The following is a 57671-nucleotide window of genomic DNA, read 5'->3' as shown; positions in this document are numbered from 1 at the left end:
CGATGCAATTTTCAATAAAACTGGAGTTGATATTCGCGAGTGCCGCGAATTTGATACACTATGGGAAGCGATTCGCGAAGCTGGCCTGAAAATTGAGCGCAAGCCAACTTGGGCCAAGCAAGTTGATGAGTTATTCAGTGAGTTTGTTGAGCCAGAATTGATTCAGCCAACCTTCATCACCGAATACCCACAGCCGCTTTCGCCCTTGGCCAAACGCAAAGCCGATGATCCACAATTCGTCGAGCGCTTTGAGCTGTTTATGCTTGGCGCTGAAATTGCCAATGCCTTTAGCGAATTAAACGATCCCTTCGATCAAGAGCAACGCTTCTTGGAGCAAGGTCGCGATTATGCTGCTGGCGACGACGAAGCGATGCAAATGGACGAGGATTTCCTTGAGGCGCTACGGGTTGGCATGCCGCCAACTGGTGGCTTGGGCATTGGAATCGATCGGCTGTGTCTGTTGTTTACCAATCAAACAACAATTCGCGAAGTCATTTTCTTCCCGCACTTGCGCAAGCAGGGCGAGGAGTAATAACCAGAGGTCAGGGGTCAGGGTCTAGGGTTCAGCAGCCACGAATAAAAAATTTATCGCAACAACAAATCAGATAATCGCTAAACTGAATCCTAATCCCTAGCCCCCGACACCCAACAACCAAATAACAAAGGACTTAACCTATGCCACGTTCATTAGTTATCGAGCGGGAAAATCTGCCGACTGTCGTTCAAGGCTGGCTTGATGCCATCGGCCTTGAACATCACGATACCGTTGAATTAGTCTTTACTGAAGGCGAATTGGTGTTGCGCCGCCCACTCAGCCCAGAATTACGGGCTTGGGCCAAGGGCGTTGTCGATGCCTACGATCGCGAGTTTCAATCGTTAATTGGCTTATAACCTCAGCAAACTACAGCGTTGTGGCTTGCTTACTCAGCAATGAAGTGGCATATGCAGTATTTAAAACGCGAAGATATTTTGGATATTCACGGCTATTTGGTCGAACGCTTTGGTGGTCGGCTGGGCTTAAACAGCCTTGATCGGCTGATTGGCCTCGTGGTAAGCCAAACCCAAACCTGTTTTGGCGAGGAATTGTACCCCGATTTACCAGCCAAAATCGCAGCCTTGAGTTACACATTAATTAAAAATCGCCCATTTCGCTCGGGTAATAGCGCAACCGCATTATTAGTTAGCTTGCGTTTAGCCCAAATCAATGATCAAACCATTGACGATATTGAAGGCTTGAGCCATGAATTGGCTGCTGCCGCGCGTTCAGAACGCAGCCAAGAGCAGCTGCTACAATGGTTCAACGATCATCTCATTCCTAGCACGTTGAGCATCCAACCCCGCTAGGAACACGCAGTTTTTCTTGCCGAGGAGCCACGTTTTTTTGCATAGAGCTTCACCCACGTTCGCTGCCACGCTCTATGTGCTCACCACGGTTGTGCTCGCATTTGGCTTTTTTTGGATAAGGAGCTTTTGTGGAACGACGCACAGTGCTGATCACAGGGGCTGCTGGTCGCTGGGGACGGCGATTAGCCCGCCAACTGGCTAAATTTCCAATTGTGCGCGTAATTGGGCTGGATATTTCGCCACCAGAACGCCCAATCGATGGCGTTGACTATATCCAGGCCGATCTACGTAACCCATTGCTGGTCGAATTGCTCCGCACGGAGAAGGTCGAAGGCATTTTACACATGGTCTTTACCTCTGGTTTATCCGGCGGTCACGGCGCGCTTTCGCCAGAAGATGCCTTTCAAACCAATGTGATGGGCGCAATGGAAGTATTGGCGGCGGCAAACGCTGCTGAAGTCAAACAGGTCGTTATCAAAAGCACAACCATGGTCTATGGTGCGCATGTCGATAACCCATTATATTTGCATGAAAACGCGCCCTTACGCGGCACCGATGGCAAGCCCTTATTGCGCCATCGCTACGAAATTGAGCGCTTTATCGCCGATTTTCGCCGCAACCACGCCATGAATATTGCGGTTTTGCGCTTCCCCGGCATCGTCGGAGCTAGCGGTGCATCGTCGACCATGCGCTACCTTGGGCAGCCAACGCCGCCAACCTTACTGGGCTTCGATCCGTTAATGCAAATTGTCCACGAAGCAGATGTAATTGGCTCGCTGTTGCATGCCTTGGTTGCCGAGGCCAATGGAGTTTTCAATGTAGCAGCCGATGGCGTGATGCCACTCAGCCAAATGATTCGGCGAGTTGGTGGCCAACCACTGCCAATTTTCCACCCCTTTGCCTATGCAGCCGAGCGCTTTAGCTTGGTGCGCAACAATCGGCTGGCCAACAAAATTATGCCGTTCGAATTAGATTATTTGCGCTTTCCATGGATTGCCGATACCACTGCCATGCGCGGCGAATTGAATTACGAGCCACGCCATACCGCCGAGGAAGCCCTCGATGCCTTCCGTAGCTCGCTGCGCTTGCAAAGCTATCGCGATTTGCTGCCCAAACGCAAAGCCTACGATGGAATTCAAGCCTTTTTGAATCGTCGCCGTCAGGAGGATGAAGCATGAGCGATCAACCAAAGAAACGTGGCCGTCGCGCTGCTAGCGCTGCTGACGAAAACGAACAGCAAATTCCAATTGTCGAGGCCAAAGCAGCTGAAGCGACCAGCGAGGCTACCGTTGCCGATGAGCATGAAGTTGCAGCAGAAGCACCGATTGAAGTGATCAACCTTGAGGGCGATGTGCGGCGCAACAGCCAAACCCGCATCGATTCGTTGCTCTCAGCCTTGGAATCGGAAATTCGGGCCTTGCCACCATCGGAAGATGAACGCGAAAGCGCGATCGCCGAAGTCATTCACTTAATTCGCGAATCGCTGACTCGCTGGCCCAAAAAAGTCATCGAAATGGCAGTCAATACGCTCAAAGCCAATATCAACAGCGATTATCTTGATGCCGATTTCTGGAAAGGCATTGGCTTGGTGCTACGCTATCAGCTTGATGCGAACGCCGATATGGTCAAGCGGCGCTGGCGTGGCGATTACGCTGTCGATGAATTTGGGCTCGATTATGAATTGCTCGATTTGGCCAAGCCACTCTTGTTATTTATGTACAAGAAATATTGGCGCGTCGAAGCAATTGGCCTCGAAAACGTGCCCGATTCTGGCCGCGCCTTGTTGGTCTGCAACCACTCTGGGGTGTTGCCATGGGATGGCGCGATGGTCGGCGCTGCCTTGAATTTCGAGCATGAGGCTGGCCGCGTGTTGCGCAATTTGCACCTCAGCTGGTTCTCGTCGCTACCGTTTATCTCGCCATTGCTCAGCCGTTTGGGCCAAGTGCAAGCCTTGCCTGCCAATGCCGAAGCGCTGCTGGAGCGCGATGAGTTGGTTGGAGTATTTCCTGAAGGCTTGAAGGGCGTTGGCAAATTGTATAAAGATCGCTATCGCTTGGCGCGGTTCGGGCGCGGCGGCTTTGTTAAAGTCGCGGTCAAAACTGGTGCGCCAATCATTCCGGTCTCGATTATTGGCGGCGAGGAAATTCATCCGCACTTGCATAATGCCAAGGGGTTTGCCAAGCTTTTGGGCTTTCCCTACTTCCCAATCACGCCAACCTTCCCATGGTTCGGGCCATTGGGCCTGATTCCGCTGCCAACTAAGTGGACGATCGTCTTTGGCGAGCCAATCGACACCGAGCAATATGGCGCGAAGGGCGCAGAAGATCCGTTATTGATCTCGCAATTGACTGAGCAAGTACGCACCACCATTCAAAACACCTTGCTCGATAAACTCAAAGATCGCTCAAATATTTTCATGTAGCTTCCTCGCCCCTCGCTCATTGCATGTGGGCGAGGGGTGCTCCACAGAACATTTCACAAATGCTCAAACTCTTCATTCCAATGATTGAGGCCAAAACCCTGCTTTAGACCTAAACAATCAGCACGAATGTTGCTTACAATTGATCATGGCAAACCTTGTTTGGAGCAAACAACCATGGATCAAGCAGATCAACCAGCGCTGGTTTTTGAGCGCCCACTCTTGCGTAAGCTGTTTCGCAAAGCAGAAAATTATGAATTACCGCTGGATATTACGCTCTCGCAGCATGGCTTTTACCACTGGCTGGCCGAACGCACCAACCGAATTTATTTCGTGTGGCACGATGGCAGCCAAGCACGGGGAATTGTGTTCAACATGTCGGCGCACGCAGGCAAGCCATTTCGCCAACGCCAATGCGATTTATGTGCCCAGTTTGTTGAAGTTGGCGATATGATTGCGGTGCGCAGCCTGCGCGGTCGCCAAGATGGCGAATATCAAGCCACCTACAGCTATATTTGCGCCGATCTAGAAGAATGTCGGGGGTTTGCGATTCCGGCTGATCAGCTAAGCCATTTTATCAGCAAACATCGGCCCAAAGCCTAGCGCTCGTGCATAAATTTACGCACCATGGCACTAATCAAGGGAATCACTTGATGGCCAAACGTCACTGGGGCTTGGGTTCGCGCTCGCGTTTTCCACTCTTGGGCCGCCCCATACAACGCCCAACTCACCAAGGCTGCGCTCAATTCTAGCGGCTGATAGCGCAGCACTTGGGCGGGAATATGCCTGCTAAACCAGCCCTGAATGTGTTTACAAACTTGGGCCTTAATCTGGACCTCAATCACTGCCTCAAAGGTCGAAAAGGTATCTTGGCATTCAGAGCCATTAAACAGCGTCAGCTGATGGGTAATTGCTAAAAATAGGCGCTCTAAGTACACTTCTGGGTCATCAAGCGACCCCACAACCCAGCGTTGCAAGGTATCTGCAAACGAAATCGCCATCATCGCATCTAAAATCGCATGTTTATCGGGGAAGTGGGCATAAAACGTTGCGCGATTAACCCCAGCTTGGCGCGCAAGATCACGCACGGTAATCTCATCGAACGATTTTTGCTGCATAAGCTGATTAAACGCATCGATTAAGCGTTGGCGGGTGCGGGTTATGCGGGGGTCGATTGAAACATTTACTGGTATCAAAATGCTTCCAATTTTGCAACTAAACAACACTTGTAGCTTTTTGTTGGTTGACGCAGGATTTTTAGCCATCTATCATACATATGTTGTTTAGATAGCAAGCGCCTACAATCAGCGTCAGCAGCCAATTGGGATAGTAGCATGGCCCTGGTTCGCAAGCAAGCAGCAGCTAAACATTAAAATTATTATGTAAATTCCAGAAGGAGTGTTCAATGACCACACCACGGATCGCGATCATCATTAGCAGTACCCGCCAAGCTCGCCTAGGCGAAAAAGTTGCTCAATGGGTGTTGGAGCATTCCAAAGAACACACAGATTTAGCTTTTGAACTGGTGGATTTGCGCGACGTGAATTTGCCATTTTTCGATGAAGTTGCCTCAAACGCTTGGGCACCTTCAACCAGCGAAGCCGCTCAGGCATGGCAAAAAACTGTCGCGAGCTTTGATGGCTTTATTTTCGTGACGGCTGAATATAACCACAGCATCACCGCTGCCTTGAAAAACGCCCTTGATTATGCCTCGCCAGAATGGAACAAGAAGCCTGCTGCTGCCGTTGGGTACGGCGGAGTTGGTGGCGCGCGCGCCGTCGAGCACCTGCGCGGAATCGCGGTTGAGTTGCAAATGGCGCCAACCCGCACCGCAGTCCACATTGGCGGCGCAGATTTCTTTGGCATTTGGCAGCAAGGCGTTGCATTGAACGATCTTCCCCACCTCTTACCAACCCTCAACACCTTATTTGAAGAATTAGCTTGGTGGACGAAGGCGCTCAAAACCGCCCGCGAACAAGCCTAATTAATGCTGCTTGTGCTGGCAAGCCGTAATATGCTTGTCAGCGCCCAATAAACGTTCTCTCTGCTACTGACCCAGGCGAGTAGTCGCATTCATGGACGTTTAACAAAAATATTAAAGACCAAGAGCAACGACCAGCACTATGCTGGTCGTTTGTGTTTTAGCCCTTGACAAGCTGTACATACTGTATATACTGTGTATATGAACATACACAGTGATTTAATTATTTCACGGACTGATGGACGTCCGATGTATTTGCAAATTATTGAGCAAATTAAACAGCGGATTGCGCTTGGCGATTGGCCAGCGGGCAGCGAAATTCCCTCAATTCGGCAGCTTGCGATTGATTTACGGATTAGCGTTATTACCGTCAAGCGCGCATACTTTGAGCTAGAGCATGAAGGAATTATCGTAACGCAGCATGGCAAAGGCTCATTTGTTGCCACCAATACTCAACTTAGTCGCCAAGTATGGGAGGATGAATTGAATTCGTATCTTGAGCAGGTAGCACGTTTAGCAGCATTATTAGGTTTATCGAATGAACAATTAATTCAACGCTTGCATGCTGCGGCCTCGAATCAACAACAGGAGCTTTTATGAACAGTCATGCAGTTGAATTACGCAATGTTGGCAAAGATTATAAATATTTTCGACTGAACGATATTTCTCTTAGCTTGCCAACTGGCAGCATTACCGGATTTATCGGCGTTAATGGCGCAGGAAAATCGACCACGATTCGGATTTTATTGGGCTTAGTGCATCAAGATCGCGGCTCGGTGCAGGTATTGGGTCAGACCATGCCTGATCAACAGGTGCTCGCAAAACGCGAAATTGGCTATGTTTCCGAGGATATGCGGCTCTATCCCAAGGCAAATTTAGCGTGGCATATGCAGTTTATTCAATCGATTTATCCCAATTGGGATCAAGCCTATGCAGAGCACTTGCTCAAGCGCTTCGACCTACGGGCTGAACAGAAAATCAAGGGTTTATCGCATGGCCAACGGGTAAAAGCCACTTTGCTGTTGGCGTTGGCCCATCGCCCAAAACTTTTGGTGCTTGATGAACCGACGACTGGGCTTGATCCGGTGGCACGTCAAGAAGTGCTAAGCGCGCTCATGGAAGTGTTGGCCGATGAACAACGCACGATCTTGTTCTCGTCGCACAATACCTTGGATGTTGAGCAAATTTCCGATCAAGTAGCTTTTATTGACCAAGGAACAATTATCGAAGCCACATCTAAAGAAGATTTACTTGATCTATGGCGCCGTTTGCGGGTACGGATTGAACCAGGCCAAAGCTTAGCTGAATTACCCCATATCGTTCAGCAACAAGGCAATGGCCAACTCCAAAGCCTCATTACCAACCGCTATAGCCCAGAATTACACCAAATCTATCAACAAGCAGGCCTAGAAATTCAAGCAGTCGAATACTTGACCCTAGAAGAAATTTTCGTTGCTTCAATTCAAGCTCGGCGTGAAGGAAAAACTTTATGAATTCGATGATTAAACACCTTGTTCGCAAGGATTGGCAGATTAATCGCACGATGATGGTTATTTATATTGGCGCAATGCTCATTGCCAACCTAATGCTGCTTGCAGATCCTAATAATATCGTTTTTGGCATCGGTGTGATTCTGATCTTTACTATTTTATTTATTTTATGTATTCACCTAACAACCAGCAATGTCATTAGCGAATATAGCCAAAAAACCTTGACCTTTATTATGAGCTTGCCAGTTTCGGCCCGCCATTATGCAATTGCCAAGCTTACTGCCAATCTTTCGATGTTTTGCGTGCCGTGGCTCATGGCATTAGTGAGTAGTTGGCTGATTATTCTGACCCGTGATACTCTGCCTGATGGATTAACGGCGTTAGTAAGCTTGGGTTTAGTTGAAATTTTATTGAGCTATTGCCTGATAATGATGCTAGGAATTGTAACTGAATCGCAACATGGAGCGATTGCAGCCATGGCTATTGCCAATTTGGGCTTTCAAGGATTTTTATGGGGCATGCTCAAAATTCCGGCAATTGCCCAGCATCGCAATAGCAACGAATTGGCCTGGAATAGCACCGAATTGAGCATTTTGGCGCTTCAATTGGTGGTCATTATTGGCTTATTAGGCACGACGCTCTTGATACAACAACGCAAGACCAATTTTATCTAATTAGCGCGAGCGCTCCAACGTGGCGTAGGCCACGCCGCTCTGCAAATTGCCACGCACAATCAAATCGTTGAGATTTACGCCCAAGCCAACCAAGGTTTGGGCAACTTCTGGTCGAATGCCAGTTAAAATCACCTGGCCGCCTAGCAAGCGCACCGATTGGGCTGCTTGAATCAGCACATGCGCAACTTGAGTATCGACAATCGGCACCCCAGTAATATCCAAAATTGCAAAGCGCGTGTGCATCACGCTAATGCCATGGAGCAAGGTTTCCAGCATCTGCTGCGCCCGCCGCGTATCAACTGCCCCGATCAGCGGCATAATCACCACACTATCGGTAATTGGAATTAATGGCGTTGAAATATCGGCCAACGCTTCCTGTTGGCTATGAATAATCGCCTGTTGCTCAAGCATCTGGCGTTGGGCTTCGAGCACTTGTTTTTGCTCAGTAATATCGGCAACTTTAATGCACAACAGATCGCTACTCAACGGAATTGCGGTCAAGCGTGCAACGCGTTCGCCAACCTCTGGCAGATTCATCACCAACTCATTCAGATGCATGGTTTCGCCAGAGTCCAAGGCTTGGTGATAGCGCTTTAAGATAGCCAGCGGAATATCGGGGAAAATAGCGGTGAGCAATTTGCCAACGTGCAAACGCAGATCAATCGTTGCATTTGGCATCAAACCATTCGAAAAGATCAAGCGAAATGAGCGCGGATCAGTTGGATCGTCGCGTTGCAACAAATCGATGCCAATTGGCAAATGGTTCACGACATTTTCAAATAACTCAGCTTGCTGTTGGGCATGGGCCAATTGGGCTTGTAATTCGGCAATTTCGGTCTTGAGGGCGGCGATTTCTGTTGCTGAAGTGCTCATGTCAACGCTCCCTAATGGCGATTAAGGGTACAACGCTTACGACGATGCAGCGAAGAAAGGTCAGCCAAACGCAAAATCATTCAGATCTGAGGCAGCTTGGCTACGAGGCTTGGGATTAAGCATAGCATAATTTTGGCAAAAATCAGCGATAATGCAGCTACGCTAAAATTGATTATTCCAAGCACCAAGCAAAACGTGCATCAATGGGAGTGTTGGCATGAAACGGGGAATTCTCTACGCAGCCGGAGCTTATGCATGTTGGGGATTTTTCCCGCTCTACTGGAAGTTGCTCAGCAGCGTTCCAGCCTTGGAGATTTTGGCCCATCGCATGGCATGGTCGTTGGTTTTTGTCGGCTTTTTGGTGCTGGTTCGCGGCCAAATCGGCCAGTTTTTGCAGGTGTTGCGCAATCGACGCACCGTGTTGATCTATGCGACCAGCGCGTTGTTATTGGGAATCAACTGGTATGTCTACATTTGGGCGGTCAATGCCAACCATGTGGTCGAAAGTAGCCTTGGCTATTTTATCAATCCTTTGGTCAACGTTGGCTTGGGTATGCTGTTTTTGGGCGAACGGGTGCGACGCTGGCAAGCGCTCGCGATTGGCTTGGCAGCAATTGGCGTGGTTTATCTCAGCGTAGCATTGGGTGTGTTGCCATGGATCGCTTTGGCTTTGGCCTTTAGTTTTGGCTTTTATGGCCTCATTCGCAAAACTGCTGCCTTGGATTCGCTCCAAGGGCTTGCCTTGGAAACGGTGGTCTTTTTTGGGCCAGCGGCGGCGTATTTGCTATGGCTAGAAACCCAAGGCACAGCAGCCTTTGGTCATCAATCGTGGACAGTAACACTGTTGTTGGCTGGGGCAGGCGTTGTTACGGCAATTCCGCTGCTGCTTTTTGCAGCCGGCGCCCGCCAAATTCCGATGACGACCCTTGGCTTATTGCAATATATCAACCCGACAATGCAATTTAGCCTCGGAGTGTTGCTGTATCACGAGCCAATTTCTGGCGCGAAACTGCTTGGATTTGCGATTATCTGGATTGCTTTAGCGTTGTATAGCCTTGAAAGTTATTTGCATCGTGGCCAGCCCATTAAACCTGCTGCCGCAAATGGAACAAGTTCATAGTTCAAGCAATCGATTCGTCACCCTTCCGTCCCTCCGCCTGAGGGAAACGCAGGGGGTTTTCAGCCCCCTGCACCCCCAAATATTTCTCCGTGGACTGTTGCAGTTTTTTCTACTACCCAAGGATTATCTATCTTGCCTGCTCTTCGCGATCTTCGCGATTCTTCAGCTCCCGATCCCTCGTCGCTGACAATTAATCCCTTGCTTTGCGTGCTTCGTGGATCAAAAGCTGGTTGTTGAAAGCTACTGCTTACCCTATACTGAATTAAGGGATCGAATTAGTATGAGGTCTACCAGATGAGTGTTGATGCTGCCTTGGCATGGGTTGATGATCGCCATGATCAACTGCTGGCTCGATTCAGCGAATTGCTGCGGATTCCATCAGTGAGTACTGACCCCGCATTTGCTGCCGATGTGCAGCGCTGTGCCGATTGGCTGGTTGGTGATTTGCAACGGATTGGCTTTGCCAACTGTCAGGCAATTGCGACCGCTGGGCATCCGGTCGTGTATGGCGAGTGGCTCAAGGCTGGGCCAAATGCGCCAACGATTTTGGTCTATGCCCATTATGATGTTCAGCCAGTCGAGCCACTTGAATTGTGGGAAACCCCGCCGTTCGAGCCACGGCTTCATGAGGGCAGGTTGTATGCACGTGGCTCAATTGACGATAAATGTGGCGCGTTTGCCAATTTGATCGCCTTTGAAGCCCTGCTTGAAACCTCTGGCACGCTGCCAGTCAATATCAAAGTAGTGTTCGAGGGCGAAGAAGAAACTGGGTCGCCAGCAATGGAGCCATTTGTGCGTAAGCATAAAGATTTGCTAGCAGCAGATTTGATGCTCATTTGCGATGGCGGCTCGGAGCCAGACCAACCCTTAATGTTCTATACAGCCCGCGGCATTATTGGGGCCGAAGTAAAAGTAACGGGACCAAGCCATGATTTACATTCTGGCTTAGTTGGCGGGGCGGTGCAAAACCCAATTCATGTAGTGAGCACAATTATCGCTGCTCTCCATGACCAAACTGGGCGGATTCAAATTCCTGGCTTCTATGCTGATGTGCAAACGCCGTCGGCGACCGAACAAGGCTTGATGGCAGCGCAAGAGCAAGAATTTTTCGAAATGCTCAAGAGTCAAACAGGACGCGATACGTTTTGGGCCAACGAGCTTGGGTCATTGGTTGCGCGCACCACGGCCTTGCCAACCTGCGATGTCAACGGCGTTTGGGGCGGCTATCAAGGGGCTGGCACCAAAACGATCATTCCAGCCGAAGCAGGCTTCAAAGTAACCATGCGTCTCGTCGCCGACCAAGATCCGCATGCGATTCTTGAGGCATTTAGCCAGTTTGCCCAAAGCTTTGCCAGCGAAACCGCCGAAGTGATTGTGACCAAAGGCCCAGCAAGCTATCCGGTTAATTTGCTCTATGATGGACCAGTGATTGAAGCCTTGCAAGCGGCATTTGAGGCAACTTGGGGCAAGCCTGCGACTCTCTATCGTCAAGGCGGCTCAGTGCCAATTATGGGCATGTTCCAGCGCGAACTTGGGATGAATTTGGCCACCTTAGGCTTCGGCACGGGCGAAAATGGCCATGCGCCGAACGAATATCTGTTGGTTGATGAATTCTTCCGTGGCGTTGCAACCGCGATTCATTTCTATACTAATATGGGCCAGCAAGCTGCTTGATCACTAAAAATGCACGAACGCTCCTTGGCTCAAGCCTATGCACGAGGAGCGTTCGCTGGTTAACTTATAGATTTAGTTGAATGTTTCCGGATTTCGGATGCGCTGACACAATTCGGCAGCAGAATTAGCTGCTCAGCTTTTCGCCTGCGAGCGAGCGCAACGACTGACGATGATAGACGAAACATGTGATTGCAAAGCCCAATTCGATCAGCGCGCCAGCACTCACAGCAATTGTCGCGGCGGCGGATAGAAACACCAACCCAATCGCGGCGGCGGCAAGGGCAAGCCCTAAAATCCAGTAGAGCCGCATGCCATAGAGCGTAGCAAATACAAGATAGCGACCGCCAATTACAATTAACATGGCACTAAAGAACCAAGCTGAATGTTCCCGACCAAGGCCATAGGCAAGCGGCATACAGAAAATCAGCCAGAATGTGCTGGCTCCTGCTAGTTGGCCAAGCGGATTGCCTTTGGTATGCGTGCCGCGCGCTCCAAGGATTTTACAAATTACGATCGAGACGGGGAAGATGAGCATCCCACCCAGTAGCAGGACTACGATTGCGCGTTCTGGTGAGCCAGCAAGCGCAACACCTGCCGCAACCGACCATGCCAGCGCCGATGCCAAGATTCCAGCAGCACCGCTGTAGTAGCCCTCGCGCATATCGGCTTGGGCAGCGAAAATTGACCAATCCATGTTTCAGATCTCCTTGGGACGCAGTTGCGTCATACGAACCCACCATCAGTCGCAGGTATATTCTTAGCTTCGCCAATCTTGCTGACCAAGCAGAATAACATACATCAGCTTATTCCACTGAAAAATCAAAGATGGATTAAGCTCCGAACCGATTGAAGAATGAAAAACGAGGAATATGCAACTCGATTATGGACCATTGCTTCAAATTCAATCCCACTTAATCAAGATTTCAGCTAGACGATCAAGATTGGGATGGTTGATTATTACGAGCACGCTGCCAACGCCGCCAAGCCCAATCCCCAAACAAAACCAACAGCAATGAAATGCCCATCAATGGCATGAAAATGCTCAAGATCACAATTAAGGCAACCATCCATTTTGGCACAACCTGCTCGTTAACGCGGCCAGGCATGCCCAATTTGCCCTGGGGTCTGCGCCACCACCACAAAAGCACACCCGAAATACTCAGGCCAATCAAAATCAAACAGGTCAATACGGCAATAATTTTGGTTGGCCAGCCATAGATCGCTCCAGTATGAATCGGGTAGAAATATAAGGCCGCTTTGGCAGGCAAGCCCAACATATTCCAACGCAGATCATCCAAAATCGTGCCGTTATACTGATCAACCCATGCCATGCGCATTTTGGGCAAATCGTGGCTGCTGTTGGTGGTAAAGCTAAACGCCTGTTCTGGCTTTTCAGGAATAAACAAGCTCCATTCTTCTGCATTGCCGGTTGCTTGATAGCGCGCCACTGCTTGATCGATGCTCAGCGGCGTGGCATCGGCGGCGGCTGCTGCAGAGCGCGGTGCACGAATATACGAAGCTGGCAATTGGCCACTGTAGGCTAAGCTGCCGAGCATCAAGGTGCCAGCGGCATAGGTAAAAATCAGGCCCGTTGCCATAACAATGACGGCCACAATTGCAAAATAGGCTCCCAAAACGCTGTGCAGTTCGCGCAGAATTGTCCGTGGCTTGCCTGCCCAACGTACCCACCAACGCCCAGGCTTGCCGCTACTGCGTCGCCACCATAAATACAACCCAGTCAAAACCGATGAAATGCTCCAGCCAACCATCAACTCAACCACCAAGCGCCCAAATAGGCCAGCAAATAAGCTGCGGTGCAAACTCAAAATCCAATCGAAAAAGCTCGAATGATCTTGCATCCCCAACACTTGGCCGGTGTATTGATTCACATAGGCCGTCAGATCTTCAGTTTCGCTGAGATGCATGTGAATACCCAAGGAATGCGCAGGGTCACGATGCTGAAAGATATACTCGGCATGGGCATTTGGATAGGCTGCTTCTGCCGCCGCAACCAATTCGCCATAGCTCAACAGCTGAGCTTGCGGAGCCACAACAAACAATTCAGGATAGATCATTGGCTCAAGCTCATCGCGAAAGACATAGATCGCGCCAGCCAACGAAACCACAAACAAAATTGGCGTGACCAACAGGCCTGCAATACAGTGCCAGCGCCAAATTGCCGCGTAGAGTCGCGCTAAACGTTTCTTGGCAGTTACCGCTGCTGGGCCATTTATCGCCGCATCGGGCACGCGCTTAGAAGTTGAAGCAGTATCGAGCGCCATTCAGGCCCATTCCTTTCGTGCAAGCCAAATAGCCCTACACATAGTCGTAGAGCACATTTGTGCATAAAGACAATTTAATCGGATTAAATAGATTTTATTCCTCGGAGACTATACTAAATCTTGTTCGCTGCGTCAAATGGCTTGTTGAGGTCTGATCCACAAAGGACACGAAGCACGGGAACCGCGAAGAGCGCGAAGGACACGAATAATAATTATTTTAGCCAAAGATTGGCACAGATTATTGGATTCTGTTTCCGCTAGACCAAAGCCCATAGTCAATAACCTGATTCCTTTTGACTTCTGACTTCTGCCTTCTGACTTTTGACTTTTGTGGGTCGATTTCTGATAATAGCACCACAGCTAGCATGGCAAGGAGAACAGGATGCTGCACGGAAAAGTTGCAATTGTCACTGGCGGAGCGATTGGGATCGGCGCGGCCACAGCCAAAATCTTAGCAGCCCAAGGCGCAACCGTCGTCATTGGCGATATTAATCAGCAAGCAGGATTACAAACTGTCGAACAGATTCGCAGCGCAGATGGCCACGCTCTTTTTCAGGCGTGCGATGTGCGCAACGAGGCCGATATTCAAGCCTTGGTACAATCTGCCCTCGACCAAGGTGGCTTGGATATTATGATTAACAATGCAGGCATTGGTGGCCAACCAGCGCCATTGCACCTGACCGAAAATCATAATTGGCAACGTGTGCTCGACATCGATTTAACTGGCGTATTTTGGGGCCAAAAATATGCCAGCCAAGCTATGCTTGCAGGCGGCAAAGGCGGTGCAATCGTCAATGTGGCCTCGATTGCAGGCGTTGGCGGCTCGCCCAATTTGGGGCCATATGGCGTAGCCAAAGCTGGCGTGATTCAGATGAGCAAAACCGGAGCAATTGAGCTAGCTTCCGCTGGCATTCGAATTAACGCCGTTTGCCCAGGTTGGACTGAAACCGCCATTTTAGAGGGCTTCGAGCCAAGCGCCCATGAACGAATGATCCGCTCGATTCCGCTTAAACGCATGGGCACACCCCAAGAAATTGCCGAATTGATCGTCTTTTTAGCTTCACCTGCTGCAAGTTTTATCACTGGAGCCGAATATATCATCGATGGCGGCATAACCAGCATGTAGCATATTTAATACAAAAGAGGTAGCTGTGGTCACGGCCTACTGCAACTCATTCCAAAGCCGAATATTGGGTTATACCTAAGGCCAACCACGATTCAATGTTCGAAGCTTCGTATCGCGAAACTGCCGAGTTAATCAATAATTGGTTGCAAGCAATCGTCACAGGGAAGCAGCATGCTCACAATTCAAGCTTACAATTTCAAGCAAGCGCAAGCAAAGCTTAGTGAATTATGTCAATTATTACTTGATAGCGTTGCCCAAGGCGCGTCAATCGGCTTTTTGCCACCGCTCAACCCTGCCGATGCAACCAGCTATTGGCAGGCAATTATCAGCGATCTTCAGGCCGAGCAGCGGGTATTGTTGGTAGCGTTGGATGCTGATCAGATTGTTGGCAGTGTCCAACTTGATCTGCCCAGCAAAGCCAACGCCAGTCATCGCGCCGAAGTACAAAAATTATTGGTGCATTCGCAGTTTCAACGGCGTGGCATCGCCCAACAATTAATGCACGAGCTGGAGGCGGTTGTCCAATCCCATGGCCGTTGGTTATTGGTGCTCGATACGCGCCAAGGCGATAAGGCCGAGTGGCTCTATCGCAAATTGGGCTATCACGAGGCTGGTGTTATTCCCAATTTTGCCCGTAGCGCTGATGGCGAAATCCATGCAACCATAATGTTCTATCGCGAATTAGCCCATTAGTTGGCAAAACTCTCGCCCCTTGACCACGTGGAGGACGAGGGGCTTTATTCACTCATTAAGTATGATCGATAGCATTCAAAGAAGGCAATATGGACAGCATAGCACAGCTTAGCCATGATTTGGAAGTGGGGAATGCCGTTATTACTGCTTTCGTGCTTGAGCAAAAGCTCACTTGGTTTGTTTGCGATAAGGACCTTTGGTTTTACCCATCAGACGTGCTTGCAAAGCTATTGCATCTACCACCTATCACACGTCCAGCAACCTGGCCGCAGGCAGGAATGCAGCTGAATACCGATAATATGGGCCGTTTATATCGCTGGATGCAACCCTATGGTGTGTCAATCACCCAACTTCAAGCTGCCATGCAGCCGCTCATCCCACCAAAAACAAACTGGGATTTATTTGTCTTTGAGCCGTGCTTTTATATAAATGCCGATGTTCAACATTTTGTTTCCCATTATTCCGAACCAACCGAATATGAGAGTTACATTCCTAAACCATGGACTGGATTGTATGCTGACATTATGCCCTTAATTCCCAGCGCAGATCGCTACTGGGCTATTGATGGATGTGATTGGATTAGCTATGGATGGACTTTATAGCAGCATAGTATCTCAATCAGTAACCTGCATCTAGCGATCGCTCGTTGGTTGTTGTAAAAATGCTAGCACGCTTGCTTCAACCTTATCGCGGGCGGTTACCAACTCGCGGTGATTCAACTCGGCAAAGATCTCGACTGTGCCACCTGCCATGGTTAATGCTGCCTGCTGTTCGCGCACCCGATCAACGACATAGCCATCGCCAGTGCTGGTGTAGAGCAAAAATGGTTGCTTCAACTCGCTTGGGCTAAGGATTGGCCAACTCATGCAACCACGCAGCCTCGCAAGGTAGGCTGGCATGTTCGTGCGCTCCACAAAGGCTTGCATACTGGGAGTAATGTTTAATTCAGCTAAGCGTCCTTGCTGTTTGGCAGTAGCCAATTCGCTAAATTGGGTGATTTGCGGCTCAATTCGTTCGGGTGTAAAAATCGGCCCTACAAAGGTTCCCGCAATTACTGCCCGCCGCACTGCGGGCATTCTCGCTAGTAATTGCAGCCCAAGCGTGCCACCAAACGACCAACCAAAGATCTGAATAGCATGATAGCCGCATGTTTCGAGCAGGCGCTGAATGTCTGATTGATACAGATCCAAGCCGTAGGCCTGCGGCTCGGTCGGCATAAAGCTCGCTCCAGCACCACGCAGATCGACGGTTATAACGGTAAAATGGGCTGCGAGGCGCTCAACCCAACCATAGCGGTGCCAGAGCATACGATCTTGGCCAAAGCCATGGAGCAAAAGCAATGGAGATCCAGCACCCTGTCGATCAAAAACCAGCGTTCCCCCATCAGTCGTTGCACATGTAAAAATAGGCATTGAAATTAAACACTCCTCATTCACCAAGTCAATAGTTTAATGTTGATAAACCATGGAGGCTTTTATAATCAGGCGCTATCATACAAACGAACGTGCATTGGCGGCAAGTACGAATTTGGTGCAGCATAATTGAGCAGAATCTTCTATAATAAAATCACGCTCTTGCTTCATCCTCGCCACACTACCACGTAGATTCAGCATTTAATTCATAGTCCTTGTAGGTGTGAAGGAGTTTCTATGCGACGGAGCGTTTGTTATCAATTAATAGTGCTGTTGCTAGGATTAAGTGCTTGCGGCACAAAGCCTGCCCAACACCCCACAACCACCAGTATTCCCGCTGAAACTCCCGCCATTCTCGCCGCCGCAGTTACTCCCGAAGCCCGCGATTATCCTTTATTGACTGCCTACCAACAAGCTGTCGATGCTGCATTGACTGCCAAGCCGCCAGTTTTGACCCTCGCTAGCCTTGATTCGCAGCAAGCAATGGCCCAAATTGTGGCCCTCAACGAGCCAAAGCTCCAAAGTCAATTTGTTGAGCAGAATGGTATTCCATTTCGCAATGAGGTCTTTGGGGTTGTGCCTGTACGCGAAAGCGATATCATCGAAGCGACTGCTCAATGCTTGCAAGTCAGCTGCTATCGCGTCGAGATCTACAATTTTGCGCTCAACTTGACGTTGGCAGTTACCGTCGATATTTCCAATCAAAAAGTAATTGTCGTCGAGCGCCTCGCCAATAGCCAGCCTGATATTCCTGAACACTTGACGGCGGTGGCACGTGAAATTGCTAGCAACGCTGCCGAGGTCGAGCAGGCGCTTGGCTACCAACCAAGCTCCGATCAAGCAGTGATGGCCAATACCAAAACCTCGTTGAACGCCACGCGCTGCGAACGCTCGCTGCATTTATGCGTTGCGCCAACCTTTGTCGATGGCGAACGAGCATTGTGGGCGATTGTCGATCTAACCGATACGCGCTTGGTGGGCGTGCGCTGGACTAATGTTGGCGCAACTGGTCCAGCAGTGACCGAAAAAGGCATGCAAAACGAGGCCGTGCTGAAATATTGCGACCATACAACCCGTTTGGAGCGTGATGGCTGGGCCTTCGATTATATGCTCACCTCATCCGATGGCCTGCGAATTTCCGAGGTCAGCTATCAAGGCAAGCCGCTGTTCAAAAGCGCAAAATTGGTCGATTGGCATGTGAACTATAGCGAACGCGATGGCTTTGGCTATAGTGATGCGGTTGGCTGTCCCTATTTTTCGCAAGCAGCAGTTATTGCCGTTGAGCCGCCGATGATCGGCGAGCTGATCGAGAATGATCAAGTGGTTGGCTTTCAATTGGTACAGGAATTCTGGTCGGAACTTTGGCCAGAGCCATGCAATTATTATTACGAGCAAGCGTTTCAATTCTATTTTGATGGGCGCTTTCGGCCAGCCATCGCCAGCGTTGGCCGTGGTTGTGGCGATGATGGAACCTATCGACCAGTCACGCGCATTAGTTTGGCCGATACTGGCACAATCAGCGCCTGGGATGGCAGCCAATGGCAAAGCTGGGAAACAGAACAATGGCAGGGCGCAGATACGCGCCAAATCCACCCCGATGGCGCAGAATATAGGCTCGATTTTGCCAATGGCGGCAGTTATAGCATCGCCACCGGGCGCGGCCAATTTGGCGATGGTGGGCGTGGCGATCAAGCCTTTCTCTATGCAACGCTCGATCATCCTGAACGTGACGAAGGCGAAAGCGATATGGTTACGATTGGGCCATGCTGCAATACTGATGCAAACCAAGGTCCAGAGCAATTTATCGACAATCCAGCAGAGACCATTAGCAACCAACATATCGTGTTGTGGTATGTGGCCCAACTTAAAAACGACGATACGCCAGGCAGCCAATATTGCTGGGCCGAATCGGTGTTACGGCGCGGAGTCTATGTGCCCGAAGAATATCCTTGTTGGTCGGGGCCGCTTTTTCGGCCAGAGCGAGGCAAATAAATGAGTCGTCGTAAAAAACGCCCGCAATCAGCCCAACCTGCCCCAAAAGCAGCAAAGTCACTAGCTAAACCGCATCAAGCCAGTAATCGGCGGTCGTTGTTGGCTTTGGGCAGCGTTTTGGCAGTGCTCGCTGTGCTTGGCTTGGGAGTGTGGTGGCTTAATCGCAGTTCGGCAATCGCCAGCACTTTTGCCCAAGGCGAAGTAACCTCGTGCAAGCAAATTCCGCCATTTGCTCAAGCCCAAGGCTTTGGGGTCAATGCAGTGCTCGATACCCAAGCCCGCCGCGTGCGTGGCATGGTGATGTACGATTTGACCAGCGAAGGCCAAGAAGCCAGCCAACCAGCGCCCTATCAACACCCTTCTTGGGCGAAGGCAGGCTATCTTAGCTCGCCAATTTTGGATCGCGATGGCGCGATTTATGTTGGCGCAGTGCCGTGGGTCAGCATTTTGTATAATCCACCAGCGGCGGCTAACAAACTTTATCGGATCGATCCACGCACTGCTGAATTGAGCGAATTGCTCGATTTGCCAACCGCTGCCCCAGCCAATAATACTAATCCGTATGGCGTTTTGGCACTCAATTACGATTGCAACACTCATAGTTTGTATGTTTCATCGGTGTTTGGCTCAACCAAGCAGCAACAATTTGGCCGCATTTTTCGCGTTGATTTAGCGAGCAAAAAAGCTAGCATTGTGCTCGATGGCGTAGATAGCTTTGGCATTGGAGTATATAACGGCAGCAGTGGCAAGCGCTTGTATTATGCTTTGGCGCGGCAGCCCCAAATCTACTCAATTGCCCTCGATAACCAAGGCAACCCAACTGGCCAGCCGCGCCAAGAGATCGATTTTAGTGGCCAAGGCTATCATGGCGATGAGCGTGGGCGACGAATTACGTTTGGCGATGCGACTATGCAAGTACGGATTGTCCAATTCGATTACACCCTGACTGCGGTTACGAATCCCAATGAAAGCACCTTGAGCTATCGATATAACCCAGAAAATGATAGTTGGCAGGCAGCAGAATAGCCATGCAGCCTATACGACCGTAGTTCGCAGGTCGCACGAAGCAAAACCAAAATCCCATAGCCGAATCAACCCAAAGTACCGTTTAAAGTGATGCAGAAAAGTGCAAAATAGAGTGTAGTGTGTGGAGCACTATTCGCGTGCAGCTAGCACCTATTCTGCGGCGGAGGCATCGCATGCATACCATAATTTTGACTGGTGATGGCGAAGCGAGCATTCAATGCTTGAAAACCATTAGCAGCAGCTATACATTAAAACCACTCAGCCCAACCACTGGCGCTGTGCATATTGGTGAATATCGATTAACCACCACCACCAGTATTCGTTTGCTGGCGATTCCCAAAACTACCTACGAGGAATTGGGTAGCGGCTTGATGGAGCGGGCGCTAGCCACGATTACCTTTGTCGATGGCTGCCAGCCTTCGGTTGATAGTGGCTATTTTGTCAATGAGCTTGAAGAGCAGGCTTTTCGTTTGGGCAAGCCGTTAATTATTGCTGCAACCCGAGGTCAAGCCCCAAATGCGCTGAGCAGCGAGGCCATGCGCGAAGCGTTGGGCACATCGAGCTACGCTACCGTTGCTAGCTGCGAAATGCAACAAATTAGCACCTTGTATCGCTTGGTTGCTAATGCGATTAAGCTTGCGCCAGCAACCGCCCAGCGCCATGCCCACTTGCAACAAATTCTCAATAACTTAGTTAATGTTTCACACTATCGCTTGCGCGGCATTGCCTTAGCAACCCACGAAGGCCTAACCTGCGCGCTAAGCTTCACCAAATCCAGCAGCCATCAACGAATTAGTGGCTTATCAAAAGCCTTGTTAGATGTCTATCGCCAAATGGGCTATGCCTGCGAATTGGGCTGGGCCAGTGCCTTAATTCTCCATGCAGATGAAGGCACGCTGATTGTCGAAACCCTTGGGGATTATTTGGTTACTATGCTGTGCGATGATGATTTAGGCGATATTGAAGCCCTGCGCCGTGATCTCAACGCTGCCTTGCAACCCCAACCAAGCGCAACCCAACTCCACGCCGCTTAAACAACCAACGGGCTACCACGTTTTGGGTAGCCCGTCGCTTGCGTAGCTTCATTATTCAGCCATAAATTGACGCGGACGGTCGGGATAATCAGCGCCAACCGCATCAACCCCCAAGCTCAAAATATGCTTATAATCTTGTTCAGGGCCGCCCCACGGGCTAACGAACAGATCGGCAGCATGACAGGCTTCAACTTCCTCACGAGTCAGCATTGCCCAATACGGCATCACCAAATCTGCATTGACCAATTTTGCCATTGCTGGCGCATCGGGCACGCGCGAGGCGTAAATCACACCGGTAGCCACATCGGGAGCAATGGCTTTGAGCTGGCCCAACACAATATGATCAAACGAAATTGCCATCACTTGATCACGCACATTCAACTCGTCGAGCAAGCGCACCAAGGCCACTTCAATATCAGGGTAGAAAATTGGGCCATTTTTTAATTCGATTACCACTTTGGTGCGATCTTTGGCCCATTGCAAAACCTCGCGCAAGGTTGGCACGCGGCAATCGCTGAACGAAGGATCAAACCACGAGCCAGCATCAAGCGCCTGAATTTCAGCAGCAGTGTGGTGACAAACCAAGCCAGAGCCGTTGGTTGTGCGGTTGAGGATTGGATCATGGATAACCATCAACTCGCCGTCTTTGCTCAGATTCACATCTAATTCGATTGCATCGGCACGCAAGGCCAAGCCGCGCTGAAATGCAGCCATAGTATTTTCAGGCGCATAGCCCGCAGCTCCCCGATGCCCAATCACAAATGGCCCTTTGCGTGCGCCAAATGGCTGTAACACAGCGACCTCCTTCACAAAAGCTTTTGGTTTATGCCATTGTGCAACGCCTCAGCATGACTGTCAATCTAGGGCTTGAGAGCGAGGGGTCAGGGGTCAGCGACAAGGGGCCAGCGATAAGAAAAAAGGGAAATAGAAACACAACAATAATCCACAACATACATATTAGGGGGTACAGGGGGATTAAAGCCCCCTTTGTCTCCCGCCTCGAGGCGGGACGGAAGGGTGGTGATTATTAATGATAGTTAACAACCTATCCTTGTAAGGATTGGCAATAGCCAATTTCATCGTGCGACGTTCACTAAACAGCAACATTGATAATATTAAAATCTTTAACTTGCAATTAAAATATTTTAATATATACTTATGCACATCCACACATCAAATGGCACCCCACTTTCAGTCTCGGTTCCGATTAGCCCAACCTACCTAGGAGGATCAGCAATGCGTCTATCTGTTCGGCGGTACACACGGGTCGCGGTAGTCTTGAGCGTTTTAGGCTTGAGTTTGGCCCAAGGTGATGTTAGCTTGGCCAAAAAAGAAGTCGAAGTTGCAGTCGATCCGCATACGATTGTGGCCAGTGATGGGCAGCCGGTAGAAGTTAATACCAAAGGCATTGTCTATGATCAATTTGGCGCCTACATTGCAGGCAGCGATGGAACTGGTGTGCTAGCCGAAAGTGATCGGGCAGAGGATGTTGATCCCAATGCCTTGCCAGCAACCCAAAGTGGCAGCCAAGAAGGCACCAACTCAGTAATTGGGGCCGACAATCGGGTGCGAATTACCGCAACCACTTCAAATCCCTATCGTCGGATTGGCCAAATTACTTTTAGCAGTGGTGGTGGCAACTATATTTGTACTGGTTGGTTGATCAGCGCCAATACGGTGGCAACTGCTGGCCACTGTCTCTGGAGTAACAACGCTTGGGTCACCAATGTTAAGTTCTACCCAGGCCGCAATGGTACATCGAACCCGTATGGTGGCTGTAACGCAACCAAATTGTTCACGGTTTCGCAATGGCAAACCACTGGCAGCGCCAACTACGATTATGGTGCATTCAAAATTAACTGTAGCGTTGGCAACCAAACTGGCTGGTTCGGCTTACGCGCCCCCAGCAGCACTGGCTTAGTTGGTCAAGTAACCAACATTGCTGGCTACCCAGGCGATAAAGCCTCAGGCACAATGTGGTTCCACGCTGATACCGTGCGCAGCTACACCAGTCTACGCCTCTCGTATGCCAACGATACCTATGGCGGCCAAAGTGGCTCACCAATTTGGAACAGCAGCGGCAGCTGCACCAACTGTTCAATTGGCGTACACACTAATGGCGGTACCAGCACCAACTCGGGTACGCGGATTACCTCAACCGTTTTGAGCAACTTCAACACCTGGATCAATACTGCGCCATAAGCTGTTATTGGAACTACCAAAAACGCCTTTGATCATTTGATCAAGGGCGTTTTATATTTATCTCCCGTACTCTTCTACCAATCCTCCCCCTTACAAGTAACCATAAGGAAGTAGCCCATTTAGCCTAGATAGTATTCAATCATTCGTAAGCATCGATCTAGGGTTATTGGCTTACCAAAAGATCGCCTCTGCTACGGTCAAACAAGCGAATTGTCCTTATTCAATGTTTCGTTGCTTGGGTCATGCCGATTTCACGATTCGCGATCAGTGAATAGGTCAGCCCTTTGATGTGGGAGTAGCTTGTATGACGTGGTTCATTCGAAGCCTAATAATTCTGCTGATCGCTCTCGTGACTCTACCAACTCAACCTTCGCATGCTGCGGATGTTGGGCCATTGGCATTAACCCCAACCGAGCCACCGACCCCAACTAATACACCCTTACCGACGAATACTCCTGAACCAATCATCCCAACTAATACGCCCTTACCGACGAATACTCCTGAACCAATCATCCCAACCAATACACCCTTACCAACGAATACCCCAGAGCCACGGGTCACCGTTGAGCCAACCAGCATCGCTCAGCCAACTGGGGTAGCACCAACTCAAGCCCCAAGCATTGAGCCAACCGTCACACCAATTATCTCGGTGCCAGGCATCACGGCAACTGCAACCCCTGAGCAAGGTATTCCTAGCCCATCGCCAAGCCCTGAACAACCACGTGCCACGCCTATGCCAAGTGCCACGCCTATGCCGCAGCCAACGGCCAAGCCAGCAGCACCACCAGCAGGCAACCAACCGCCATTGCCACGCACGAGCAGCGCAGATACAGCTGGCTTGTGGTTTATTGGCTTATTGGGTTTACTAGTCGCTCTGATCGGTTTTGGCATTCAACGACGCGCCGTTTAGGGTTAACCAACGAGGTTTAAACGTATGAAGCAAGCATCCTCTCGTTATTCATTCAGCACACTGGTTGTGTGTTGCACCTTATTGGTAGCATTCGCAATTACTTTGTTGCCAAGTGCTGGCTCTGTCGCCTATGCTGCTGCCACGATCAGCGGTCGTGCCTATCGCGATTACAACGCCAATGGCGTAATCGATAGCTTAGAGCCAGGCATTAGCGGTGTAACCGTCACGCTCTACAATGCTAGCAATACCATCGTTGGCACAACGACGACCAACGCAACTGGTAATTACTCGTTGACCGACAGCGATCCAATCTATACTGGCCCATATCGGGTTGAGTTTAGCAATGCTCCAGCAACGGTCAAATCTGGCCCAATGGGTAGCAATTCAGGCTCAACCGTGTTGTTTGTTGCAGGCAGCACTGCTTCCGCCAACATGGGTTTTAACAACCCAGCCAACTACTGCCAAGATAACCCAACCTTGGTAACCAACTGTTTTAGCATGGGCCGCCAAGATCAAGCGCCCTCATCAACCTTTCACTCGATTGTAAGTTTCCCCTACACCGCTGGGAACACTGGCAATAGCCCAACTCCAGGCGTTGATAGCCCAGCCCCAACCGATTTGGCCTTCGGCGCTGAAACTGGCCCAACCTTCGGTTTGGCTTGGCAACGCTCATCACGCAGCTTGTTTGCCAGCGCCGTTATGAAACGCCACGTTGGCTTTGGGCCAAGCGGCACAGGCGCAATTTACCGCATTACCCCTAGCCCACGCACAGTCAGTTTGTTTCTGGATTTGAATACTGTGTTTGGGGCTGGTACTGCTGGGGTCGATCCGCACCCTAACGGCACCGATCTAGTCCACGATTCAGCAGCATGGGACCCAGTAGGCAAAATTGCCCTCGGCGATATGGATATTTCCGAGGATCAAACCACGCTTTGGACAATCAACTTAGCTGATCGTCAACTGTATGAAATTCCAATTGGCCTAACTCCAACCGCGCCCAGCGCCGCTGCGATTGGTCGCTTTGTCGTGCCCGATCCAACCGATTGTGCCACTAATGATCATCGGCCTTATGCTGTGGCCGTCAACGAAGGCCTCGTTTATATTGGGATGGTTTGTTCGGCCCAATCAACGGCTAACGCCACCAATCTGCGGGCTTATGTCTATCAATTTAATCCAAACACCGATAGTTTTACCCAAGTGTTGAACTTCCCATTGAATCACACTCGTGGTTGTGCGGTTGTGCCTGGTTGTGCTAGCGCCAACTGGAACCCATGGCGCACCAACTTTACCGTCACCAACACCAACTTTGGCGGCGAGTATGTGCAACCACAACCAATGTTGACCGACATCGAATTTGATAACGGCAACATGATTTTGGGCCTCCGCGACCGTTTCAGCGATCAAATGGGCTATAACCAAAATAACACCACTGTTGGCGATTCCACACTCTACATTGGCGACTCAGCTGGCGATATTTTGCGAGCTTGTAGCAATGGCAGCGGCTGGACGCTCGAAAGCAATGGTACTTGTGGTAGCACCAGTACCGCTGGCGCTGGCACGAACGAAGGCCCAGGCGGCGGCGAATATTACTTCCGCGATAATTACCCAGAGCACGCCGAAGTCTCGCTCGGTGGCTTGTTACAAATCCCAGGCAAGCCTGATATTGTCCAAACGATCTATGACCCAATTTTCGATTCAGCCCAATATTTCGATGGCGGGATTTTGTGGCTCAACAATAGCACTGGCGCTCGGACTCGGGCTTACCGGATTTACGATAGCAATGTCCAACCTAACACGCTGGCTAAAGCTGGTGGTTTAGGCGACCTCGAAGCCTTGTGCGATGCCGCGCCAATTGAAATTGGTAATCGGATTTGGAACGATACCGATAGTGATGGGATTCAGGATGCTAATGAGGCTGCGCTAGCGAACGTAGCCGTGCGCTTGTATGCGCCTAATGGCACAACCTTGTTAGGTAGCGCCACAACTGACGCCAATGGCAACTATCGTTTCTCATCGTTGGCTGGTACTAGCACAGCCAGCACTATTTTCAACATCGCTGGCTTACAACCAAACCAAACTGGCTACTCAATTCGGGTTGCTTCAGTTCAAGCAGCACTAACCAACAAGGTTTTGACGGCGGCAAATAGCAATAGTGGCACGAATAGCGATGTTCGCGACTCCGATGCAACGATCACTGGCGCTGATGCAGTTATTACCTTTAATACTGGGGTTGCTGGCGATAACAACCATAGCTATGACATCGGTTTTACCACCTATAGCCTAGGCAACCGCGTTTGGTACGATACCAACAATAACGGCACATTCGATGCTGGCGAACAAGGCATTAGTGGTGTCAGCGTCAGCCTCTTTGCTGATAGCGATGCCAACGGGATTCCCGATAGCGGCACGGCCCTGAGCACTCAAACCACCACCAGCGTTGGTTGCTATCGCTTCGATGGCCTGGCTCCCGAAAGCTACGTTGTTCGAATCAATCCTAGCAACTTTACGCTTGGCAATCCACTCGCTGGCTATCGTAGCAGTACAGTTACGTCTGGCAGTGCCAATAACGATCTCGATAACGATGATAATGGCATCGAAGGCCCAACCCTCGCGACTGATGGGGTTTTGAGCCATGTGATTACGCTTGGCGGCAATGAACCAACCAATGAAACCGATTTGTGTAGCACTGATCCTGTTGAACCAGCCACTGGCACGAATCTTTCGGTTGATTTTGGATTCTTCAAGCTGAGCGTCGGCAATCGCATTTGGGAAGATGCTAATAATAATGGCTTGTTGGATATTGGCGAATCGGGGATCAATGGGGTAAATGTTGCCCTCTACAATTCATCAAATACCTTGATTGCGAGCACCAGCACGACTGGCGGCGGTAATTATAGTTTTGCTGGCTTGTTGCCTGGCGATTATTACATCGAGGTCACACCACCAGCCAACTATATTTCCAGCACTGGCACTTCTGGTAGTGCAACTGGCACCTATGAGCCAGCACCCGATCCCGACAACAATATTAATAATGATGATAACGGCTCAACTAGCGGCGCAATCGTCAGCACTGCCCAATTAACATTAACTCCAGGCAATGCTGGTGCGCAAAGCGCGACGATTGTCAATAATGCCAATGGTTCAACCGACGATACCACGTTGGATGTTGGTTTGTTCCAACCCTTGGCGGTCGGTAACTACGTTTGGAACGATGCGAATAACAATGGTGTCTTCAATGGTGGCGAAGCTGGAATCAGCGGCGTAGCAGTCACACTCTATCGCGCTGGCTCAAGCACCGTACTTGGCACAGCTACCACCAATGCCACAGGCTACTATCACTTTGGCCTGCTTGGCGCTGGCGATTATGAAATTGAACTGAATGTCGGCAACTTCTTAGGTGCAGGCGCGTTGGTTGGCTACACCAGCAGCACGGGCACTGCAGGCAGCTCAAGCGGAGCCTACGAAGCAGCACCCGATCCCGATAACAACATTGATAGCGACGATAACGGCTCAATTGTTGGTACGCTGGGAACCACTGGCGTGATCAAGAGTGCCGCGATCAGCCTTGCCGCAGGGGCCGAGCCAACTGGTGAAACCAACGGCAGCGCCGATGCAACCGTTGATGCCAACAGCAACTTGACGGTTGACTTCGGGGTCTATCAACCACTCAGCCTTGGCAATCGCATTTGGAACGATGCCAACAACGATGGTTTGCGCAATAACGGCGAAACCAGCATTGCCAACGTGACCGTCGATCTGTATATGGATCGCAACAGCAGCGGCGTGATTGATGCTGCCGATGCCCCAACGGTCGCCAGCGTGCAAACTAATGCTAGCGGCTACTATTTGTTCAGCAATTTACTCGCTGGTGATTATTGTGTTGCCATTCCAAGCAGCAACTTCACGGGTGCGGGAGTCTTAGTTGGTTTCAGCAGCAGCACGGGTGCAGCCGCCGCAACAGGAGCCTTCGAGCCAGGCCTCGATCCCGATAGCGACAACGCCGACGATAATGACAACGGCTCGGTCGTTGGCGCACTTGGCACAACCGGCAGCGTTCAAAGCGCCTGTTTCAGCCTTGCCGCAGGCGCCGAGCCAACCAGCGAAGCCGACAGCAATGGCACTGACGGCTCGATCGATGCCAACAGCAACTTAACGGTTGACTTCGGCTTCTATCAATTGCCCAGCCTTGGTAATTTGATTTGGCGCGATGCTGATAACGATGGCTTGTTCAATAACGGCGAAACGGGCATCGCTGGCATAAATGTCGATCTCTACGCTGATGATGGCGATGGCAGCTTCGATGCTGGCGATAGCTTCATCCGCCAAACCACCACGATCGCTGGCGGAATTTATAGCTTCGCCAACCTATTACCTGGTGAATATTTGGTCGTACTGCCTGCTGGCAATTTCACCACAGGCAACGTGTTGGAAAATCATGTTAGTTCAACGGGTGGCGGCAGCGAACCTGCCAGCGACCCCGATAACAACATCAACAACGATGACAATGGATCAACCATTGGCACCCTCGGCACAACTGGGGTTATCGCGAGCCAAGCAATCACCCTGAATGCTGGCAGCGAGCCAACCAACGACGGCGACACCGACCCAAATACCAACCTAAGCCTTGATTTAGGGGTCTTCCCATTAGGCAGCATTGGCAATTTGGTCTGGTACGACACCAACAATAACGGCATCTTCGATAACGCTGAGCAAGGGCTGAGCAATATCACCGTAACTTTAGCAACTCCAGGTGCGGATAACCTGCCATGTACCGCCGATGATGTCGTGATTGGTAACCAAACCACTCCAGCTTCAGGCGCTTACAATTTTGCAGGCTTGATGCCAGGCAATTATGTCATCTCATTCAGTGGTTTGCCCGCAGGCTATGTCTTTACCCAACCAAATGTTGGCGGCGACGATACGATCGATAGTGATGCAAATGCCACAGGATGTGCTGGCATCATCGCCTTGGGCGTTGGCGAAAATGACGATTCAGTCGATGCAGGCGCATATCAACCATTAGCGGTTGGTAACTACATTTGGAACGATGCCAACAACAATGGTGTTTTCAACGCTGGCGAAACTGGAATCAGCGGTGTAACTGTCAACTTGTACCGCGAAGGTTCAAGTACGGTACTCAGCACAACTACGACAAACGCCACAGGCTACTATCACTTTACAGTGCTCAGCGCAGGCAACTATGTGATTGAGCTTGATGCCAGCAATTTCTTAGGCACAGGCGCGTTGGTCGGCTACACCAGCAGCACAGGCACAGCAGGCAGCCCAACCGGAGCCTACGAAGTTGCTCCCGATCCTGATAACAACATTGATAACGACGACAACGGCACAATCGTTGGCACGCTGGGCACGACGGGCGTAATTCAAACCGCCAGCGTAACCTTGGCCGACAACAGCGAACCAACTGGTGAAACCAACGGCAGCGGCGACATCACGCCCGATAGTTTCAGCAACTTGACGGTTGACTTTGGGGTCTTCCAACCATTGAGCCTTGGCAACCGCATTTGGAACGATGCCAACAACGATGGCTTGCGCAACAACGGCGAAACCGGCATTGCCAACGTGACCGTCGATCTGTATATGGATCGCAACAGCAGCGGCGCAATCGATGCCGCCGATGCGCCAACGGTCGCCAGCGTGCAAACCAATGCTAGCGGCTACTACTTGTTCAACAATGTATTAGCTGGTGACTATTGTGTTGCCATCCCAAGCAGCAACTTCATGGGCGCTGGAGTCTTGGTTGGTTTCAGCAGCAGCACTGGCGCAACCGGTGCAACGGGAGCTTTCGAGCCAGGCCTCGATCCTGATAGCGACAACGCCGACGACAACGACAACGGCTCAGTCGTTGGCGCACTTGGCACAACGGGCAGCGTTCAAAGCGCATGTTTCAGCCTCGCCGCAGGTGCCGAGCCAACCAGCGAAGCTGATAGCAATGGCACGGGCGGCTCGATCGATGCCAACAGCAACTTAACGGTTGACTTCGGTTTCTATCAATTACTCAGCCTTGGCGATTTGGTCTGGGATGATGCCAACAATGATGGCTTGGTCTCAGGTGGCGAAACCGGCATCGCTGGCGTAACCGTGGCCTTGTATGCTGATGATGGCGATGGCAGCTTCGATGCTGGCGATAGCTTCATCCGCCAAACCACCACGATCGCTGGCGGCTTGTACAACTTCGATCAACTCTTGCCAGGTAACTATATTGTGGTCTTGCCAGCGGGCAACTTTACAACTGGCAATATTTTGCAAGGTTGGGCTAGCTCAACTGGCGGCAGCAGCGAACCTGCCAGCGACCCCGATAATAACATCAACAACGATGACAATGGATCAACCATTGGCACACTTGGTACAACTGGGGTCATCGCTAGCAACGCGATCAGCTTGAATGCTGGCAGCGAGCCAACCAATGACGGCGACACCGACCCAAATACCAATCGTTCGCTCGACTTTGGGGTCTTTACCTTGGGCGGCTTGGGCAATTATGTCTGGTTCGATACCAATGGCAACGGCATCCAAGATGGCACGGAAAATGGCGTTGGCGGCGTAACCGTAACGCTCTACACGCCTGGCCCCGATAACCAACCATGTACCGCCGATGATGTCGTGGTCGGCAGTCAAATCACCAGCGGCACTGGCAACTATAGCTTTGGCGATTTGCAACCAGGCAGCTACTTGGTCAAGTTCAGCGATTTGCCAGCAGGCCATGTCTTCACTCAGCCAAATCTTGGCGGCAACCCAGCAAACGACAGCGATGCCAACCAAATCACTGGCTGTAGCGGCTTGGTCACAATCAATGTTGGCAGCTACAACGCCACGATCGATGCAGGTATTTATCAACTGGCTGGATTAGGCAACTATGTCTGGCACGATCTCGATGTTGATGGAATTCAAGATGGCAACGAACAGGGCATTGCCAATGTGACCGTGCGCTTGTACATCGACAACAACACCGATGGCACACCTGATGGCGCAGCGATTAGCAGCACCTTCACCGGAGCAATCGGCGATTACTTCTTTGGTCAATTGCCACCAAACTCCTACTTGGTTGAATTTGTCGCCCCAAGCGGCTACTTCTTCACCCAACAAGGCGCAGGCAGCGACCCAACCGTTGATAGCGACGCTGACACAACCACTGGTCAAGCAGCAACCGTCACGCTTGCCAGCGGCGATTCCAATCCGAATATCGATGCAGGCTTGTATCAATTGGCCAGCTTGGGCGACACCATTTGGTACGATACCAATATCAACGGCATCCAAGATAGTGGCGAAACTGGCGTGAACGGCTTGACGGTCAACTTGCTCGATAGCAGCAATGTGGTAATCGACACAACCACCACGGTCAATGGCAGCTATCAATTCACTGGATTGATGCCAGGCGTTGGCTATTATGTCGAATTCACCAAGCCAGCCAACTACAACTTCAGCCAAGCTAATGTTGGAGCAAACGACGCAATCGATAGCGATGCCAACCCAGCCAACGGCTTGAGCACATTAATTACCTTGACTTCGGCTGAGAACAACCCAACCATCGACGCAGGTATCTATGAATTAGCCAGTGTTGGCAACTTGGTTTGGGAAGATCAAGACGGCGACGGCATTCAAGACGGCACAGAGCCAGGCGTTGGCGGTGTAATTATCCGCATCTACGACAATAGCAACGCTTTGGTCGATACCCAAACGACCGATCCAACTGGGGTTTACAGCTTCACAGGCTTGATTCCAGCGAGCTACACAATCGAATTCCAACAACCAGTTGGCATGGAATTTACCACACCAAACGTTGGCGGCGACGACACCGTTGATAGCGATGTTGATGTTGGAACTGGCTTAACTCCCGCCATCGACTTGGCGGCTGGCGAAAACGACATGAGCTGGGATGCTGGGGTTTACACACCAGTCAGCGTAGGCGACTTGGTTTGGAACGATATTAACAACAATGGCATCGTTGACGGCAGTGAAACTGGCATGGAAAATGTGGCGGTTGCTATCTATCGCGATACCAATGCCAATAATCAACCAGACACTGGTGAAATGGTTGCAAATACCCTCACCGATGCTAACGGCAACTATTTGTTTACCGGTGCACTTCCTGGTGATTACATCGTAGTATTGCCAAGCAGTAACTTTGCTACAGGCGGAGTGCTCGAACATTATGTCAGCAGCACTGGCAACTTTGGCGCTCAACCAACGCCATTCGAGCCAGCCAGCGACCCCGATAACGACATTAACGACGATGATAACGGGATCACCTTCGCCGGCGGTATCAAGAGCTCAGTCGTCACGGTTTTGGCCAATAGCGAGCCAACCAACGACGGCGATAGCAGCGCCAACAGCAACTTGAGCATCGACTTTGGGGTATTTATGCCAGCCAGCCTTGGAAGCATCGTTTGGTACGATACCGATGCTAATGGCCAATATACCCCAGGCGATAGTGGCGTACCGGGCGTGATTGTCACGCTCTATGACATCAACGGTACGGCAATCATCAGCACGACCACCGATGCCAATGGCGGCTATCAATTCAACAACTTGCCACCAGGCAGCTATATCGTTGGCTTCGACAACTTGCCTCCAGGCTTCGTCTTTACCCACGATGATATGGGTAACGATGCCAGTGACAGCGATGTTGACCCTAACACAGGCACGACTGGCGTTATTGTCTTGGCTCCAGGCGATAACAATGGTTCAGTCTATGCTGGCGTAACCACACCCAACGCCATCGAGTTGGCTGATTTCAGCGCAATCCGTGAAGCTGGCAAGGTGGCAGTTCAGTGGACAACTGTCAGCGAATCGAAGACCTTGGGCTTCCATCTGTACCGTAGCAACGACCGCAATCGGGCCAATGCTACCAAGGTTACCAGCAGTATGATCGCTGCTCAAGGCCGCAGCGGTGGTGCAAGCTATCGCTGGATCGACACCAACGTTGACGATAGCAGCACCTACTACTATTGGTTGGTTGAAACCGAACTCGATGGCAGCACCAACGAGTATGGCCCAGCTAACACCAATAGTACCCAAGCCAATAAGTATCAAATCTTCGTCCCAATGACCACTCGGTAATCGCGGCGGTAAGGGCTGGCTGGAATAATTCCAGTCAGCCCTTTGAGTCTGTTGTGTAATTGAGGATTGGATTATGTGGCGTTACCTTATTCTTGTTGGTTTGCTCGGATCATATGTCTTTATCCAACCACCAGCGAGCTTTGCGCAACAAGCGGCGCTGCAAACGAGGGCAACGCTCCAACAAACCTCAAATGGCATTATGGTCGAATGGCAAGCAGCCAAGCAACTGCGGCCTTTTGCTATTTTAGTGACTGATGATTGGCAATTGCAGCCAACCCTGCAAGCGCTCAGTCTCAATCAACAAGCAATCAGCAAGCTTGCCGATCTGCCAGCACCAATCACTCTGCTGCGCGAAGGTCGTTTTCGCGGCCAACGGATGGTGGTTTTGCAGCCCCAAACCACGATCAACCAGCAAACCATTACCCAAGCCACAGTCTCTGTTAGTAACGCTCAATTGTTGAATGATCCAAATCGCTTAATCGACCAACCGTTTCAGCTCAACCAAGCAGTACCAAGCCCGCAAACTGGCCAAGGCTGGCGCGTTAACGTCAATCAAGCAGGCATGCAGCAATTAACTGGTGCCAGTTTGGCCCACGCAGGCATCAACCTTACTAGCCTCGCACCCTATAGCCTTCAACTATGGTATAAAAACCAGCAACTTGCAATCGAAGAACGTGGCACGCTCGACGGCAGCTTTGATCAAAACGATGCAATTTGGTTCTATCTGCCTAGCGTTGGTGATCGCTGGAACAGTACCAGCAGTCTCTGGCTCACGCTTGGTGCGGCCAATAGTAGCCCCAAAATCGAGTCGCTCACGCTTGATCCATCTGGCTTGCCAACCAGCACCCAAGCCTATCAAACCAGCCTCTGGTATAACCCGCAAATCTACGATTCGTTGCAGGCTGGCACTGATGGCGACCATTGGTTTAGCGCCGATTTGAAGGCTGGCCCAGATCTCAACCCAATAAACCAACAAATTTGGCTCACCAGCACCTTGCCACTGGCAACAGGCCCAAGCACCGTTACCTTGAATGGCATCGTTTATACTAGCGCCGCCACCAGCATCGCAATCACCAGCAGCCAGCGGATTAATCTTAGCTTGAATAGCGGTGTTTTCACCAAATCGGCCCAGCTTGCGCCAAGCCAAAACTTGCAACTAGCAATCGCCAACACCCAACAAATCAGCGGAATTTCGCTTGATCGGCTGGTTTGGCAACGGCCTGTTGTGCTGAATGCAAACGCTCAAACAATCCAATGGCAAGCAGTGCGCAAAGCTAATTATTCGATTACTAATCGCCCAAATCAAGCAGTGAGTTATAACGTAAGCCAGCCTTGGCAGCCACAGCGTATGCACTTCAATAATGATTTGCTAGCAGCTGATCCAGGCACTTATCTGCTGGTCAATCCAGCCAATCTGCCCGAGCCAAGCATCGAAGCGAGCACAAATGGCAATTGGCAAAACCCAGCAAAAACCATTTATCTTGCGCCCAAACAATGGCATAGCCTGCTGCAACCATTGATCGCGCGGCGTGAGCAGCAAGGTTTGCAGCCATTGCTCGTTGATGTGCAAGCAATTTATGATCGTTGGAACAGCGGCAATGTTGATCCGTTGGCGATTCGCAATTTTATGCGCTACCTCGCCAACACCTGGCCCCAAGCGCCGCAATCACTCGTCTTGGTCGGCGATGGCACGATTGATCCACGCAATTATTTAGGTCGCAATAATCCAAATATAATTCCACCATTGCCCGTTAATAGCGATCCTTGGCTTGGCGAAATTGCCTGCGACACCTGTTTTGTGCAACTTGATGGCGATCAGCCGCTGGCCGATCCGCTGCCTGATCTGCAAATTGGGCGTTTGCCAGCCAAAACCGCTACCGAATTGACCAATCTGATCAATAAAATTGTCAATTATGAAAGTGCTCCAGCAGATGTAGGCTGGCGTTCGCGCCAAATCTATGTTGCTGATAACTACAAAACTGCCAGCGGCCAAGCAGATTATGCAGGCGATTTTGCGGCCCTTAGCGACGCAATGATTGGCTATCAACCAAATAAGCTGGAAATTCAGCGTGTTTATTACGACCCATGGCGCAAAACCAGCAACGGCTTGCCCCAAACCGATCCTTGGCGAATCGCCAGCGCTGACCAAGCACGCCAACAAACCTTTGATCAGTTGAATCAAGGGGCAGCAGTGGTGACCTACGTTGGTCATAGCCATCAATATCAATGGGCAATTACCGATTTGAGCAATAGCCAGCCCTATCTTTTGAGTTTATATGATAGCGATCGGCTGCATAATAGCCCAGCCTTGCCCATGATTTTGGAGATGACCTGTTTGACTAGTGCCTTTCAGACCATCGCGTGGAGTGGCACCAGCCTTGATGAACGCTTGGTGTTACAACCCAATGGTGGGGCAATTGCTACATGGGGATCGTCAGGCTTAGGGGTAGCCTATGGCCATGATTTGTTGAACGAAGGCTGGTGGCAACGCATGTGGAGCAATCCACGCCAAACCCACATTGGTACGGGAGTGCTAGCAGGCCTTTTACATTTGTTCAGCAATGGTGGCTGTTGCCAAGATAGCCTGCAAAGTTCGATTCTCTTGGGCGATCCCAACATACTGTTACAACATCAGCAACGTGAAACCAGCTATCTCCCAGCAGTTACCAAATAATGCTATAGGTAGAGAACTAGCTCCATCTAGGACTATTGGGCTACACTGTTAAAGTCACCTATGCTAACAAATGTGGCGAGAGCATAGCTCATATATGCACACGAATGATTCAGCGGTTAAATCAGCTAAAAACCCTATTCTAGTATTAGGATTATCCAACTAAGGATGAGCCAAATACCTAGGTGGGGGATATTTTGCCCGTCAGCGTATCCCTCATTTATAAAAGCCATGACCTAAATCAAGATAGTACCTTTATGCTAGCTTTTTGGTGGAGTAAACGATGGCAGCTACTACTATAATGCAAATGCATTTATTCAACACTTGATACTTAATTCTTGACTAACATTCATGTACGTTCTTCGGAAGGGCATCGTTGACGATGTTTTGCGACGTAGAACTCTTTGGCTATGTGGCAAACATTTTTACCTCATCCAGCCATGCTGAGGAACTAGGAGCACCAGATGGTCGTTTTGATCACCGAGAGTAATGAACTTCGCCAACGGTTTATCGACCGTTTTGAAGTTTTGGCAATGCCATTAATGGTGACTACACCACGCATGATCAATGCATGCTTTCAACAATTTGTTCCCGAACGGATTTTTGTTGATGCAAGCATTTGCACGCCAGGCTTAATTCGTTGGCTTGATCAATGCGACGATGCAGAAATTATTCTGATCGCCAACTCGCGTGGCTCCATTCGCCATGCACCACGAGGGGCGATTATGTATATTCACCCTTCGTTAGAGCCAGAAGATATTGTGCCGCTCTTGCCGTTGCGCCAAGATGCCAATAGTGCCGCCTAACGGGTACTTTCACTCATCCTCAGCCCTTCGTCTACGGTAGACGAAGGGCTTTTTTTGCGCATTCTTCAGGCCGTATGCGTATCAATCCAATTTGCCTATGCTGATTCAGGTGAAGATTCGCCAGAAACTCGCTGTTTTGCTTGGTGAAAGTATCTGCTTGTGCAATAATACAGCCCGTGGTGGCTCTAGTGCTTGTGGTAACTTATTCTTGATTGCGGATTGTGGAGGAAGCCCTATGTCGGTCTTGCAGGAATCATCTCCCTTGGTGATCGATCATCTGTATCTGTGGGTTAACAAGGGTGGCACAGCCATGGATGCGCTGCGAGCTATTGGCTTAGACGCTTGGGATTCACGAGGGCGAGGGCACTGCCTCACACGTCATCTACTTCGACAATATGTACCTCGAACTCGTATGGATTGAAGACCAAGCAGAGCTTAAGGCATTCTTGGCCAAGCAACCAGATACAATTCCGATTGGCGAGACATGGCAAACAACCGGTTATTGTCCATTTGGGGTCGGGCTGCATTATCGCACTCCTAATACAACGCCCATGAGCTTTGAGACGCGTCGACACACTGCGCAATGGATGCCTGCTGATTCGTTGCTTGAACTATTTTCCCAACCATCGTTATATGTGCCACCTTGCTCGATTCTGCATGGGTCGCTGGCCTATTGGGAAAATCGCTTTGAGCATCCACATGGTCACCCCTTGGGCGTGCAGCAACTCACGGATTTTCAGATAACCGTTACTTCGATCGATGCAGTTCCGCCGACGCACCCACTCCTCAGCCTTTTGCCCTTGAAGCTTGGAGATTATCCCTTGTTGGAACTTACCGTTGATGCCCAGCGCCAAGGAAAAGTTTTTGACATGCGACCATTGTTGCCGCTTCGGCTCTATTGTTAACTAGTAGCAGATTAGCCTGCTAATATGGTAGGGCTTGTTATTTCAAAGATCTATCACGCTGAGTCTCAGGGGCCATGATTAAGGATGTGTTCGTGTCGCCATGTGATCCATTGTCGACAGGAATCGGCCACCTCAGGAAAGCGTTGGGCAATCCCGTCTAGCACCAGAAACATTTCATTGGCATCGCGAAAGGGATAGGTATCTTGAAGAAGGGCAATCTGAATGCGGCGCAGATTGGTTCCCTCACGCAACCAGCCCTCAGTAGTGCGCAATAACGCAGAGCCATTATCGCTCATAGACCAACTTAATATACCGAACAGACTTCCCACAACCTTCCAAGACCACGTTTCAGGAATCGCCTGATCGAGCCGTTCCGCTAACTGTTCCTCGCCTGCATCATCCAAGAGCTGATTAACCCAATAAAAGCTTTCACTAAAGCTCGGATCGTTCAGCTCCTGTTCAATCGTATGCAATGTCTGCGCAAGAATCTCCTGATTCACCAAGCACCTCCGTGGCAGCCAAAGCCGCCGTTCATCATCGCTCAATATGACCTCATAATACGCCATGGCTAGTCGTTTCGACAAGCAGCAAAACCGAGCGCGCAATGCGAGATAAAGAACGCGCTTGCCAGATACCAGCACGCTCAGCAAGGGCGAATAAAGGCGCATCGATTGATATGCTGCTAGCCAAATTTGACATCCTGCACGGATAGTATACACTTAAACTATATTTAGGAAGGACGGCTCTATGCCACCTCGTTTGAGTCAGGAAGTACGCACTTGGCTATATTTCCATCGGGTGATGGCCGCAATCAGCCAGCGTCTAAACGCCCAACTTGCCACCTATAGCCTAACCCCAGCCCAATTTGACGTTTTGGCCCAGCTCTTCCGCACGCCGGGGCTTGTCCAACAAGCGCTCGCTGATCGGCTGCTGGTGAGCAAAGGCAACATTGTTGGCCTGCTTAATCGCATGGAACAGGCTGGCCTTGTCACACGCCAACCTCACCCCGAGGATGGCCGTGCCCATCTTGTCAGCCTCACAGCCCATGGCACGACCCTGGCAACCCAAGTTGTTCCCGAGCATGAGGCGCTGATTGCCGAGTGCTTGGCGGTACTCTCACCCGAGGATGGCCACAATTTGCATGATCTGTTGCGCCGATTTAAGCATGCCCTTCGAACAGCGTAATTTTTTACGCAAGCGATTAACTGAATGATGCGCTGATCGAATTCTTGGATGAGCATAAGCACCATGAACAACCCCAACAACCAGCAGGCGACCAAACCATTATTAGAACCTTCGGCTACGATCAAGACTGAGATCGTCGTGATCGGCGCTGGCCAAGCTGGCCTCTCGGCAGCGTATCAGCTTAAACGGCGTGGCTTAGCACCGCATCGTGGTTTCGTAGTGCTTGATCAGGCTCCAGCACCTGGCGGAGCATGGCAAGATCGCTGGGAATCGTTGACCTTGAGTAGCGTCAACCGGATTCACGACTTGCCGGGGATGCGCTTCTCAGAGGTGGTTGATCCAAACATAGCCGAGGTAGCGGCACGCGTGGCAGTGCCGCAGTATTTTGCTGCTTATGAGCAAAGGTTCCAACTCCCAGTCTATCGGCCTGTTCATGTTGCGATGGTTTGTGCGCGCGGCGAGCGCTTCCGCATTGAGACAGATCGCGGTATATGGTCGGCACGGGGGCTGATCAACGCCACAGGTACGTGGGAGCATCCCTTTATTCCAGAATATCCTGGCGCTGAACGCTTCCAAGGTCGCCAACTCCATACCAGAGACTACCAGACGGCTGAGGAGTTTATCGGCCAGCATGTACTTGTCGTCGGCGGTGGTATCTCGGCGATCCAGTTGCTTGATGAGATTTCGCAGGTTACAACGACGACGTGGGTCACCCGCCGACCACCGGAATTTTTTACAGGCCCGTTTACCGAGGAACGCGGACGAGCAGCGGTAGCAATGGTTGAAGATCGGGTGCGGCGTGGCCTGCCACCCACATCGGTGGTCTCGGTCACAGGGCTAGCGCTTACTCCTGCGATCGAGGCAATGCAGGCTCGTGGCGTTCTGAAGCGCCAGCCCATGTTTGCCGAAATCGAAGCAGATGGCGTGCGCTGGGCGGATGGGAGTCACCAGCGTGCCGACGTTATTCTGTGGTGCACTGGCTTTCGCAATGCCCTCGACCATCTCGCGCCACTCATGCTGCGTGAGCCGAGTGGCGGCATTACCATGACTGGACGGCTGGCAACCCAGGTCGCAAGCAATCCCCACGTACATCTGGTAGGTTACGGCCCATCCGCATCGACCATTGGCGCAAATCGGGCAGGTGCAGCTGCGGCAAGTGAGCTAATGGCAGCGCTTGGTTTGCCCTAAAATCGAGTGTTATTGCTTCATTAACGCTGCATGGTTGCGAATTCGGATTAAATAGTTTATGCTTAAACCAAATAAACAAAAGCGGAGAAAGAATGATCAGTGAAAAACAGCAGCTAACCTAATCGTACTCCAGCACATTTTTTTACGCTAGTAGTTTATATATAAACGAAATTTTAGAATTAGCTGGTGTTATAGCTGATTCAACAGCCCACCAACTAATCGAATAGACGAATCAGGCGCAGGTTGATCCGATTGCATTTGGTTGCTGGTTGTCACTCTGCTCAAGTTGGGCGCATAACACGCTGCCCAACCTTTTAAGAGGCTTTTTATGAACGATATTATTTTTGGCTTGGACACTTTCGGCGATGTGCCGACCGACGATGCTGGGACTCGCGTTTCTTATGCTCAGGCGATTCGCCAAGTTGTCGATGAGGCTGTGCTGGCAGACCAGATTGGAGTCGATGTGATTGCCCTCGGCGAGCACCACCGCGAGGAGTATGCAATCTCAACGCCCGAGACGGTACTGGCTGGAATCGCCACGCAAACCAACCGCATTAAACTCGCCTCAGGCGTAACCGTCCTGAGTTCCGACGACCCAGTTCGGATCTTTCAGCGCTTTGCAACTGTGGATGCGCTTTCAAACGGGCGGGCTGAGGTTATCCTCGGACGTGGATCGTTCACTGAATCATTTCCGCTGTTTGGCTATGATCTGCGTGACTATAACGTGTTGTTTGAGGAAAAGATCGCGCTGTTTGCAGCGTTGCTTAATGAGCAACCATTTACTTGGAGCGGCACTATGCGTGCGCCGCTCGTCAATGCCGATGTGTTTCCCAAAACCGAGTCGGGCCACCTGCGAACATGGGTCGGTGTTGGTGGCACTCCAGAGTCGATCGTGCGTACAGCATTCTATGGGTTTCCGCTGATGCTAGCGATCATTGGTGGCGCACCCGAGCGGTTTGCGCCCTACATGGAGTTGTATCGACGATCTGCTGCCGAGTTTGGCACCACAGCCCATCCGATTGGCATCCACTCGCCTGGCTTTATTGCTGATACCGACGAAGAAGCATGGGATGCCTACTGGCCGCACGCCCGCGTCATGCGCGATCGAATTGGTGCAGATCGGGGCTGGCCACGATCAAGCAGAGCCGAGTATGAGCGTGAACGCGATTCTGGCTCGCTCTACATCGGCTCGCCAGAAACAGTAGCCCGCAAGATAGCGCGCACGATTTCATCGCTCGGCGTTGGCCGCTTCGATCTTATTTACACTTCTGGCACCCAAACCATGAGCGCCCGCATGCGTGCTGTCGAATTGTATGGCACCAAGGTGATCCCAATGGTTCGCGAAATACTCGCTGGCTAAATCGATAGCTTATTAGGCTGGTAGTACATTATGTCGATGTGGAGTGCCGTTTATGCGTAAGCTAAATTGCCTCCGCATTTGATCAAGCACATAATCCGCAACCCCAAATTTATGTGCTGAGCGTCGATAATGAAATGTCTAAGGCTGCCAGATGCACGATTAATCGAGATGCGGTTCGATGCGCTCGGCAATCGCAAGCGACCACTCAACAAAATTGATCGCCTGAACGCTGTTGATCGCAAGCCACCAACTTGCGTTAAGGCAAGCATAGGCATACGTCCATGCAAGAATGCGCGATCGATCAAGTTTAAGCAGATCTGCAAGGATAGTGGCGCTACTGAGCAGCCGCTGATCATTATGAACAAGTTGAGGAATTACCGGATTACATAGGGTATTGGCGCATTCATAGGCTCGTTCGCCCACAAGGCCCTTCGGATCGAAAGCCAGCCAGCCACGGGCTGAATGGCGAATGTTGCGATGATGAATATCGCCGTGGAGAATCCGTTGCTCACGCGAGTCAGCAAATAACTGGGTCGCGCGTGCAGCTCCGCGCACATAGATCGATGCGATTCCTGCTTTCTTGTCGGTTGCTGCTTGACGGAATAACGCCGCAAACCAGCGATCAAGCGCCATTAATCCGCTTGGCGGGCTGGTTTGGGGAACTGCATGTAAGCGTGTAATGACCTCGGCAATAATGTATGTGGCTTCTGTATCTGCCCCCGCTTCGACCAACGTGACAAGCTCGGCTCCCGCTGCATATTCGAGTAATTGGGCATGCGTATCAGCCTGAAGCAGCTGCACAGCGCCGTTTCCTTGAAACAAGTGCAGCGCCAAGGCACCACGCTGTTCATCAGTTTCTTGCGCATTCAGCAGTTTAAGCACACACGTCTCGCCACCATAACTCACGGTATAAAGGGTGCTGGTTGCGGTGTGCTCAAGCAGCTGCGGGTTCGAAAGATGCCATGCCTGTAAATACATGGCTAAGCGCTGTGAATCGTTCATGCCAGCAAGTATAACAGACGCATGAAAAGCCCAACGATTGCGCATTATCCTTGTAATGGCCAACGCCCGTGGCTCAATTGGCCATACACGCCATGCTACGATTGTAGTGCTCTTGCCAGTTTGCTAAGATCTTAATCCAGAATTTATTGAGGTCACATGCACTGGATTAACTCAGGCAATAGGCAACCATACTCTGCAACGTAGATCTGTTCAACCAAACACTTGGATTACCTAAAAGGATATGTGGAATTCTATCGCGATAAAAGAAAATTAATTATTCTCCCTACAATCTTCATACCTCTATTTTGATGACTGGCGGGCTATTGACGGGCTAGAGTTAGCAGTGCATAGTGTTTCCAGCATCTGATCAGTCAGATGATCGATCGCTGGCTCAGCCGTTTCGCTGCCTTGAGCCAAAATATCGCGCAAGGCCGCACGTGCTCGATGTAACCGCACTTTCAAGGCCGAGGGTGTTAGCTGCAATAATTTGGCTGCTTCCTCGGTGCTGTAATGCTCAATATCACGGGCAATCAAGGCCATTCGTAAGCGTTGGGGCAATTGCTCAATCGCGTTGCGTAATTCAGCACTCAACTCACGATCCAAAACCCATAATTCAGGCCGTGGGCTGGCACTCTCCAAATCAAACTGCTCGTCGATTGATACGGTTTGTGCGCGCTTACGCCGCAACCGCATAAAACAGCTATTGACTACAATCCGTTGGAGCCACGCACCCAACGCACCATCACCACGATATTGCTCGATTTTACGGCAAGCTTCAATAAAACTCTCTTGAATCACATCTTCGGCTTCATCGGCATCACCCACCATACGGAGGGCCACATGATACAAACGTGAAGCATAACGTTTTAGCAGACACGTACAAGCCATGCGCTCACGCCGCCGCAAGGCCTGAATCAACTCTGATTCCTCTTGATAGTAGGTGGCATCAATTTCCCATGGCTTTTGCATCGCACTTCCTTAACTGCAAACCAATCCATGTAACCATTGTACAAGCAAACGCATCAAGAATATGTAACAGCAAAATGGAGGGCTGTGTATGTTTTTCCAACGCTTATATCACGATGGATTGGCTCAAGCCAGTTATTTGGTTGGTTGCCAAAAAACCGGCGAAGGTTTAGTTATTGATCCGCATCGTGATAGTACCGTCTATTTGAATGCCGCCAAAGCTGCTGGCCTGCGGATTAGCGCAATCACTGAAACCCATATTCACGCCGATTTTGTCTCTGGCAGCCGCGAACTAGCCCAAATAACTGGCGCAAAACTATACCTTTCGGCGGCAGGCCCAGCAGCTTGGCAATATGCTTTTGCCAGCAGCAGCCCCAATGTGCAATTGATCAACGATGGTACTAGCTGGATGGTTGGCAATTTGAAGATTGAGGTCTTGCACACGCCTGGGCATACCCCAGAACATGTGATATTTATGCTCACCGACACGCCTGCTGGCGATCAACCAATGGGTATTTTCACAGGCGACTTATTGTTTGTTGGCGATGTTGGCCGCCCTGATTTGCTCGAAAAAGCCGCTGGCGTGCAAGGCACCAGCGAGGCCGGAGCCAAAGATTTATTCAAATCGTTGCAGCGGGTCGCTTCCTTGCCCGATTTCTTGCAAGTTTGGCCAGGCCATGGTTCGGGCAGCGCTTGTGGCAAAGCATTGGGAGCCGTGCCGCAAAGCACCTTGGGCTATGAAAAGAAAGTTAATTGGGCTTTCAAACAGCAAAACGAGGCTGATTTTGTAGCCGCAGTGCTCGATGGTCAGCCAACGCCACCACCCTATTTCGCCGCGATGAAGCGCATCAACCGCGATGGCCCTGAGCCACGCCCGCAACGTTTGCCAGCCCTCAGCAGCGCCGAAATTAAGCTTGATAATCGGTTAGTTATCGATTTACGCTCGGCCAATGATTTTGCCCAAGCCAGCATTCCAGGCGCGCTCAGTCTCAGCAGCGGCGCAATGCTCAATCGCTGGGCTGGTTGGTTTGTGCCAGTCGCAAGCAAGGTTGTGTTAATTGGCACTGCTGAAGCCGCCAACACTGCCCAAACCGAGCTAAGCATGATCGGCATCGACCAGATTGAGGGCTTTATCACGCCCGATGTGCTAGCCGAATGGCTCAAAACCAATCCAAGCCAAAGCTATCAACGGGTACCAGCCGCCAGCTTGGTCGATCAGCTTGATCAGGCGTTTGTGCTCGATGTGCGCACGCCCGAAGAATATGCCAACGGTCACGGAGCCAAGGCGGTTAACATTCCATTAAATGAATTGCCCAAGCGCATGGCCGAAATTCCCAATGATCAACCCTTGATTGTGCATTGTCAGGCGGGCGGGCGTTCGCCAATCGCGATGAGTTTGCTCAAACCCCATTTCAGCCAACCAATGCTTGAGCTGAGCGATGGTTGGAATGGTTGGTATGAATTACAAAAGGAGCGTCACGTATGATCAACGAATTAAGTGTTCAAGAACTGCAAGTGTGGGCCAATCAACAAACGATCTTCTTGATCGATGTGCGCGAGCCAGCTGAATATGCCACGGGTCATATCAAAGGCAGCAATTTGATGCCCTTGAGCCAGCTCAACAATTATCGCAACCAAATCCCGCATGATCTGCCAATCGTCGTAGTTTGTCGCTCAGGCCAACGCAGTAGCATGGCCGCCCAATGGCTTGAGAGCAATGGCTGGAGCAACATCTACAACACCCGTGGCGGCATGCTGGCGTGGAACAAAGCTGGCTTACCAGAAGAACGCTAGTAACATGAATATAAGTTTGATTGGGCTAGCACTGTTGGTCGGTGCTAGCATTGGCCTCACCTTGGGAATGTTGGGCGGCGGCGGCTCGATTCTGACCGTACCAGCCTTGGTCTATGTGCTTGGACTAAGCGCTCACGACGCAACCACCAGTTCATTGGTGATTGTTGGCTTGAACGCTGCCTTTGGGGCATGGCTGAATTGTCGGTGTGGCCCATGTATGTTGCGTCATGCCTTTGTATTTGGCGGCATCGGCTTGGGCGCAGCCTTTTTGGGCGCCCGAGTTTCGCAATATATTCCAGAGGTTTGGCTATTGACAATGTTTGGCAGCCTAATGCTGATCATTGGCAGTTTAATGTTGCGCCCCAAAGTTCAAGCCAAAACCGACGAACAAGCGATCGTATGGCCAGCAGTCGTGATGGGCGGTTTAGGCGTTGGCTTTTTGACCGGGTTCTTGGGCGTTGGCGGCGGATTTTTGATTGTGCCTGCTTTGGTGTTATTGCTGCATATGCCAATGCGCACCGCCATTAGCTCATCGCTGATTGTGATTGCATTAAATAGTAGCGCTGGTATTTTGGGCCATTTGCAGGGCAGCCATTTCGATTGGACGCTGATTGGCCTGATTATTAGCGGCGGCGTGATTGGCAACTTGCTCGGCACTCGCTTCGCTCAAAAAATCCAAGTGCAAACCTTACAACGCAGCTTTGCCTTCTTCGTGATTGCCCTCGGCATCTTCCTTGTGATTAAAAACTTTCCCTTGGCTTAATTGCAGTGGCGCTGTTGTTGCGGCAGGAGCGCCATTTGCCAATCAATTCCACAGTATCGAGAAGCCTATGCTATAATCGGCAGGGTTGATGGTTCGTGATCTGTGTGAGGCATTGAGTTTGAGCTACGTTTTACCGCTTGGCCCGTTTCACCCCGACTGGCAAACCCCGATGCGCATGGTCTTACGGGTTGAGGGCGAACAGATTGCTGATGTTGAATTTCGCGATGGCTACACCAATCGCGGCATTAGCGAGCGTTTGACGCGCACCACCATTCCTCAGGGATTGCACCTTGTGAGCCATATTTGTGCTGCCGATAGCCATGCCCACTCGCTGGGATTTTGCTTGGCACTCGAACAATTACTTAAAATTAATGCTTCTGAACGGGCTGCTGCTTTACGGCTGCTGGCCTGCGAAGTCGAACGCGCCACCGTCCATCTTAGCACCATGAAAGATGTGCTGACGATTTTGGGCTTGCAGCGTGATGCTGAGCATGTGCAAAAACTGCATCATGGCTTATTTGAAGTTATGCAACATTTGTGTGGCAGCAGCTCGCCGCCTAACTATATTGTGCCAGGTGGCGTGCGCCAAGATCTCAGCAGCACCGAGCAAGAATCGATGGCCCTACAATTTCGCCGCCTTGAACGCCTCATGTATCGTTTCGTTGATCGCTTTATCGATCATCGCGGGGTTTTGCGGCGTTGCGTTGGCATAGGCGTGCTCAGTCGCGAAGCAGCAGAACAATTTGGCGTGCGCGGCCCGATGGCGCGGGCAGCGGGCATTGGCTTTGATGCCCGAATTGATCGTGCCTATGGGGCTTATGCCCAATTTCCCCCAAGCCGTGTCACCCAAGAACGCGGTGATGTCTATGCGCGCTTGGTCATTTTTGCGCTTGAAGCTTTTGAAAGCCTCAAATTGGCAATTCGGGTGCTCGCCAATTTACCCAGCGGCGATTGGGCCGGCAATGCGCCCGATAGCGTGCCGCAAGGCAGTGTCACGGCGAACGTTGAATCAGCTCGGGGCACGCTGCGCTATAGCATTCAAAGCAACGGGGTCAAATTAACCAGCGTCAAGATCGATGCACCACGTCAATTCGATCGCTTGATTGCGCGGACAATTTTGGCTGGAATGAACATCGACGACGCACCCTTAATTATCGCCTCGGCTAGTGCTTGCACTGCCTGTAGCGAAGAATAACGCATGAACGGACAAACACTACTCACCCTTGCGCCCTTTGGGCTGCTGATGATCATCGCTTTGGGCAGTTGGTTAACTGGCCAGCGTTTGCGCACGCGCTTGTTGGGCTTAATTGCCAGCGGCTTGGCGCTTGGAGCACTGGCTATCATTTGGTGGCTCGCTCAAGGCGATTTGCCGCGTGATGTTGGCCAACGAGCTTGGCTTACCAGCTATGGAGTTGGCCCCAACCCACTCATGCGCTCGCTGCTGACCTTGCACCTTGATGGCTTGAGTTTACTCTTTGCAAGCATCACCTTGTTGCTCACCAGCATTGGCTTTGCCCACTTGGCGCTAGCCCTTGGGCGAGGCTTGGTTGGCTATGGACGGCTCTGGTCGGGCATTGCAATTATGGTCTTTGGCAGTTTGCTCGGCATTTTAGCTGGCGATTTGCTGCTGCTGGCCTTTGGCTGGGGGCTTGCCTTATTGGGCAGTACCCTTGCCCGCCAAGTTGTTGGCAGCGACGATCAGCGCACGCCCTCGGCCTTGGGCATGAGCGGCATCAGCGGCTTTGCAATTTTGGTGGCAATTCTCAGTCAATCAGTACGGCCAGAAGATGTGCTTGATGGCTCGTTTGTGATGGCTGATATTGGAGTTGGCCAATATTTACGCACCTGGTTGCCGCTGGCAGTTGGGGTTGGCATTGCACTTGGATTTCCGCCATTTGGCCGGGTGCTTAGCGATGATGAAGATACAACCCCAGCCTTGCATGGCTTGATTATCAGTGCTGGCGTGCCTGTGTTAGCGGTCTATACCTTCTTGCGCTTCTTTGGGCTAAATCTTGGCACATGGCCAGAAACTTGGTTTATGGGCTTAAGCTACGTTGGGGCGTTGGCCAGTATTGTCGGGGCGGCCTATGCGCTGCGCGCAACCCGCTTTGGCCCGTTGGTTGGTTGGCAGGCAGTGGCCCAATGGGGCAATGTAGCTATGGCCTTGGGTCGCTACAAGCCAAATCTGCCACTTGGTGGCGAGCATAATACCGCCGTTGTGATGGCAACGCTGACGATTACCGTCACAACCTTGGTGGCAACTATGCTTGGAGCCATGGCCCTCGGCACATTGGAGCGCCGCAGCGGCAGCGACTTGATCGCCAAACAACCAGCCTTGGGCGCACCATTGCGAGCCGCTGGCTTGGCCTATGCGCTTGCCACCGCAGCGGCGGTTGGCTTGCCTGCATTGCCAAGCTTTTGGGCACGCCGTTGGCTGATGGATTACACTGGCGCTGGTGGTTGGAGCATGGGTGTCTTTTTCGTGAGCAGTGGCTTGCTTTTGCTCTCGTTCATTGGCTCGAATGCACTGTTTTGGCGAGTCGATCCGCAACGCCCAGTGACCCCAGTCGATGCAGGCCGCGCTAACGATGGCCTCTTGCTCGGGCTAAGTTTGCCCTTGATTGGCTTGAGTTTGGCTCCTGAAATCTTGGTTTGGCTGTTGCAACCAGCCTTACGCACCTTGCAAGCAGTGCCCAGCCCAATGGATGATCTTGGCAGCATGAGTATTGGCTTGCGGTTAAGCTTAGCACTTGGTTTTATCATTCTGCTCTTCGGTTGTTTTCGCAGCCATCGCCAAGCAATGATGCCGTGGACAGGCGGCGAACAGCCAGATCGTGATGATGGCACGGCGCATTTGCCAGCAGCAAGCAGCCGCATGCTCAGTGGCCTTGCCTTGCTCGGCAATCCACGCCCCGCATTGCGCCAAAGTCATGGCATCTTGCAAGGCCTCAGCAGCCGCGTCGCTTGGGTTTTGCAACTCTTTAGCGGGCGCTACTATCTGACCGGCATCCTAATCGCAGCGATTACGATTGTTTTGTTATTAATTCAATAGAGGAAGCTCACTCGGCTTGATCCGGCGAGCATAAACAGCCTATGACAATCACCATCTGGATTTTAATGACGTTGCTGGTGGCCAGCGGCGCAGTCATCGCGATTATGCGTGATTGGCGTTTTAGCCTGATTGCGGTTTTGGTTAATTATATTGCCCAAGGGCTGTTTATTGCCCAACAGCAATTTATTGTGCCAGATTTGGTGATTGCTGGACGGCAGTTTAGCTCACTGGTCTTTATTAAGTTGATTACCGGCGTGGGCGTGGCGATTATTCTGGGCATTACGGCGCTGACCTTCTCGCGCGAGTATGGCCTTGAAGATCTCGATGAATTTTCGTTGGCTGAGCTACGCCGCGCCGCCCGGGTTGCTCAACGCGCCAGCACCCAAGAAAATCGCAAATTTGGCGATTATATTGTGCCAATTTGGGCCACACTCTTGGTTGGCTTAGCTAGCTTTTTCTTGCCCCGCGTCTTGCCATTGGCAGTCGAAATGTATCCCGATCAGCTTGGCTTAGCGCGTGCAATCGATTTTATCTGGTATTGGCAAGTGTTTATTGGCTTGATTAGCCTCGTGCTAGCCACCGATATTTTGAAGCTTGGGCTGGGCTTATTGCTTTGCCTCAGCGGCTTAGACTTGCTCTACACCACCTTGGCCAATCGAATTAACATTTTGGCCTTAGGAACCTTGAGTTTGGTTACCTTGCTTTTGGCTTTGGCGATCGCCTATCTTAGCGGTTTGCTCTATGGCCGCTTTAAAACCTTGAATCTGAGTGAAACGGAGCGCCTGAAATGACCTTCTTGCTGATGTTTTGCTTGCCATTGGTCATGGCGGCGGTCTGTTTTGCCCTGCGCCAACAACAAGGCTTGGTGCAAATTTTAGCGATTGGCACGACTATTCTGCTTGGCTGGGTCATTTGGCAAGTACCAGTTGATCAGCCAATTAGCATCGTTGGCGTAAGTATGACGGTGCGGGCGATCAATCGCTTATTTTTGCTTGCCGTCGCTGGCAGTTTTTGTATAACCTTTATTGTGGCGACGCGGGTAGCGCACGGCGAAAATTTCGTGGTGATTGGCTTGATCATTTTTAGTTTGATCAATGCTGCATTAACGATTGATGTTCAATCGCCATTTTTAATTACGCTCTTGCTGTTAGCCACCGGCCTGGCAATTATTCTGGCTCAAGTCGATTTGCCGATTGGCACAACAACCTTGCTGCGCGGTCGGGCAATTGGCAGTGGTTTGCGCTACTTGGTGATGATGCTGTTGGCTGGGGTTTTGTTGGCGTTGTGTTTTGTGCTGGCCGATCTCGAAAATACCCCTGATCGATTAAGCACAACCTCATTGGCACGGCCATTGTTGGCGCTGTTGGTTGTGGGCATCAGCTTGCGCTTGGCGATTATTCCATTTCACAGTTGGCTACCCGATTTGCTTGAAGATTCGCCACCGTTGGTCGGCATTCTGATTGGCATGATCAATTTGGCGGCCCTGCTGTTTTTGGTTTCGGCCTTCCAGTTTTTGCTTGCGCCAGGTTTGTTGACACTTGATCCTGGACGGTTGCGCTTAGTGCGCTTTGTGGCGCTTGGTTCGGCCATTGGCGGTAGTTTGCTGGCAATCCACGAACGGCCATCATTACGCCGCTTCTTGGCAATGTTGTTAATTTCCGATAGCGGCATGATGCTGTTCGGCGTGGTTTCCTCGACGACTGGCTTGACAGGAGCGCTCTTCCAAGCATTTAATCAATTGGTCTTGAGCGTGGTGTTATGGACAGCAGTGGCCTTGCTAGAGCGGCCCGAACCAACGCGAGCAGCTGCTGGCGATGGCTGGTTGCGGCGACGGCCTTGGGCCAGTGGCGTTTTCATCTGTGGGGTGTTGGCCTTGCTCGGCATTCCGCCATTCAATGGCTTTGCCAGCAGAACGCTGCTCTACCAAGGGGCTGCTGAAGAGGGCCGCGGCTATCTTGTAGCGTTGCTGATTGCCACAATGTTAGGCGCCTATGCCTTCGCCTTAGTCTTACGCGACCACTTCTTAGGTCGTGCCCCAGCAGCCATGCCCGAAGAGGACTTAACCGATTTTCGTGGCTTGGGCTTACCGCCACCGCCGCCCCAGCGCAGCGAGCCATTAGGCGCAACCACTGTCGCCGTGGCCTTGCTTGGCATTTGTTTGGTGATTGGCTTGTATCCGCCACTGGTGCTCGACCCAATTATTGAAGCAGTGCGCGGCCTGACCTTTGTGCAATTCCTTTAATTGCAAGGACTGAGCATGAACGAGCAATGGCGGTGTTTTATTGCCCTCGATCTGCCCGCCGGTTGCCATGCTCAATTATTGGCGATCCAAGCAGATTTACGCCGTTTGAAGCTGCCGATTCGCTGGAGCAAGCCCGAAAATCTGCATCTAACCTTACAATTTTTGGGCAATGTTGCGGTCGATTGCCTGCCAAGCTTGCAACAAAGCCTAAGCACAATCCTCGCAACCCAAACAGCCCCCATCCTCAGTTGCAATACATGGGGCTATTTCCCAAATGCTAGCCAGCCAAGCGTCGTTTGGGCCGGCTTTGAGCAATGGCCCGCACAATTGCTTCAGCTGCAACAAGCAATTGTTGCGTGCAGCAGCCACATTGGGATTGTCGCCGAAACTCGGCCATGGCATCCCCATATCACCTTGGGCTACGTCAGCGCGCAATTAACCAAGCAGCAGCGTGAAGCGCTTGCGAGCCAACTCCAAGCAAGCCAATGGCCAGCCAATCCGGCGGTATATTCCACCTGTCAACTGATCCGAAGCAACACCCAACCCCAAGCCAGCAGCTATCAAGCGATTGAGACATGGAGCATCGATCATGCGTGATTATCGTTCAATGCTTACCTTAACCAATTTTATTATCGGCTTCTTTTTATTATTAAGTGGCTTTTTGTTAGGTTTTGACCCTGCAACCTCCGATTATCCAAGTTTTTATATTGCAGGCGAAATTGTGAAGGCTGATCAGGCTCATTTGCTCTACGATATGAATACCCAAACCGACTATCAAGCACCATATCGTGGTTTTACGCCAGGCGATGTCAACAATCTCTTGATTTATGTCAATCCGCCACATACCGCAATATTCATGCTGCCCCTAACATGGATTCCCTTTACGGTGTCGTTTTTTGTCTGGTATGCGATTAATTTAGCCATGCTGGCCTATTTTATGCGCCTCGTTTGGAACGATCTGGGCGCGACTGAAACGGCCAATAAATGGTTGATTATGAGCGCAATTTTTGGTTTTCATACCATTGCAACCGTGCTCTATCTTGGCACATTTTCAATTTTAATGCTTTTGGCAACCTATCAAGTCTATCGTTCGACCCAACGTGAACAATGGTTTAAGGCAGCGTTTTGGCTCTTTATAGCAACCTTTAAGTTTCAATTTGTGCTATTTATCGGCTTATGGATGCTTATTCAACGCTATTGGCGCGGCTTATTCTGGTTTGCGCTTATTTGCGTTGGCTTTGTTGGCATCAGCAGCCTCATTTGGGGCTGGGATATGTGGCCAAATTATTTAGCAAGCGGCAGCAGCACACTCAATCTTTTCGATCAAAATGGCATCAAACCCAGCCAAACTTTTACCCTGCGCGGAACCTTGGCCTTGTGGTTTGGCGCCGAGAACAAACAATTGGTCAATACCGCCTCGCAGATTGGACTAGGTTTAGCTGCGCTCGGCTTTGCAGGCCTAATCTGGCGCTCGGCCAAGCATCCACAGCAACAAGCGTGGAATTATAGCTTGGCCGTAACCTTTGGCGGCTTGTTTTCGTTGCATATGTATGGTCACGATGCCATGCTCTACATTACGCCAGCGCTGTTGCTTTTCCAACTCTATCAACAACGCCAACAGCCAAGCTGGCTGCCAAAATATTGTTTGCTTTTGCCATGGCTCAGTTTAATTGGCAACTCGTTATTTCTTGATGGCGAATTGGGCATTCGCTTGCCAACCTTGGTTGCAATCAGTTTAGTCGTGGTCATTCTGCGCTTGCGCCCGCAGTATCAGGCGGTCAGGCTTGAACCAGCAAGCACAACCTAGCCTTTCAATGATCGTAATCACGAATAGCACGGGCAAGCAAGGCTTATTCGACCGTAATCAGGCTTTCGATTTCCGCAAACGTGCTCGCGCCAATCCCTTTGACCTCTTGAAGCGCCTCGATCGTGGCAAACGGGCCATGCTCCTCGCGATAGGCCACGATACGTTGGGCTATTGCTTGGCCTATTTTAGGCAAGCTTTCTAATTCAGCAGCGCTGGCCGTGTTGATATTGATTAATATTGGTTGCCGCGCAACGCTGGTTGGCGCTTGCGCGGGCGCTACCGCTTGCGGGGCAACCGTTGGCTCGCTGGTCGGCGCAGGCGTTTCGCCAACGATTGGCACATGCACATGCTGAGCATCCTGCAAATAGGCCGCCAAATTAAGCGCCTGTGAATCGGCATCAGGCTGCAAGCCGCCAGCCGCCTGCACCAAATCATCAAGCCGTGCGCCAAGAGGCAACTCATAAACCCCAGGCTTAGCCACCGCGCCACTAATATATGCGCCCAACAAGCCAATCGTTGGCGTTGCCTCGGCGACGGCCATGGTCGGGGTTAATGCCAAGGTCGGCGTTATTGGCTCAAGCGTTGGTGCTTCAGTGGGGGCGCTGGTTGGCCACAAACTCAAGGCCTCCTCGCCCTCCGAGCCAGCGCTGGCGGTTGATTGCCAAAGATTCCAGCCCAAAAAACCAGCCACAATAATTCCCAGTAGCCATTGCCAACGAATCTGCTGCAACATCGGCGCACCTCCTTAGCACAATCAAAAGTCTGGTATCTTTAGAGCCACAGATTGGCATTTTTTGGCATGAAGGAAGCCCAATTGAAGCAAATTCGTGATCTTTTGCCCTATTTTTGCTCAATTCCACGCGGGATTTTACAAATGGGCACGCCCAACGAGCAACTCAGCGATTTAGCGCGGCGTTTCGGCGGCACGCGCGAATCGTATGCTGAAGAAGCACCGCAACATCCGGTTGAAATTGACGCCTTTGCGCTGGCCCAAGTGCCAGTTACCAACGAACTGTATGCTCAGTGGATTAAGCATTCAGGCCAGCGAGCGCCGATTGTTTGGCATGGCTCGCAACCGCCAGCAGAGCTTGCCGCCTATCCGGTGGTCGATGTAACATGGGATGAAGCAGTGGCCTTTTGTGGCTGGCTAGGTGGCGAAGTTGGGCTAGCCTTGCGCTTACCAAGCGAAGCAGAGTGGGAGCGAGCAGCGCGTGGCGACGATACGCGAATCTACCCGTGGGGCGATGATTTTGACCCAACGCTGATGAATATTAAAGAAAGCATGCGCGGTGGCTTAGCTCCGGTTGGCAGTTATCCACAGGCAGCAAGTCCATTTGGGGTTTACGATTTAGCAGGCAATATTTGGGAATGGACAAACTCACTGCAAAAATCGTATCCCTATGTTGCTGATGATGGACGCGAAGCGCTACAACCTGCTCCAGAAGCTGATCGGCGGCGGATTATGCGCGGTGGCTGCTGGGGCAATCCTGGCCATTTTGCCCGCAATACCTGCCGTTTTCGCTTGCCCCCTGAGCGCTCGACCCATTTATTGGGCTTTCGGCTGGCCTACAACTTGCCCAAGAGTGATTAATCGCTGCCTGGATCAGCGATCTAATTCAATCGAAAAAAAAGCCAAAAGCGTGGTATAATCGCAGGCTATTCACGGGAAGCTTATTCGACATTTCAGCTACTTTATCCAGCAGGCGTAGCCTTCCTAGCGCATCGGAGGATGGTATGTCACGGGAACATTACGAGCAGCAACTTCGGTCATTGAACGATGATCTCTTACGCATGGGAGCGTTGGTCGAAACCGCTATTGGCCAATCGATTCAGGCCTTAACCAACCATGACGAGGCCATGGCCCAGGATGTTATTCGCAACGATGATTTAATTGACAAGGCCCAATATGCTTTGGAAGAAAAAGCCCTCTTGCTGTTTGCAACCCAACAACCATTAGTCGCGCGTGATTTACGCTTAGTGAGTGCGATTATTACGATTGCGAGTGAGCTTGAACGCGTTGGCGATTATGCTGAAGGAATTGCCAAAATTGCGATTCGGCAAGGCCAAACGCCAGCGCTCAAGCCGCAAGCTGAAGTGCCATCGATGACCAGCAAAGCGCAAACGATGCTGCGCACCGCCTTGGAATGCTATACGCGAATTGACGTTAATTTGGCCAAAACGCTCAGCGCTGCTGATGACGAAATCGATAACCAAACCGATAACGTTCAACGCCAAATTCTCGAAGTTATGATTGCTGATGCTAGCACTGTTGAACAAGCAACCCGTTTATTGTACGTTGTGCATAATCTCGAACGCATCGCCGACCGTGCCACCAATATTGGTGAACGGGTTGTCTTTATGGCAACAGGGCAAATGGCCGACCTGAATGAACAACGGGCTTAATTGAGGAACAGGTTGGCAAATTCTCTGTTGGAGGTTTTCAATGGGCGTGTCTCACCGTCAAGTTTTTGATGAACAACTCACCGAGTTGCACGATGGGGTTTTTCGGGTTGGCACCATGGTCGAAGCAGCTTTATCGGAAGCGCTGCAATCGATCAAACTTTACGATCAAGCGACGGTGCGCAAGGTTGTGCAAAACGACCAAACAATCAATCACGAGGTGCAGCGGTTGCATGATCAAGCCCTGTTGATCATCGCAACCCAACAGCCACTAGCCCGTGATTTGCGCTTGGTGAGTGTGGTTCTTAGCCTTCTGCCAGAGCTAGAACGCATGGGTGATTATGCAGCGACGATTTGCAAATTGCAGGAACGGATTGCTGCCACGCCCAATTTTGTTAGCGTTGCCGAAATGCCACAACCAATTCCACGCTTAATTAATGAATTGAGTCAGCGCACCAGCGAAATTTTGCATGCTGGCCTCGAAGCCTTGCGCAAAAACGATCGCAGCTTTGCCGACCGCGTAACAACGCTCGACGATGCGATTGATCAATTGTATCGTGAGATGTTCGAAGCCACAGTTAACATTTCAACTAGCAGCCCTGAGCTGGCTGCTGCCGCAATTCACCTGCTGACCTTGGCGCATAACCTCGAACGGCTCGGCGATCGGGTTACCAACTTGGCTGAACAGATCGAATATCTGATTACGGGCAAGGTTGTGGCGCTCAATCACTAAGCTGGAACCTTGGGGCGCTAACAGCGTAGTATCCTCGGATTGCATTTGCTTGGCATTGGAGGATGTATGATTTGGACGTTATTGGCGTGGCTCGGCTTTTTGGGTCTACTGGGATTCGGCTGGGTTGCAGTGGCAACCTTGCGTGGTGCGATTCAAGGCCGAGCAAGTATGCTCTGGCTGCTTGGCATTTGGACTGGGCTTTCAGCGCTGGGCGCGTTGCTCGTTTGGCGGGCGGCGCTGCTTGAAACTTGGTCGATTAGCTTGTGGCTTGGCTTAGCCTTGGCCGCAATCGCCCCAATTGCCTGGGTTTTGGGCAACGTTAGCAAACGCTTGCAAGCCCATGGGATCAAATTGGGCAATTTGCTCAAATTCCGCTAGCATCACAGCCATGGCTATGGCATAATAAAGCGCCACAGTTGGCGCAGCGAGTCTCCAACAGGAGGCTCGTTTTTTTGTTTAGGCTGAGGTAGGCACTATGATCGATCTTGAATACGTTCCAATGGAGACGCTTGAAGCTGGCTTAGACCATATTCGCCAAGCGCCCAAGAATCAAGGGGTTTTGCAATTAATCGTTCGTCGACCTGCCACTGAGCAACGCGAAGTGCTCGATCAAGGCCAGCTCGATTTGGTCGAAGGCTTAGTTGGCGACAATTGGAAAACTCGCGGTAGTTCGCGCACCGAAGATGGTAGCTCGCACCCCGATATGCAGCTGAATATTATCAATGTGCGCTCGATTGGCCTGCTCTCGCCAGATCAAGAGCGTTGGCAATTGGCTGGCGATCAATTATTTATCGACCTTGATTTGAGCGACGAGAATTTGCCAGCAGGCACGCGCTTGGCAATTGGCGATGCAATTATCGAGGTAACCGATCAACCGCATAATGGTTGCAAAAAATTCGCCCAACGTTATGGCCAAGATGCGATTAAGTTTGTTAATTCGGCGGTCGGCAAGGAATTACACTTGCGCGGCATCAACGCCCGAGTTGTACAACCAGGCACAATTCGCCAAGGGGATATTGTTAGCAAAATCTAACCCCCATGGCAAGCAGGAATATAGGACTATGGGTGTGAGCAATCGTTAGGTTCTCGGTAAGCTAGGAAGGCGATACTATGCACAAATCCTTCCTCCTCACACACACTCTTCTCTTCTTCAAGCGGCCCAACTGGGCCGTTTGGAGTTTTAGGGCGTTCAGATCAGTGCATTATTTCGGTATTGTGGCGGTTGAACATTCACTTGCTTTGGATTCTCCAAGCAAGAGCACATACCATGTGCGATGAGCTTGTTTCGAGGAATCTGGAATACCACGCTTGTGATTGGGATCAACACTCATGATCCTGAGTAGGTTCTGTCTGATAATTCCATGGTAGACTCTTCGGCAGGAGGTGTCTATGGCTCGCCATGAATTGACCGATGCCCAGTTTGCATTAATTGCCCCGCTCTTACCGACCAAAACCCGCCGTGGCCGC

51 protein-coding genes (1 of these 51 running past the window's edge) are annotated in these 57671 nt (G+C 51.0%); 41 read left to right on the top strand and 10 right to left on the bottom strand.

Translation table 11 applies throughout. The features are described from left to right. The 6 genes from lysS to SE18_RS03830 form a co-directional block, all read left to right on the top strand. Nucleotides 1–532, top strand: partial view of a lysine--tRNA ligase gene (gene lysS, locus SE18_RS03855; RefSeq protein ID WP_054533103.1) — the 3' portion only. The gene continues 947 nt to the left of window position 1, outside the view; only the last 532 of its 1479 coding nucleotides appear in the window; the start codon falls outside the window, past its left edge; its stop codon occupies nucleotides 530–532. 143 nt (nucleotides 533–675) lie between these two features. Further along, nucleotides 676–891, top strand: a complete 216-nt coding sequence (locus SE18_RS03850; protein WP_054533102.1) for a hypothetical protein — start codon at nucleotides 676–678, stop codon at nucleotides 889–891. Nucleotides 892–942: 51 nt separating this feature from the next. Continuing rightward, complete coding sequence (locus tag SE18_RS03845) at nucleotides 943–1344, top strand: type II toxin-antitoxin system death-on-curing family toxin (protein WP_054533101.1); 402 nt, start codon at nucleotides 943–945, stop codon at nucleotides 1342–1344. Nucleotides 1345–1472: 128 nt separating this feature from the next. Then, entirely contained in the window at nucleotides 1473–2522 is a 1050-nt protein-coding gene (locus SE18_RS03840) for an NAD-dependent epimerase/dehydratase family protein (RefSeq protein WP_054533100.1), read from the top strand. Beyond that, a complete protein-coding gene (locus SE18_RS03835; protein WP_054533099.1) occupies nucleotides 2519–3766 on the top strand; it encodes a lysophospholipid acyltransferase family protein in 1248 nt (415 codons plus the stop codon). The genes SE18_RS03840 and SE18_RS03835 overlap by 4 nt, the downstream gene beginning before the upstream one ends. Before the next feature lie 174 nt (nucleotides 3767–3940). Beyond that, nucleotides 3941–4366 carry an FBP domain-containing protein gene (locus tag SE18_RS03830; protein ID WP_160319465.1) on the top strand — a complete coding sequence of 142 codons (426 nt, stop codon included), beginning with the start codon at nucleotides 3941–3943 and terminating at the stop codon, nucleotides 4364–4366. On the opposite strand, the gene SE18_RS03825 is transcribed toward SE18_RS03830, so the two are convergent. Next, complete coding sequence (locus SE18_RS03825) at nucleotides 4363–4959, bottom strand: TetR/AcrR family transcriptional regulator (RefSeq protein WP_201783469.1); 597 nt, start codon at nucleotides 4957–4959, stop codon at nucleotides 4363–4365. The genes SE18_RS03830 and SE18_RS03825 overlap by 4 nt on opposite strands. A gap of 209 nt (nucleotides 4960–5168) precedes the next feature. Here SE18_RS03825 and SE18_RS03820 point away from each other — a divergent pair, with 209 nt between their 5' ends. The 4 genes from SE18_RS03820 (at nucleotide 5169) to SE18_RS03805 (ending at nucleotide 7908) form a co-directional block, all read left to right on the top strand. After that, nucleotides 5169–5747 carry an NADPH-dependent FMN reductase gene (locus SE18_RS03820; protein WP_054533096.1) on the top strand — a complete coding sequence of 193 codons (579 nt, stop codon included), beginning with the start codon at nucleotides 5169–5171 and terminating at the stop codon, nucleotides 5745–5747. Nucleotides 5748–5993: 246 nt separating this feature from the next. Continuing rightward, nucleotides 5994–6344, top strand: a complete 351-nt coding sequence (locus tag SE18_RS03815) for a GntR family transcriptional regulator (RefSeq protein WP_236706796.1) — start codon at nucleotides 5994–5996, stop codon at nucleotides 6342–6344. Continuing rightward, nucleotides 6341–7237: an ABC transporter ATP-binding protein gene (locus SE18_RS03810; RefSeq protein ID WP_054533094.1), complete on the top strand. Its 897-nt coding sequence runs from the start codon at nucleotides 6341–6343 to the stop codon at nucleotides 7235–7237. Before SE18_RS03815 ends, SE18_RS03810 begins: the two co-directional genes overlap by 4 nt. Then, nucleotides 7234–7908, top strand: coding sequence for an ABC-2 transporter permease (locus SE18_RS03805; RefSeq protein ID WP_054533093.1), 675 nt, complete (start codon nucleotides 7234–7236; stop codon nucleotides 7906–7908). The genes SE18_RS03810 and SE18_RS03805 overlap by 4 nt, the downstream gene beginning before the upstream one ends. Here the strand turns inward: SE18_RS03805 and SE18_RS03800 are convergent, their stop codons facing one another. After that, a complete protein-coding gene (locus tag SE18_RS03800; protein WP_054533092.1) occupies nucleotides 7909–8781 on the bottom strand; it encodes an STAS domain-containing protein in 873 nt (290 codons plus the stop codon). A gap of 217 nt (nucleotides 8782–8998) precedes the next feature. On the opposite strand from SE18_RS03800, the gene rarD reads away from it, so the two are divergent. Both rarD and SE18_RS03790 read left to right on the top strand, forming a co-directional pair. After that, complete coding sequence (gene rarD, locus SE18_RS03795) at nucleotides 8999–9901, top strand: EamA family transporter RarD (protein ID WP_054533091.1); 903 nt, start codon at nucleotides 8999–9001, stop codon at nucleotides 9899–9901. A gap of 294 nt (nucleotides 9902–10195) precedes the next feature. After that, nucleotides 10196–11575 (top strand): dipeptidase, encoded by a 1380-nt coding sequence (locus SE18_RS03790; RefSeq protein WP_054533090.1) that lies wholly within the window; start codon nucleotides 10196–10198, stop codon nucleotides 11573–11575. A 124-nt stretch (nucleotides 11576–11699) separates the two neighbouring features. On the opposite strand, the gene SE18_RS03785 is transcribed toward SE18_RS03790, so the two are convergent. Beyond that, on the bottom strand, nucleotides 11700–12269 hold the full coding sequence (locus SE18_RS03785) for a DUF7010 family protein (RefSeq protein WP_054533089.1): 570 nt from the start codon (nucleotides 12267–12269) through the stop codon (nucleotides 11700–11702). A 241-nt stretch (nucleotides 12270–12510) separates the two neighbouring features. Then, a complete protein-coding gene (locus SE18_RS03780) occupies nucleotides 12511–13857 on the bottom strand; it encodes a PepSY-associated TM helix domain-containing protein (RefSeq protein ID WP_054533088.1) in 1347 nt (448 codons plus the stop codon). 382 nt (nucleotides 13858–14239) lie between these two features. Here SE18_RS03780 and SE18_RS03775 point away from each other — a divergent pair, with 382 nt between their 5' ends. The 3 genes from SE18_RS03775 (at nucleotide 14240) to SE18_RS03765 (ending at nucleotide 16278) form a co-directional block, all read left to right on the top strand. Next, a complete protein-coding gene (locus tag SE18_RS03775) occupies nucleotides 14240–14983 on the top strand; it encodes an SDR family NAD(P)-dependent oxidoreductase (protein WP_054533087.1) in 744 nt (247 codons plus the stop codon). Between the two features lie 171 nt (nucleotides 14984–15154). Next, complete coding sequence (locus tag SE18_RS03770; protein ID WP_083469702.1) at nucleotides 15155–15676, top strand: GNAT family N-acetyltransferase; 522 nt, start codon at nucleotides 15155–15157, stop codon at nucleotides 15674–15676. Between the two features lie 89 nt (nucleotides 15677–15765). Continuing rightward, nucleotides 15766–16278, top strand: a complete 513-nt coding sequence (locus tag SE18_RS03765; RefSeq protein WP_054533086.1) for a hypothetical protein — start codon at nucleotides 15766–15768, stop codon at nucleotides 16276–16278. Between the two features lie 30 nt (nucleotides 16279–16308). Here the strand turns inward: SE18_RS03765 and SE18_RS03760 are convergent, their stop codons facing one another. Then, nucleotides 16309–17088, bottom strand: a complete 780-nt coding sequence (locus tag SE18_RS03760) for an alpha/beta fold hydrolase (protein WP_054533085.1) — start codon at nucleotides 17086–17088, stop codon at nucleotides 16309–16311. A 237-nt stretch (nucleotides 17089–17325) separates the two neighbouring features. Here SE18_RS03760 and SE18_RS03755 point away from each other — a divergent pair, with 237 nt between their 5' ends. The 3 genes from SE18_RS03755 to SE18_RS03745 all read left to right on the top strand — a co-directional run bounded on the left by SE18_RS03755 (nucleotide 17326) and on the right by SE18_RS03745 (nucleotide 21140). Next, nucleotides 17326–19080 (top strand): hypothetical protein, encoded by a 1755-nt coding sequence (locus SE18_RS03755; protein ID WP_054533084.1) that lies wholly within the window; start codon nucleotides 17326–17328, stop codon nucleotides 19078–19080. Further along, on the top strand, nucleotides 19081–20106 hold the full coding sequence (locus SE18_RS03750) for an SMP-30/gluconolactonase/LRE family protein (protein WP_054533083.1): 1026 nt from the start codon (nucleotides 19081–19083) through the stop codon (nucleotides 20104–20106). 173 nt (nucleotides 20107–20279) lie between these two features. Then, nucleotides 20280–21140, top strand: a complete 861-nt coding sequence (locus tag SE18_RS03745) for a hypothetical protein (protein WP_054533082.1) — start codon at nucleotides 20280–20282, stop codon at nucleotides 21138–21140. A gap of 51 nt (nucleotides 21141–21191) precedes the next feature. Here the strand turns inward: SE18_RS03745 and SE18_RS03740 are convergent, their stop codons facing one another. Further along, nucleotides 21192–21935 carry a glycerophosphodiester phosphodiesterase gene (locus tag SE18_RS03740; RefSeq protein WP_054533081.1) on the bottom strand — a complete coding sequence of 248 codons (744 nt, stop codon included), beginning with the start codon at nucleotides 21933–21935 and terminating at the stop codon, nucleotides 21192–21194. Between the two features lie 441 nt (nucleotides 21936–22376). On the opposite strand from SE18_RS03740, the gene SE18_RS03735 reads away from it, so the two are divergent. The 6 genes from SE18_RS03735 to SE18_RS03710 all read left to right on the top strand — a co-directional run bounded on the left by SE18_RS03735 (nucleotide 22377) and on the right by SE18_RS03710 (nucleotide 37712). Then, entirely contained in the window at nucleotides 22377–23342 is a 966-nt protein-coding gene (locus tag SE18_RS03735) for a trypsin-like serine peptidase (RefSeq protein ID WP_054533080.1), read from the top strand. Nucleotides 23343–23646: 304 nt separating this feature from the next. Further along, nucleotides 23647–24252 (top strand): hypothetical protein, encoded by a 606-nt coding sequence (locus SE18_RS27375; protein WP_054533079.1) that lies wholly within the window; start codon nucleotides 23647–23649, stop codon nucleotides 24250–24252. Nucleotides 24253–24276: 24 nt separating this feature from the next. Continuing rightward, nucleotides 24277–33330 carry an SdrD B-like domain-containing protein gene (locus SE18_RS03725; protein ID WP_054533078.1) on the top strand — a complete coding sequence of 3018 codons (9054 nt, stop codon included), beginning with the start codon at nucleotides 24277–24279 and terminating at the stop codon, nucleotides 33328–33330. Between the two features lie 73 nt (nucleotides 33331–33403). Beyond that, entirely contained in the window at nucleotides 33404–36004 is a 2601-nt protein-coding gene (locus tag SE18_RS03720) for a C25 family cysteine peptidase (RefSeq protein WP_054533077.1), read from the top strand. 461 nt (nucleotides 36005–36465) lie between these two features. Beyond that, entirely contained in the window at nucleotides 36466–36807 is a 342-nt protein-coding gene (locus SE18_RS03715; RefSeq protein WP_012189196.1) for a hypothetical protein, read from the top strand. Between the two features lie 395 nt (nucleotides 36808–37202). Further along, nucleotides 37203–37712 (top strand): hypothetical protein, encoded by a 510-nt coding sequence (locus SE18_RS03710; RefSeq protein WP_054533076.1) that lies wholly within the window; start codon nucleotides 37203–37205, stop codon nucleotides 37710–37712. A gap of 65 nt (nucleotides 37713–37777) precedes the next feature. Here the strand turns inward: SE18_RS03710 and SE18_RS03705 are convergent, their stop codons facing one another. Further along, nucleotides 37778–38212, bottom strand: coding sequence for a hypothetical protein (locus tag SE18_RS03705; protein WP_152976545.1), 435 nt, complete (start codon nucleotides 38210–38212; stop codon nucleotides 37778–37780). Between the two features lie 247 nt (nucleotides 38213–38459). Here SE18_RS03705 and SE18_RS03700 point away from each other — a divergent pair, with 247 nt between their 5' ends. The 3 genes from SE18_RS03700 to SE18_RS03690 all read left to right on the top strand — a co-directional run bounded on the left by SE18_RS03700 (nucleotide 38460) and on the right by SE18_RS03690 (nucleotide 41445). Then, complete coding sequence (locus SE18_RS03700) at nucleotides 38460–38897, top strand: MarR family winged helix-turn-helix transcriptional regulator (RefSeq protein ID WP_054533074.1); 438 nt, start codon at nucleotides 38460–38462, stop codon at nucleotides 38895–38897. Nucleotides 38898–38960: 63 nt separating this feature from the next. Then, entirely contained in the window at nucleotides 38961–40085 is a 1125-nt protein-coding gene (locus SE18_RS03695; RefSeq protein WP_054533073.1) for an NAD(P)-binding domain-containing protein, read from the top strand. Nucleotides 40086–40413: 328 nt separating this feature from the next. Beyond that, a complete protein-coding gene (locus SE18_RS03690) occupies nucleotides 40414–41445 on the top strand; it encodes an LLM class flavin-dependent oxidoreductase (protein ID WP_054533072.1) in 1032 nt (343 codons plus the stop codon). A gap of 159 nt (nucleotides 41446–41604) precedes the next feature. Here the strand turns inward: SE18_RS03690 and SE18_RS03685 are convergent, their stop codons facing one another. After that, complete coding sequence (locus SE18_RS03685) at nucleotides 41605–42492, bottom strand: aminoglycoside phosphotransferase family protein (RefSeq protein WP_054533071.1); 888 nt, start codon at nucleotides 42490–42492, stop codon at nucleotides 41605–41607. A 255-nt stretch (nucleotides 42493–42747) separates the two neighbouring features. Further along, complete coding sequence (locus SE18_RS03680; RefSeq protein WP_054533070.1) at nucleotides 42748–43416, bottom strand: RNA polymerase sigma factor; 669 nt, start codon at nucleotides 43414–43416, stop codon at nucleotides 42748–42750. Between the two features lie 88 nt (nucleotides 43417–43504). Between SE18_RS03680 and SE18_RS03675 the strand changes: the two genes are divergently transcribed. The 9 genes from SE18_RS03675 (at nucleotide 43505) to SE18_RS03635 (ending at nucleotide 53071) form a co-directional block, all read left to right on the top strand. Next, the gene (locus SE18_RS03675) at nucleotides 43505–44899 is read left to right on the top strand and encodes an MBL fold metallo-hydrolase (protein ID WP_054533069.1); all 1395 of its coding nucleotides are present in this window, start codon (nucleotides 43505–43507) and stop codon (nucleotides 44897–44899) included. Continuing rightward, nucleotides 44896–45207, top strand: a complete 312-nt coding sequence (locus SE18_RS03670; protein WP_054533068.1) for a rhodanese-like domain-containing protein — start codon at nucleotides 44896–44898, stop codon at nucleotides 45205–45207. The genes SE18_RS03675 and SE18_RS03670 overlap by 4 nt, the downstream gene beginning before the upstream one ends. A 4-nt stretch (nucleotides 45208–45211) precedes the next feature. After that, a complete protein-coding gene (locus SE18_RS03665) occupies nucleotides 45212–45970 on the top strand; it encodes a sulfite exporter TauE/SafE family protein (protein ID WP_054533067.1) in 759 nt (252 codons plus the stop codon). A gap of 118 nt (nucleotides 45971–46088) precedes the next feature. Beyond that, nucleotides 46089–47165, top strand: coding sequence for a hydrogenase large subunit (locus SE18_RS03660; protein ID WP_160319464.1), 1077 nt, complete (start codon nucleotides 46089–46091; stop codon nucleotides 47163–47165). A 3-nt stretch (nucleotides 47166–47168) separates the two neighbouring features. Continuing rightward, nucleotides 47169–49022, top strand: a complete 1854-nt coding sequence (locus tag SE18_RS03655; RefSeq protein ID WP_054533065.1) for a hypothetical protein — start codon at nucleotides 47169–47171, stop codon at nucleotides 49020–49022. Between the two features lie 41 nt (nucleotides 49023–49063). Further along, entirely contained in the window at nucleotides 49064–49813 is a 750-nt protein-coding gene (locus SE18_RS03650) for a hypothetical protein (RefSeq protein ID WP_054533064.1), read from the top strand. Further along, entirely contained in the window at nucleotides 49810–51264 is a 1455-nt protein-coding gene (locus SE18_RS03645) for a proton-conducting transporter transmembrane domain-containing protein (protein WP_054533063.1), read from the top strand. Before SE18_RS03650 ends, SE18_RS03645 begins: the two co-directional genes overlap by 4 nt. Nucleotides 51265–51279: 15 nt before the next feature. Next, complete coding sequence (gene thpR / locus SE18_RS03640) at nucleotides 51280–51861, top strand: RNA 2',3'-cyclic phosphodiesterase (RefSeq protein ID WP_054533062.1); 582 nt, start codon at nucleotides 51280–51282, stop codon at nucleotides 51859–51861. Next, nucleotides 51854–53071, top strand: coding sequence for a glycosyltransferase family 87 protein (locus tag SE18_RS03635; RefSeq protein WP_054533061.1), 1218 nt, complete (start codon nucleotides 51854–51856; stop codon nucleotides 53069–53071). The genes thpR and SE18_RS03635 overlap by 8 nt, the downstream gene beginning before the upstream one ends. A gap of 43 nt (nucleotides 53072–53114) precedes the next feature. Here SE18_RS03635 and SE18_RS03630 read toward each other — a convergent pair whose 3' ends face one another. Next, nucleotides 53115–53804: a ComEA family DNA-binding protein gene (locus SE18_RS03630; protein ID WP_054533060.1), complete on the bottom strand. Its 690-nt coding sequence runs from the start codon at nucleotides 53802–53804 to the stop codon at nucleotides 53115–53117. Nucleotides 53805–53885: 81 nt separating this feature from the next. Between SE18_RS03630 and SE18_RS03625 the strand changes: the two genes are divergently transcribed. The 5 genes from SE18_RS03625 to SE18_RS03605 all read left to right on the top strand — a co-directional run bounded on the left by SE18_RS03625 (nucleotide 53886) and on the right by SE18_RS03605 (nucleotide 57237). Then, nucleotides 53886–54662 (top strand): formylglycine-generating enzyme family protein, encoded by a 777-nt coding sequence (locus tag SE18_RS03625; protein ID WP_170206267.1) that lies wholly within the window; start codon nucleotides 53886–53888, stop codon nucleotides 54660–54662. Between the two features lie 143 nt (nucleotides 54663–54805). Then, nucleotides 54806–55474, top strand: coding sequence for a phosphate signaling complex protein PhoU (gene phoU / locus SE18_RS03620; RefSeq protein ID WP_054533058.1), 669 nt, complete (start codon nucleotides 54806–54808; stop codon nucleotides 55472–55474). Nucleotides 55475–55514: 40 nt separating this feature from the next. Then, on the top strand, nucleotides 55515–56204 hold the full coding sequence (gene phoU, locus SE18_RS03615) for a phosphate signaling complex protein PhoU (RefSeq protein ID WP_054533057.1): 690 nt from the start codon (nucleotides 55515–55517) through the stop codon (nucleotides 56202–56204). Between the two features lie 66 nt (nucleotides 56205–56270). Continuing rightward, nucleotides 56271–56582 (top strand): hypothetical protein, encoded by a 312-nt coding sequence (locus tag SE18_RS03610; protein WP_054533056.1) that lies wholly within the window; start codon nucleotides 56271–56273, stop codon nucleotides 56580–56582. 97 nt (nucleotides 56583–56679) lie between these two features. Beyond that, nucleotides 56680–57237, top strand: a complete 558-nt coding sequence (locus SE18_RS03605) for an MOSC domain-containing protein (RefSeq protein WP_054533055.1) — start codon at nucleotides 56680–56682, stop codon at nucleotides 57235–57237. Nucleotides 57238–57671: the final 434 nt, after the last annotated feature.

Origin of the sequence: Herpetosiphon geysericola (assembly GCF_001306135.1) — a bacterium.
GTDB classification, from domain to species: Bacteria; Chloroflexota; Chloroflexia; order Chloroflexales; family Herpetosiphonaceae; genus Herpetosiphon; species Herpetosiphon geysericola.
Note: the sequence above shows the minus strand (reverse complement) of the source record. Positions and strands in the feature narration are given on the sequence as shown.

What these genes read in the sequence shown, in the direction of transcription:
- SE18_RS03850 (WP_054533102.1), top strand. Translation starts at nt 676, where the DNA reads ATGCCACGTTCATTAGTTATCGAGCGGGAAAATCTGCCGACTGTCGTT.
- SE18_RS03845 (WP_054533101.1), top strand. Translation starts at nt 943, where the DNA reads ATGCAGTATTTAAAACGCGAAGATATTTTGGATATTCACGGCTATTTG.
- SE18_RS03835 (WP_054533099.1), top strand. Translation starts at nt 2,519, where the DNA reads ATGAGCGATCAACCAAAGAAACGTGGCCGTCGCGCTGCTAGCGCTGCT.
- SE18_RS03830 (WP_160319465.1), top strand. Translation starts at nt 3,941, where the DNA reads ATGGATCAAGCAGATCAACCAGCGCTGGTTTTTGAGCGCCCACTCTTG.
- SE18_RS03820 (WP_054533096.1), top strand. Translation starts at nt 5,169, where the DNA reads ATGACCACACCACGGATCGCGATCATCATTAGCAGTACCCGCCAAGCT.
- SE18_RS03815 (WP_236706796.1), top strand. Translation starts at nt 5,994, where the DNA reads ATGTATTTGCAAATTATTGAGCAAATTAAACAGCGGATTGCGCTTGGC.
- SE18_RS03810 (WP_054533094.1), top strand. Translation starts at nt 6,341, where the DNA reads ATGAACAGTCATGCAGTTGAATTACGCAATGTTGGCAAAGATTATAAA.
- SE18_RS03805 (WP_054533093.1), top strand. Translation starts at nt 7,234, where the DNA reads ATGAATTCGATGATTAAACACCTTGTTCGCAAGGATTGGCAGATTAAT.
- SE18_RS03800 (WP_054533092.1), bottom strand. Translation starts at nt 8,781, where the DNA reads ATGAGCACTTCAGCAACAGAAATCGCCGCCCTCAAGACCGAAATTGCC.
- rarD (WP_054533091.1), top strand. Translation starts at nt 8,999, where the DNA reads ATGAAACGGGGAATTCTCTACGCAGCCGGAGCTTATGCATGTTGGGGA.
- SE18_RS03790 (WP_054533090.1), top strand. Translation starts at nt 10,196, where the DNA reads ATGAGTGTTGATGCTGCCTTGGCATGGGTTGATGATCGCCATGATCAA.
- SE18_RS03785 (WP_054533089.1), bottom strand. Translation starts at nt 12,269, where the DNA reads ATGGATTGGTCAATTTTCGCTGCCCAAGCCGATATGCGCGAGGGCTAC.
- SE18_RS03780 (WP_054533088.1), bottom strand. Translation starts at nt 13,857, where the DNA reads ATGGCGCTCGATACTGCTTCAACTTCTAAGCGCGTGCCCGATGCGGCG.
- SE18_RS03775 (WP_054533087.1), top strand. Translation starts at nt 14,240, where the DNA reads ATGCTGCACGGAAAAGTTGCAATTGTCACTGGCGGAGCGATTGGGATC.
- SE18_RS03770 (WP_083469702.1), top strand. Translation starts at nt 15,155, where the DNA reads ATGCTCACAATTCAAGCTTACAATTTCAAGCAAGCGCAAGCAAAGCTT.
- SE18_RS03765 (WP_054533086.1), top strand. Translation starts at nt 15,766, where the DNA reads ATGGACAGCATAGCACAGCTTAGCCATGATTTGGAAGTGGGGAATGCC.
- SE18_RS03760 (WP_054533085.1), bottom strand. Translation starts at nt 17,088, where the DNA reads ATGCCTATTTTTACATGTGCAACGACTGATGGGGGAACGCTGGTTTTT.
- SE18_RS03755 (WP_054533084.1), top strand. Translation starts at nt 17,326, where the DNA reads ATGCGACGGAGCGTTTGTTATCAATTAATAGTGCTGTTGCTAGGATTA.
- SE18_RS03750 (WP_054533083.1), top strand. Translation starts at nt 19,081, where the DNA reads ATGAGTCGTCGTAAAAAACGCCCGCAATCAGCCCAACCTGCCCCAAAA.
- SE18_RS03745 (WP_054533082.1), top strand. Translation starts at nt 20,280, where the DNA reads ATGCATACCATAATTTTGACTGGTGATGGCGAAGCGAGCATTCAATGC.
- SE18_RS03735 (WP_054533080.1), top strand. Translation starts at nt 22,377, where the DNA reads ATGCGTCTATCTGTTCGGCGGTACACACGGGTCGCGGTAGTCTTGAGC.
- SE18_RS27375 (WP_054533079.1), top strand. Translation starts at nt 23,647, where the DNA reads ATGACGTGGTTCATTCGAAGCCTAATAATTCTGCTGATCGCTCTCGTG.
- SE18_RS03725 (WP_054533078.1), top strand. Translation starts at nt 24,277, where the DNA reads ATGAAGCAAGCATCCTCTCGTTATTCATTCAGCACACTGGTTGTGTGT.
- SE18_RS03720 (WP_054533077.1), top strand. Translation starts at nt 33,404, where the DNA reads ATGTGGCGTTACCTTATTCTTGTTGGTTTGCTCGGATCATATGTCTTT.
- SE18_RS03715 (WP_012189196.1), top strand. Translation starts at nt 36,466, where the DNA reads ATGGTCGTTTTGATCACCGAGAGTAATGAACTTCGCCAACGGTTTATC.
- SE18_RS03710 (WP_054533076.1), top strand. Translation starts at nt 37,203, where the DNA reads ATGTACCTCGAACTCGTATGGATTGAAGACCAAGCAGAGCTTAAGGCA.
- SE18_RS03700 (WP_054533074.1), top strand. Translation starts at nt 38,460, where the DNA reads ATGCCACCTCGTTTGAGTCAGGAAGTACGCACTTGGCTATATTTCCAT.
- SE18_RS03695 (WP_054533073.1), top strand. Translation starts at nt 38,961, where the DNA reads ATGAACAACCCCAACAACCAGCAGGCGACCAAACCATTATTAGAACCT.
- SE18_RS03690 (WP_054533072.1), top strand. Translation starts at nt 40,414, where the DNA reads ATGAACGATATTATTTTTGGCTTGGACACTTTCGGCGATGTGCCGACC.
- SE18_RS03685 (WP_054533071.1), bottom strand. Translation starts at nt 42,492, where the DNA reads ATGCGCAATCGTTGGGCTTTTCATGCGTCTGTTATACTTGCTGGCATG.
- SE18_RS03680 (WP_054533070.1), bottom strand. Translation starts at nt 43,416, where the DNA reads ATGCAAAAGCCATGGGAAATTGATGCCACCTACTATCAAGAGGAATCA.
- SE18_RS03675 (WP_054533069.1), top strand. Translation starts at nt 43,505, where the DNA reads ATGTTTTTCCAACGCTTATATCACGATGGATTGGCTCAAGCCAGTTAT.
- SE18_RS03670 (WP_054533068.1), top strand. Translation starts at nt 44,896, where the DNA reads ATGATCAACGAATTAAGTGTTCAAGAACTGCAAGTGTGGGCCAATCAA.
- SE18_RS03665 (WP_054533067.1), top strand. Translation starts at nt 45,212, where the DNA reads ATGAATATAAGTTTGATTGGGCTAGCACTGTTGGTCGGTGCTAGCATT.
- SE18_RS03655 (WP_054533065.1), top strand. Translation starts at nt 47,169, where the DNA reads ATGAACGGACAAACACTACTCACCCTTGCGCCCTTTGGGCTGCTGATG.
- SE18_RS03650 (WP_054533064.1), top strand. Translation starts at nt 49,064, where the DNA reads ATGACAATCACCATCTGGATTTTAATGACGTTGCTGGTGGCCAGCGGC.
- SE18_RS03645 (WP_054533063.1), top strand. Translation starts at nt 49,810, where the DNA reads ATGACCTTCTTGCTGATGTTTTGCTTGCCATTGGTCATGGCGGCGGTC.
- thpR (WP_054533062.1), top strand. Translation starts at nt 51,280, where the DNA reads ATGAACGAGCAATGGCGGTGTTTTATTGCCCTCGATCTGCCCGCCGGT.
- SE18_RS03635 (WP_054533061.1), top strand. Translation starts at nt 51,854, where the DNA reads ATGCGTGATTATCGTTCAATGCTTACCTTAACCAATTTTATTATCGGC.
- SE18_RS03630 (WP_054533060.1), bottom strand. Translation starts at nt 53,804, where the DNA reads ATGTTGCAGCAGATTCGTTGGCAATGGCTACTGGGAATTATTGTGGCT.
- phoU (WP_054533058.1), top strand. Translation starts at nt 54,806, where the DNA reads ATGTCACGGGAACATTACGAGCAGCAACTTCGGTCATTGAACGATGAT.
- phoU (WP_054533057.1), top strand. Translation starts at nt 55,515, where the DNA reads ATGGGCGTGTCTCACCGTCAAGTTTTTGATGAACAACTCACCGAGTTG.
- SE18_RS03610 (WP_054533056.1), top strand. Translation starts at nt 56,271, where the DNA reads ATGATTTGGACGTTATTGGCGTGGCTCGGCTTTTTGGGTCTACTGGGA.
- SE18_RS03605 (WP_054533055.1), top strand. Translation starts at nt 56,680, where the DNA reads ATGATCGATCTTGAATACGTTCCAATGGAGACGCTTGAAGCTGGCTTA.